This is a genomic window from Alteromonas sp. AWJ4_197, from assembly GCF_056160285.1.
This window is the reverse complement of record NZ_JBSWWW010000007.1, coordinates 403,700-461,370: the sequence shown is the minus strand read 5'-3', so window position 1 is coordinate 461,370 and position 57,671 is coordinate 403,700. Positions and strand designations below refer to the sequence as shown.

Here is a 57,671-nt window from a genome sequence, read left to right as displayed (position 1 = left end):
ACCGATACCTAACTTGTTCACTGCATTGAAAATATCAACACGCAGTTTCTCATCAGTAGTTTCAGGACCACGTTCGATGAGTTCCTGAATGTCTACCGGGTCCATTAAGCTTTCTTTCGCCAGTACCGCGGCTTTCTCAGCAGTACCACCAATACCCAGACCCAACATGCCGGGCGGACACCAGCCTGCGCCCATGGTTGGCAGCGTCTTGACAACCCATTCTACGATATCGTCAGACGGGTTCAGCATGACCATTTTAGATTTGTTCTCGGAGCCACCACCTTTTGCGGCAATCATCACTTCGATTTTCTCGCCGGGCACCATATCGATATGTACCACTGACGGTGTGTTGTCTTTGGTGTTTTTACGTGCACCGGCCGGGTCTGCAACAATAGATGCCCGCAGCGGGTTATCCGGATTGGTATACGCACGGCGTGTGCCTTCATCAACCATTTGCTGAACAGTCAGGTCGGTTTTGTCCCAGGTGACACCCATACCAATTTTAACGAAACACGTAACAATACCGGTATCCTGACACAGAGGACGTTTACCTTCGGCAGACATACGGGAGTTGATAAGAATTTGCGCCATGGCATCTTTTGCGGCCTGGCTTTGCTCTTTAAGGTAGGCCTGTTCTACGGCTTTGACATAATCCAGCGGGTGATAGTAGGAAATAAATTGAAGCGCATCTTCAATACTATCGATGAAGTCTTGTTGACGGATAACGGTCATGGCGTCCTCTTTTCTTATAGCCTTTGTGGTGTTAGGGAAAGGAAAAAGCGTATACTAGCGCATCTTGACAACCTGCACCACGCTTTACACGTGCGACTTTGGTGTCGGTTATGCGTTTTATTTATATAGGTTAGTAAGCTAGTTTCTTCCATGAGTGATCATCTGTACACCCCGCCGTCGACTACCCTGTTAATATCAGAGATAAGTGGTTATCCGCCTCTGACCGGCCTTTTTGAAAGCGTGCAGCACCAGCCTTATGCCATGCTGCTGGATACTGCCGGCAGCGACAAACGCTTTGGCCGGTTCAATATTATGGTGTGGGAACCGGATATCATCGTAATAACCCGCAATAACATCACTACAGTATCCCGTTTCGGTTCTGATGACTCCGTTGAAATCAACAGTAAACCTCTGGCAGTTCTTGATACCGTTCAGCGCCATTACTTTTCTGCGTTACAAACAGTGAGTGATGTACCGCAAGAAATACTTGAACAGTTACCTTTTCAAACAGGTACAGTCGGGCTGGCAGGTTATGATTTGGGACGCAGCTATGAAACCTTACCTTCAAAAGCCCGCAATGATTACCGTTGTCCCGATCTTGCTGCCGGACTGTACTCCCAGTCGCTGATTGAAGATAACGAAACCGGAAAATTATATTATTGCAGGCTGGATAACAAACCTTCACAGCCTGACTTCATAACGCGGGAAGATATTCTGGCTAAAGCCGGCTCGTTTTCATTAACAGGCGCCTGGCAGTCTAACCTGACGGAGCCGGAATACATCAGCGCCCTTGAAACTATTAATGAGTATCTGCTCGCCGGTGACTGCTATCAGGTCAACATGGCCCAGCGCTTTACCGCGACATTTAAAGGTAACGAATGGGACGCTTACAAAACCCTTCGCACCGCAAACAAAGCGCCGTTTTCCGCTTTTATCCGCATCGACGATGCCGCCATCCTGAGTATTTCTCCTGAGCGTTTTTTATCGGTGAAAGACGGTTGTGTAGAAACCAAACCCATTAAAGGCACACGTCCACGCTTTGCCGATGAGGAAAAAGACCGTGCCAGCGCGGAAGATTTGTTATCGGCTGAAAAAGACCGTGCTGAAAATCTGATGATCGTGGATTTGTTAAGAAACGATCTGAGTAAACATTGCCAGCCCGGCTCTGTGAAGGTACCGGCACTATTTGCCCTTGAAAGTTATGAAGCTGTGCATCATATGGTCAGTACGGTCACCGGAAAGTTGAATACAGGTGCAAGCCCTCTTGATTTGCTGGCTGGTGCCTTTCCCGGCGGCTCTATCACCGGTGCGCCGAAAATCCGCGCCATGGAAATTATCGATGAATTAGAGCCCGACCGGCGTAATGTGTATTGCGGCAGTATTTTTTATATCGGACACAGGCAAGACATGGACTCGAGCATACTTATCCGCACCCTGCTGGCTGAAAACGGCCGGCTGCATTGCTGGGCTGGCGGTGGCATCGTTGCCGACTCCGTTGCCGGGGATGAATATCAGGAAACGCTGGATAAAGTCTCGAAAATATTACCGGTACTGGAGACAAAGCGTGAACCGCAGTGAGTTTTTACAGCGATATCATCATTTACGGCAAATTGATTATGAAGCCGATTACCCGCTGCGCAAAACCGGGCGCGCAGCGGGTGTGCTCATCCCGCTGATCGATCATCCTGACGGCCTGACGGTATTGCTGACAGAACGAGCGCATCACTTACGCCATCATCCCGGTCAAATCAGTTTCCCGGGCGGCGGCGCAGAACCACAGGACAATACACTGGCAGATACTGCCCTCAGGGAAGCCGAAGAAGAAGTTGGCTTACTCCGTTCTGAGGTCGACGTCATCGGCGCTCTGCCTGAATACCGCACAATCAGTGGTTACGCCATGACGCCGGTTATCGGTTTTGTGAAGCCCTGCCCGGTTTTGACCATCGACCGTAACGAAGTTGCTGATGCTTTTGAAGTACCGTTAGCATTTCTTATGGACCGGCGGAATCACTTCGCCCACTTTATTGAGCGTAAACAACAACGTTACCCGGTGTACTTTATGCCGTGGCAAAACCGCCTTATCTGGGGTGCAACCGCCGCCATACTCAGAAACCTGTCTTCCCACCTGTGTGACGACTGACCATCAACATTTCTTTACATCCCATTAGGTTTACTTATTTCTGCATTAGGATTTCTGTATTGTAGTTGATCCGGTTCAGATGCATGATCATTAACTATAATTAAAATAAAGTGAGAAACGGTTAAGTATGATCAGTGTTTTTGACATGTTCAGTGTCGGTATCGGACCTTCCAGTTCCCATACTGTCGGCCCGATGCGGGCGGGTGCGGAATTCGCCTCAGAACTTGCAGGTGAAAACCGCCTGGAATCCGTTGCGTCTGTGCGGGTGGAATTATTCGGTTCGCTGGGACAAACAGGCAAAGGCCACGGTACCGGTAAAGCGGTAATCCTGGGGTTACTCGGCGAGTTGCCGGAGTCAATTAACGTTGATGCCATCGACAGCATGCTGGATACCATTCACCATGCCGGCAAACTGATGCTTAACGGTACCCGCAGCGTCAGCTTCCCAAATAAAAACGCGGTGATTTTTCACCGCCGTAAAACGCTGCCAAAGCATGCCAACGCCCTCACATTCTTTGCCTACGATGACAATGATGAACTGGTTAAAAGCCAGACTTATTACAGCATTGGCGGCGGCTTTATCATTAAAGATGAAGACTTTGACGCAGCCAAAACCCTTGCTATTGCTATGCAGGCGTCTGTGCCCTACCCGTTTAAAACGTCAGAACAACTGTGCCAGCAGTGCAACGCCAACGGTTTACGCATCAGCTCTCTGATGCTGAAAAACGAAAGCGTATTGCGCCCGGCCGCTGAAGTAAAACGCATGCTGTTCGATATCTGGCTGGTCATGAAAGCCTGTATTGACCGTGGTATTGATAATGAAGGTATATTGCCGGGTGGCCTGAAAGTAGTACGCCGGGCACCGGGTCTCTACCGCCGTTTGCAATCTGAGCGCTCTGCCGATCCCATGCAAACCATGGACTGGGTAAATCTGTTTGCGCTGGCAGTGAACGAAGAAAATGCTGCCGGAGGCCGTGTCGTCACAGCACCAACCAATGGCGCGGCCGGCATCATTCCGGCTGTACTGGCATATTTTGATAAATTCATCCGTCCTGTTGATGAAGAAACGGCAGCCCGGTTCCTGCTAACCGCCGGTGCTATCGGTATTTTATACAAAGAAAATGCCTCTATATCCGGCGCAGAAGTTGGTTGTCAGGGTGAAGTGGGCGTTGCCTGTTCAATGGCAGCCGGTGCACTGGCTGAAATTATGGGTGGCACTGTAGCCGCTGTGGAAAATGCCGCAGAAATTGGTATGGAACATAACCTGGGACTGACCTGCGATCCGGTCGGCGGACTAGTTCAGGTGCCGTGTATTGAACGTAATGCCATGGGCGCCATCAAGGCTATCAATGCCAGCCGTCTGGCGCTTCGCGGCTCCGGTGAGCATAAAGTGTCACTGGATAAGGTGATAAAAACCATGCGCGATACCGGTAATGACATGAAGACCAAATACAAAGAAACTGCCAGAGGCGGTCTTGCGGTTAATATTATCGAATGCTGATAAAACACAGGCCGGAACAATCCGGCCTGTTTTGTTTCACAAAGGTGTTATTTCACCGGCAGCGTAATGCCTCTGAACATCTTCTCTACTTCATCGTTATTTTTCAGCATCATGGCTTTTTCGACTTTGTCTTTGGTCAGATGCGGCGCGAAACGCTCAATGAAGTCATACATGTAAGTACGTAAGAACGAGCCTTTGCGGAATCCGATTTTTGTAGTGCTGTAGTCGAACAGATGAGACGCATCGATTTTCACGAGATCATCATCCAGCTCTTCACTCACCGCCATAGAAGCAATTACACCGATCCCCACACCTAAGCGCACATAGGTTTTAATGACATCAGCATCGGTGGCAGTAAACACAATCTTCGGCGTCAGACCGGCACGTTCAAATGCCTGGTCCAACTCCGATCGGCCGGTAAAACCAAACACATAGGTGACCAGCGGATACTTGGCGATATCAGCGATATCAATTGAACCCTTTTTCGACAACGGATGGTCTTTATTCACTATCACGCTGCGGTTCCAGTGATAACAAGGCAGCATCACCAGATCGTTGTACAGGTGAAGCGCTTCTGTAGCGATGGCAAAATCCGCTTCGCCTTTCGCTGCAAGGTCAGAAATTTGCGACGGCGTTCCCTGGTGCATATGTAACGACACCTTAGGGTATTTATTCATGAAGCCTTTAATCACATCAGGTAACGCGTAACGGGCCTGAGTATGAGTGGTGGCGATATTCAGCTTGCCTTGATCAGGCAGCGTATGCTCCCGGGCTACAGACTTTATACTCTCAACTTTGGCCAGTATTTCTCTGGCAATGTTAATCACATCGTTGCCCGCGTCTGTTACGTGAGTCAGATGTTTGCCGCTGCGACCAAAGATTTGCACACCAAGTTCATCTTCCAGCATCCTGACCTGCTTACTGATGCCGGGTTGTGAGGTGTAAAGACTTTCTGCTGTTGCGGATACGTTTAGATTGTTGTTCTGCACTTCTACTATGTAGCGAAGCTGCTGTAATTTCATGTTGTGTGTCCCTCACCGGCTGGAACGTATTGGTTCTGATTACCGTTATAACTAAAACCGCATGCGATTGCTATAGTCGATTTGGTTATAACCGAAGAAAGTACTATAAATGCAAATAATCGTTAATCACTTAGTGTTCAGGTATTTAGTTCCTCTGAAAATCACCGATAAACGAATAGTAAGCTATACTCAATGCGCCCTGAGCATCCTTTACAATTGCTGTACACCGTTGTTTCATAACATAAGACGCGCACATTCAGAGGATTTATGTCGGAAAAATCTCCGTTACAGACCATCGATTTTTCGTCCGTACTGGCAGCAGCCGTACACGATATGAAAAATTCACTGTGCCTGCTTATCCAGTCCATCGAATCGCTGGCGGAGAACCTGCCTCCTGAAAACAGTCAGGCAAATGAGAAAGTTGCCAGCGTGCATTATGAGGCAACTCGGCTCAATACCAATCTTGTGCAGATCCTGTCCTTATACCGCGCCGAACTCAATCAGTTGCCTGTAACCATTGATGAATGCTTTATCGACGATTTGTTTGAAGATGTCATGTCTTCCGTCCGCATTTATATGGAACAAAAAAATCTGCTTGTTACCATTAACGTGGAAAATGACATCAGCTGGTATCTCGACCGCGAACTCATATTCATGTTAATCAACGACGTATTGATTAACGCTATGCGCTATGGCACATCACAAATTATTTTGAATGCGGCGGTCCGTGACAAAGCGCTTGTGATTACGGTAGAAGATGACGGGCCCGGCTATCCCTCTTCCATGCTGGAAAAAAGCACAGCCGACCTCGCCGGATTCGATCTGAGTCAGGGCCGGACCGGGTTGGGCCTCTTTTTCGCCCGGCTGATTGCCAATGCCCATGTAAATAACAACCATTGCGGGGAGATTTCACTAAACAACGGTGGTACTCTGGGTGGTAGTGTTTTTGAAGTAAAATTGCCTTAAACTTTAACTGGATAGGACGTTGATCAGTGAAGTCCCGGCGATGCAGGCAATTGAGACATTTTTAATGGATATATACTCATGTTTTTCACAATAATAATAATACTCATTGTTGTACTGGTCATTGCTGCCATTATGATCAATGCGTTTCAACAACACCGTGCTAAACAGGAAGCCGACCGCCGTAATGAGGCATCCAAGCACCGTAAAATTATTGATGAAACTGAAAATGTGATCATGGCTTGCTCAAACATGCCGGTATCCCAGCGTTTAATGGGGATCCTTCATGCCCGCGTGCACAATGCGTTAAAAGCTATGGCAGAACTCGGTGCAGGCACGCCTGATATTAAACAGCGTATAGCAGACGCTGAGAATTCTAAAAACAGTGCTATGTCGCTGGACTCTCCTGCAACGGCAGACTTTTCCCTGCCGGATAACGACAAACTGATTATTCAGTATATTCAGGCAGTGAAAAAACTCCGTATTTTGCTCCGTTCTGAGCATTCCAAAGGCAAAATTGAGAGCCGTATTTTTGCTGAAGAAGATAAAAGCCTGGAACGTTTGCAGCTAAAAGTGAATATCGAAACCTTAATCAAACGCGGTCGTGGTGCCATGCAATCCAATATGCTGGGCTCTGCAAGACAGTATTTTGAAAAAGCCATCAAGGCCCTGGAAAGTCAAAGCCAGCCGGATGAATACATCTTATCCCGCACTGCCACACTGAAAGAATGGCTCACAGCCATTCAGGACGATCTTAAAAACGCCAATGCTGAAGACCGCGAGCGTCGCCGTGAAGCAGAGCGGGACGAACTTGATGAATTATTTGCACCGAAGAAAAAATGGTAGTGAATACCTAACTGTTCCGGGCTGATGAAGAAAAAGGTATTTTTCGTACTCTGTGCGTTTATCATTAACGCATGCATCGTGCTCTGGCTTGTCCGCGAACCAATGACGGAACTGCTTACACAGCAAGACAATCCGGCCATTCAAAAGATCACCAATGCGATGCCGTCACTTAACATGCCCGGCATCCCGCTACCGGAACTTCCGGACTTGCCTGAATTAACATCCATTGAATTACCTTCACTGACAGGTTCTGCTGACGATGAGAACAGCAACCGCCAGGCAACCAAAATCAAAGCGGGCAAAATCTGTGGCAGCACCGGCTCAGGCCAAATCACAGGAGGCAAAACACTGTATCGCTGGCAAGACGAAAACGGCATGGTACATCTGTCAGATACGCCTCCTGAAAATCACTCACTGGCTGTCACCACACTTAATACATGTGATTAATAACCCCGATGTTTCATAGTAAGTTATTCTCTGGCCGGCTATAGGCACGCTCACATAATTGCCAGAATTCGCCGGCCGCAACCGACAAACCGCCCCGCTGACTACGGATCATACCCACGGGTTTCTTAAGCGGATTATCTTTGATGGCACAGCACACCAGCCCGCGACTTTCCATTTGTTGCCGGCAAATAGCCGGCACCACAGAAATGCCCATGCCCTGCGCGATAAACTGACCGACTGACCCAAGCTGACCGGTTTCCGCGATGATGTTCAGCTGGCCGGGCCCCTGCGCCGCCTGCTCAGTCCAGCGGCGCACTGCAGAGCCCCGGTTCATGGCGATAAACGGATGGGACAGCAATTCATGCCAGGGAACGGCATCCTGCATTGCCAGAGGATGACCCGGATACATCACTGCGATAAATTCATCGGTAAACAAAGGCTTAAAAATCAGACCATCTGCTATTTCGGGCTCAAAAGTAAACCCAATTTCTGCGTTACCCTGTAAAACATTATCAATCGTTGCTTCCATGACCACGTCCAGCACCCGGAGACGGATATTATTAAACTTGCGGTGGTAATCATTCAGTAACGCGGGAAGTTTACTCTCGGCAAAAGACGGCATTGCAGCAATGGTAAGTTTACCCTGCTGCATGGCAAACAGGTTTTGCATGTCATGGAAAGTTTCATCCCATTCATTTACCAGACGCTTCGCATTGGGTAACAGGGTTTGCCCTTCAGGGGTCAGTGAGACGCGTCTGGTACTGCGGCTGAACAGTTTGCCGCCCAGCTGCTCTTCCATTTTTTTAATGGCAGACGACAAAGCAGGCTGCGTCAGATGGAGTTTTTCCGCTGCCTCAGCGAAAGTGGAAGATTCGGCCACACGGATGAACGCCAGCATGTTACGGTACGATATGCTCATATTGATAAAAATATTTTATTAATATTGATATAAAATCAATTTTACAAAATTTTATCAGTCACGGATACTTTAATTGATTCATTATTCATCAACAGGAGATTCATATGTCAGGTTTCGATAAAGTCGTTACCAGTTATGAAGCAGCACTGGAAGGTCTGTCTGACAACATGACCGTTGTGGCCGGCGGCTTTGGACTGTGTGGTATTCCGGAAGGGTTAATTGCACAAATCAAAACAGCAGGTGTTAAAGGCCTGACTGTGGTATCAAATAACTGCGGTGTCGACGGCTTTGGTCTCGGTATTTTGCTTGAAGACCGCCAGATCAAAAAAATGGTGTCTTCCTATGTTGGTGAAAATGCCCTGTTTGAAAAACAGTTGCTCGACGGCGAACTTGAGGTCGAACTGACCCCGCAAGGTACGCTGGCTGAAAAACTCCGTGCCGGAGGCGCCGGTATTCCCGCGTTCTACACGGCAACAGGCTACGGCACACCTGTCGGTGAAGGCAAAGAAGTCAAAGAGTTTAACGGCCGGCCTTATATTCTTGAAGAATCGATTACCGGTGACTTTGCTATTGTCAAAGCCTGGAAAGCAGACCGCTACGGAAATTGCGTTTACCGTCACACCGCGCAGAACTTTAATCCCATGGCAGCCACCGCAGGTAAAATCACTGTGGTTGAAGTTGAAGAAATTGTAGAGCCCGGTGAACTTGAGCCCTCTCAAATTCACACCCCGGGTATTTTCGTAGACCGCGTGATTAAAGGTACATTCGAAAAACGTATTGAGCGTCGCGTTACCGCGAAGAAGGAGGCGTAATTATGGCATTAACCAGAGATCAAATCGCAATGCGTGTGGCGCAGGAATTTCAGGACGGCAGTTACGTAAACCTCGGTATCGGTATTCCTACTCTGGCCGCTAACTATGTACCCGAAGGCATAGAGGTTATGCTGCAATCAGAAAATGGTCTTTTAGGCATGGGCCGCTATCCTGATGAAGACGAAATTGACGCAGACATGATCAACGCCGGTAAAGAAACTGTGACGGCTATTACCGGCGCTTCTATTTTCAGTTCCGCCGACAGCTTCGCCATGATCCGTGGCGGGCACGTTGATTTCACTGTGCTGGGCGCATTTGAGGTCGATGTAAACGGTAATATCGCCAGCTGGATGATTCCCGGCAAACTCATTAAGGGCATGGGTGGTGCCATGGACCTGGTGGCCGGTGCGAAGAACATCATTGTTACCATGACTCACGCTGACAAACACGGTAATTCAAAACTGTTAGAGGCCTGCACCCTGCCCCTTACCGGCGTGAACTGCATTACACGAATCATCACAGATCTGGCCGTACTTGAAGTCGCAGACGGTGCTTTTCATCTGTGTGAACGGGCGCCCGGTGTTTCCGTGGACGAAATCCGTGAAAAGACCGCCGGCAAACTGATTGCCGCTGATGATGTACCGGAAATGCAACTTTAATCTTCCTGACATAAAGTAAAGAGGTGCCTTACCGCACCTTTTTACTTTGCTTCCCGCCTTTATCTGACAAAGCCTTTCGTGGATAATACCGCCATTGTTTTAAACGGGGTATTCACTTGAGCTTGTTAATTGCCGATCTTCCGGTTCACCATAAAATTGTCAAACGTTTGCAGGAAAAAGGCCTGGAAAGCCTCACTGAAGTGCAGGAACAAACTATTCTGCCGGCTCTGCAGGGCAAGGACATCATGGCATCGTCAAAAACCGGATCCGGTAAAACCTTTGCTTTTCTGATCCCTCTTGTTCACCGGTTAATGACCAACAAAGCACTAAGCAAGCAGGATCCCCGCGCACTTATTCTTGCCCCTACCCGCGAGCTGGCCAAACAAGTGTTCTCGGAATTACGCAGCCTTGCCAACGGCGTCGGCCTGCAAAGCGCGCTGATTGTTGGTGGTGAAAATTATAACGACCAAACTAAAGTGCTGCGCCGCAACCCTCATGTCATTGTGGGTACCGCTGGCCGGATTGCCGATCACCTGGAAGACAAATCATTTTTTATTAACGGGCTGGAACTGCTTATTTTCGATGAAGCAGACCGTATGATGGATTTAGGCTTTGCGGATCAGCTTAACCTGATCAACCGCTTCGCGGATCACCGTAAGCGTCAGACAATGTTGTTTTCTGCCACGCTGGACAATATTGCCCTGAATCATTTGACCCGCGACTTATTAAAGGCCCCAGTACGTGTGGCCGTTGGTGAATCTACTGCTGTCCATCAGGATATCGACCAGACTTTGTATTTTGCCGATGACGTGGGACACAAAGATAACCTGCTGCTCACGGTACTTAAAGAACAGGACTACAATCAGGCGGTAGTCTTTACAGCAACCAGAGAAGACACAGACCGCATTGCAGCCATTTTAAATGAGCACCATCTTGAAGCTGTTGCTTTACGGGGTGACCTGCCGCAAAACCAGCGGGCTGCCATCATGAGTAATTTCAGTCGTGGTCAGAACAGTGTGCTGGTTACAACGGATCTCGCTTCCCGGGGCCTGGATTTGCGCAAAGTAGGCTTAGTGGTCAATTTTGACCTGCCGAAACAGTCTGATGAATATATCCACCGGATTGGCCGTACAGGCCGGGCCGGAGACAAAGGTGTTGCCATTTCATTTGTGGGTCCGAGGGACTGGGCAAGCTACCTGACAATTAAAGATCATGTCAGCTATGATGTTGACTGCACCACGCATCCCCTGTTACCGGCGAAGTTCAGCGGTAAAAAGCAGATGAAGCCGAAGAATACAAAAGGACAGGATGAGCGCAATCGCAGTAAAACCGGCTCTGCCGGTCAAAAGCCTCCGGTGAAAAGGCGGGTGAATACCATGAAAGGCGATGAAGCCGGTCACATGCCGGTGATGAAGAAAAAACGCAATGATGTCATCGACGATGACGAAGAAGAATGACACAAAAAAACGGGCTGAATAAGCCCGTTTTTTTTAAAACTATGCAGGATTAATATTCCCACCAGCCTTCCTGCCACCAGGCAAGAAACTCTTCAAAATCGATGTAGCCGTCATCATTGTCGTCAATAATTTTGAACCCTTCTTCCACATGGCTCATTTTCGTTTTCGGCGACAATACGGTCAGCAGTTCAATAAATTCAGGCAGATCGATTTGACCGTTACCGTCTTTATCAAAGAAGCTGAAATCACTTTTGATTTCTGCGATTTTTTCTTCTGTAAGTTGGGTGCTCACTTAATGTCCTGATTAATTACGACTTATGAACAAAGTGTACAACCCAACTTCCCGGCTGTCTACTTAACCTGTGCCTGTTTTGCTGCCAGCGCACGTTGACGCTGCTCTTCTGCTTTTTCCTGACGACGTTTTTCCATTGCCAGTCTTGCATCAGAACCCACGTGCTCTTCGCTGCGTGCTTTAGCCAGCTGAACCTGTTTCTCACGCTCGCGGAAGCGGGCAATCTGGTCGTCACTGTGTGTACCGTGACAATGGGGGCAACTCACACCCGGCTCGTACTTATCAGACTGTTTGTCTTCTTCAGTAATCGGCAAACGACAGGCATAACAGGCATCGTACTGACTTTTCTGTAAATCATGATTTACCGCAACACGGTTATCAAATACAAAGCAGTCACCTTCCCATAAAGACTCTTCTGCAGGCACATCTTCCAGATATTGCAGAATACCGCCTTCCAGGTGATAAACCTCATCAAATCCCTGCTCTTTCAGGTAAGCCGTGGACTTTTCACAGCGGATACCGCCAGTACAGAACATGGCCACCTTCTTATGCTTTTCCGGGTCCATGTTATCTTTCACATAATCAGGAAATTCACGGAAGGTTTTTGTTTTTGGATCGACGGCATGTTTGAAAGTACCGATTTCAATCTCGTAATCGTTGCGGGTATCAATAACCAGCACGTCAGGATCACTGATAAGGTCGTTCCAGTCTTTCGGTTTAACGTATGTACCTACCGTATGGCGGGGATCAATACCTTCCACACCCATTGTCACAATCTCTTTTTTCAGTTTTACCTTGGTGCGGTAGAACGGCTGCTCTTCGTGCAGGGATTCTTTGTATGAGATAGGGTTGATTCGCGGGTCGCTGTTCAGATAAGCGAGTAAGTTATCAATCCCTTCCCGGGGACCGGAAACTGTGCCGTTGATGCCTTCGCTGGCAAGCAATAATGTGCCTTTGATACCCTGCTCTTCCATCTTTTCGAGGAGCGGCTGGCGCATAGCTTCGTAGTTTTCAAGCGCAACGAATTTGTACATCGCGCAAACGATATATTGAGTCATTTTATATTTACCTTTGCTGATTGGAGCGTAAGACCAGTGCAAATTGCGGCGCGAAATATACCAGAACGTCTGCGATTTTCCAAATTAGCTCAGGATCTAACAAAAAATAAGCGTTTTTTCAGGCAGTCAGCAATGAGGAAGAACCACTTATCACCTCATCCAGCATAGTTTCATCTACAGGTTCCGGCGCGCGGGAAATATGCTGCAACCGCATACGGGTTGCCAGACTGCAGTTTTCCTTAATTTCGGGAGGAATGAGCGTGGCGTTGTCATGGGCACTTAACGGATCAGGATGCATAGACTGCCATAATGAAAAGGCCGCTGCTGAGCCGGAATTCGCCATCTTTGCCGTAGTATTGAGCGCCAGATAATCTGCATCAGAGGGTTTAAGCGGTGGCCGTTTATAGTGATTCAGACGGTCGGGAAAATGAGGATCGCCGGTAACCCCGCCTGCCTCTGCAGGTAACTGTGAAAAGTGCTCAGCACCGGGCTGACAATGCATGGCAAGGAACAGGGAGAACTGCGCGCCTTTACCTGCCGCGCGGGCAAGCTCCCCGTTCCATTCACGATCAGGGATCAGTGCCGGTAGCCGGCCAGAGTCAAAGGGTAAATCAGGGGTACTCATACTGTGCTTATCGGCATTGACCGGGATAACTAAAGACAGATCCGTACAAATTTACATACTTGAACTTTAGGCGTAATGGTCCGATCATTATACTAAAGTCTGATTTCAGGGTAACAGGTAGATGAATTACGCAGATAAACGTGTACTGATTATAGAAGATCAGCGCCCTTTTCTGCTGGTTTTGCGTGGTCTGCTGCATTCTATGGGTGCAACCGAAGTTGTCACGAAATCCTCCGCAGAGCAGGCGTTATCCCTGTGCCGGAAACGCAAGTTTGATATCATCATCAGCGACCTTCATCTGGGCTCTGACAAAAAGAACGGTTTTGAATTTATCGAAGAGCTGCGTAGTCAGAAACTGGCAAAACCCTCAGCCATTGTGATGTTGATCAGTGCTGACAGCACCCGTCCCTTCGTACTGGGCTCTATTGATCGCGGACCTGACGACTACCTGATAAAACCCTTTTCCCAAAACCAGCTGAAAACCCGTCTTGAACGGGCCTGGAAAAAACGCCAGGCCCTGCTGCCCGTTTATCATGCGCTTCATGAAGGCGATACTGCCCTTGCCCGAAAGCAGGCGGAAAAATTACTTGCTACTAACCGGCCTTACCGTGGTTCGGTTGCACAACTGCTCACCGGCATTTGCTGGCAACAGAAAGATTTCGCCGGTGCTCTGAACGTACTGAGCGATTTTGATACAGACAGACCTGTGCCCTGGTTGCAACTGGCACTGGCTAAAAACTGGTTGAAAATGAATGAGCGGGACAAGGCCCTTTCTATGGCACAAAGCGTTCTGCAACGTAACCGTTTCAGTGCCGAAGCTTATGACGTGGTGGCAGAATGCCAGTTACTCAATAACGACACTGAGCGGGCTGCAGAAACCATACGTCATGCCATCAAAATTTCCCCTTACTGCACAGAGCGTCATCACATTGCCTGTCATATCGCCCGTCAACACAAAGATTTTGTGCTGGCCAGTGAAAGTGCGCAGGCAATCTGGTTGTTGTCCCGAAAAACGGTAAAAGAGCATGCGGATATCTGGTGCAGCTACATTCGCAGTATTCTGGAAGTAGCGGAAAACGCTGAAGATAAGAAAACCCGTAACCGCTATCAGCAGGAAGCCCATCTTGCCGTGCAGCGGGGTAAATTTGACGATTACCTCAGCCGTAATAACGACGAATTCGATTTCGTGATCTATGAACAAATATTCACAGCCCGGCTTCACAGTATTGAAGGAAAGCTCATTGAAGCTAAGCGGGCGTTGAACAGTGGCCAGGAAGCGATACAACACAAATACGAGTCTTATCCGCAAACCTATGCGCCGGACAGTTTAAAAGTGATGTATGCCATCGGCGAATATGATGAAGCAGACGCTCTGGTGAATGTAATTCGCTCAGGTAACCTGCACGATTCTGTAAAACAGATGCTGGATACCGACAAGCAAAAGGCTGCTGAAAAACAACAGCTTTACTCTATGCATAACAAAGAAGGCATTGAACATTATCAGCAGGGCGATTTTAAAGCGGCACGCACGTCTTTCACCAAAGCCCTGCAGTTTGCGCCGGTGAATACCGGGGTTGCCCTCAACCTGCTGCAATGCGTGATTAAACTGCTGAACACCGATACTAAAGAGCAGCCGGCTTTATTAACAGACAGCAAGCGGCTGCTGAAACTGCTGGATGGTATGTTCATGAAACCTCAGTTCCTGCAAAAGTTTGAGGAACTGAGAGCAGAATTATCAGGACTTACCGGAAAGGCTGCCTGATAACACTTTAACAGGTTTTTTCCTTCCCAGCGCGGCCATCATCGAGCCGGTGACCACAAGCAATGCCCCGCCATAAGCAACCGTGTCCAGTTCCGGCTGATGGAAGGTATCTGGCATAATTTTCTCAGCTAACGTCATACTGATAAAAGTAAACACGGGTTGTACTGCCAGCACGGCGGATACCTTCGACGCATACCAGACACGCATCGCCTCGGTGAAAGCACCATAGGCAACCAGTGTATTCAGGCAGCAAAACACCAGTGCTGCCATTTGCAATCCGTCCATGGACATCAGCTCTGTCGGGGTACTTAGCGGAATAAGTAACATGCCACCTGCGGCATACATGATGAGTGTGAGTTGTCTTGCTGATAAAGTGCGTAACAATGGTTTTTGCGCCAGTGCATAAATAGCCCATGCGACAGCTGAACCGGCGATGATGAACAGGCCGGCAATGCTTTCTGTTTCTGAGGCAAATATCTGAGGCAACCGCTGATTGAAAAACAATCCCAGCCCGAGGATCAAAAGGCCCGCACCGGCAAACTGCACTTTGGTGAATGACTCTTTATACAACAACACCCCGCCGGTCATCAGCACAAATGGCGCGATTTGCATGAGCACCTGGGCACTGGACGCACTGAGGTAATTTAATCCCATAACGTTGGTGACATAATTGGTTACCAGCATCACCGTAGCAAGGGCCGCCAGCAGCCAGCCATTACGGGTCAGCGATGCAGCGACAGGCAGGCTGCGACGTATTTTTAGAATAAAAAATACCACCAGCCCTGCCGTCAGGAAGCGATAAAAAGTAATTGTCGGGCTGTCCATTACCTTAAGGCAAAGGGTTAACGCTACCGGCAGCACGCCCCACAAAAAAGCGGTCAGCAGTGAAAGTAAAAAACCGTAGACCGGTCTGAGTTGGGATTCCAAGCAGTTATTCGTCCAGCAAATCTTCGAGGCTGGCAATCATATCGTTGATCTCATCCTCCAGCTTGCTTTTTTGTTTCGCTGTCAGAGAACTTGCGACAGATGACGCCAGTCTGGCATGTTGCTGTCGATTGTTTCGCCAGACTTGAAGAAATGCTTCAGACCGGTACTGTTCAGGATTGAGCATCAGTGCAGTCAGTTGCTCAATAAAATCAGGATTACTCTTACGGCCGGCGAATAACACCCTCGCCCGCTGCTGCAAATCACGACGGTATGCCAGCCACAATTCCCGTGACGGCATGAAGCCGGGCGCCATATCCTGAATTAACTGTTTTTGTTCCTCTGTCAGCCGGCCGATCCTTTCTTCCATATCCTCTTCCAGGCTTTCTACACGGTCTTCCATGCGTTCCGTTTCTGACCACTCATTGGTTTCTTCTATCTTTTCCTCTGTTTCCTTGTTGTCCTTTTCCAGTGCAGCAAACAGTCTGATCACCTGCTCGTCTGACAGCTCGCCCGCCATTGATGCCAGAGGCGGAGTGATTTCCTCCCGCAAACGCTGCCAGTGCTCCGTGGCTTTGGTGTAATGAGACAACAGGCGCTGTTCTGTCAGCCGGTTCTCTGCCAAATCCTCTTTCACCAGTTTGAGATGATTGATGTAGGCGGGCAATTCTCTGCTGCGATGCCAGTCAATCCACTTGTCGAGCTGCTTATCGAACATGGCTTCCTGGCGATTATTCAGCTCGATGTAATCATCCATGTACCAGTAAACCAGCCAGTCCAGATTGTTGTATGCCAGTTTACTGCTGCATCCGCCCAGCAATAAGACAAATATAACTGTTACCCATTTTTTCATGACTGTTCCTGCCTGAAACCATTGAACAATGATACGCTCACCTCTATGCTTCACGGTGATGTGCTATCACTATAAAGCCCTGAAAATCACAGTAAATACTATTTAATTTTTAGTAACAATTCTGTCTCTCTGTGGCTTATATGATTCGTATCAACACTTGCAGTTCAACCCGCTGGCATACTTTGCCGGCTCTGATTCAATAAGGACGGAACGTGAACAGTAAAGTAGCCATACTCACCTCGGGAGGAGATGCTCCCGGCATGAATGCCTGTATCCGTGCCATCGTGCTGGTTTGTGAACGGGCCGGCCATGACATCGTCGGTTATTTACATGGTTATAACGGTTTGCTGTCACAGGAATATATGACGCTGGACAGTCGCCAGGTACATAACCTCGCCCAGCGCGGGGGCACGATTTTACACAGTGCCCGCTGCAAGCCTTTCAAGACTGATGAATCCGGTAAGCTTGCTGCTGCCAATCTTACAGCGCTCGGTATAGATACCCTCTTTGTGATTGGGGGAGACGGCTCTTTTCGCGGCGCAGCCCATCTCGGAAAATTCTGGCAGGGTCAGATCATTGGTTTACCGGGTACCATTGATAACGACATTAACGGCACAGACGCCACTATCGGCTATTTCACCGCAATTGAAACCGCTGTCCAGTCCGTGGATAAAGTACGGGATACTGCTGATGCATTTGAGCGTGTTTTTCTGGTAGAAGTGATGGGCAGACATGCCGGTTTCCTCGGTCTGAACGGCGCAATTGCTTCAGCGTCAGACTATGTCATTTTGCCGGAACTGTTTGAAAGCGAAGAAAAGACATTAAAAGACATCCTGACTCAGCTCAATGAACGCCGGGAACAGCGCGGTAACGTGAGTTACATCATCGTGCTGGCGGAAAACCTCTGGCCCGGCGGGATTGCTGATTTAGCTTCACGACTGGAGAAATCGCTTACTGAAACAGAAGTGCGTCCTGTTATTCTCGGGCACGTGCAGCGGGGCGGCTCGCCGGTCTCTCAGGACAGGTTGCTGGCACTTAAACTGGGTGCCTATGCGGCAACTTTGACGGGCAGTGCTGTAACCGGCGTGATGATTGGAGAACAACATAGTAAACCGGTTCAGGTACCGCTGGAAGACACCTGGAAGCAACGTAAACCGCTGGATGACCTGTCAGTTGATACCATGACACTGCTTATGAACAACCGTTATGCGTAACCTGTTACCGGGCGGATAAATTAAAAAACGGAGCATAATGCTCCGTTTTTCTACATCTTCATCGCGGCTTTGACTTTATCGCGGTGACTGCGGCTGACTTTCAGCTCGGTGTCATTCTGCAGAATAAGGTGATATTCGCCACTGATATGACTCACCAACTTCTTGACGAAGCGGATATTGGCAATGGCAGAACGGTGAACTCTCACGAACCACTGAGGATTCAGTTCCTGTTCCAGTTCCTTCATGGTTTTACGCATGATATGCATACCATCCAGCGCATGAACACACATGTAGTCACCGGCAGCGTCAATCCACTGGATGTCTTGCACGGCAACACGGGTCACTTCAGAGCCGTCTTTAATGGCCAGTACTTCCGGATAAGGATTGGTGTCGATAGACTCGCCGCTGGCAAGTTTACGGAGAATTTCGTTGGTATCATCACCGGTAAGCTCAGCCACCAGATTTACCAGCTTGCGGGACTGCTCATCCTGATCGCGGGTAGTGAAATATTCTCTGACTTTCACCAGCGCATCTGACAATCTGGCATCGTCAGCCGGTTTCAGCAAATAATCAACTGCATGAATATCAAACGCTTTAATGGCATAGCTGTCATAAGCGGTGACAAATACAATCATGGGAATTGGCTGGTTCAGTTCACGGAGTTTGTGAATAACCTGAAATCCGTTCAGACCCGGCATCTGGATATCCAGAAAAACCAGATCAGGCCGGTTTTTAGAAATTACGCTTACCGCATCCAGACCATTCTGGCATTCCGCCACCACTTCTACATCAGCGTGACGTTCCAGACGTGTGCGTAACCCTTTCCTTGCCAACGGCTCGTCGTCTACCACGACAGTTTTTATTTTACGATCACTCATGCTTTACGTCTTATACTTCGTAAGGGATCCGCAGTCTCACACGTATGCCTGACGGCTGATTATGTTCAACCGAAAAAGCAAAATTACGCTGATATAAAGACTGCAGACGTTCCTTTATATTCACTAACCCCACACCGTTTTCACGATGCAGCTGACCATCCTTTATTTCCGCACCGGGCCCGTTATCAGCGACATCCATTAACAGGTCGTTACCAAAGGTACGTGCAGAAATAGAAATTTGACCGCCGTTCTCCATAGTGGATATGGCGTGTTTAATTGCATTTTCAATAAGCGGTTGCAAAATCATCCCCGGCACCAGGGCAGACTCACAATCAGGTTCAATATCCCATACTACATCTAATCTGTCATCAAATCGTACTTTTTCTATTTCAAGGTACAAACGCAGTACTTTGATTTCTTCACCCAAAGTAACCCGCTTAATGGGATCATTATCCAGAGAATAGCGTAAAAAGTCCGATAACCGTGACACCATGGCTTCTGCAATGTCATTTTCTTTCAGCAGGATCAGCGTGGAAATGGCGTTCAGTGTATTAAACAGGAAGTGAGGGTTAAGCTGATAGCGCAACATTTTAATGTGCGCCTGATGCGCCATGGTACTGGCTTTTAATGCATTCTGCTTTTCTTTTTGCAGCATCTGGAAGTTCTTGATACCAAAATAGGTACCCGTCCAGCAGCCCACCATGATCAGAGAATTGATCGTATTGGTAAAGTACAGATACCAGGCATCAGGCCGGTAGCCGTGCTTATAGATTTCCCAGTAGTTGACGTTCTTTACTACTGCCCATACCAGCGCCACCACATAACAGGCAAGAATGACGGTAGTGATCATTTTCAAAGGAGACAGTTTTCTGGCCCAACGAAACACATACCGTAACGGAATGGTCAGTAACCAGCCGGCATAAGCATTGAGCAAAATGATAAAGACCCAGATAGGCCGGACATCATGAAGAAACGAACCAATATAATAAATTAACGCAAAACCCGCCCAGCCCACGCTGTGCAAGGTCCAGAATAAGCGTTCGTTACTTTCGAATAACTGTTGCCAACGACTCACTTTATTACCGTAAAATCAAATAGTAATTTCAATTATACGCATATTAAACGGGTTCATGGCAATCTTGGTCGTGCTTCCCCGGCACCTTGTCGCAGTGGATTTTACTTAATAACTTATATTTAAGCGCTTAAACCAGTGAGTCCACCACCAGGCCGGGCCAATGAGTAAAAAACGGATATCATCGAAAAACGACGGCTTCCGGCCTTCGATTTTGTGACCGGCAAACTGCAGGATCCACATGACTACAAACAAGATAAGACAAAATTCCCACACAGCCACAGGACTGCCATCAATCAGATTGATGACACCGAAACTGATAATTGTCAGTAGCGTCATAGCCGCGCCTACCGGACCGGACAGGCGGAAATAGTAGTACAGGACCGGCAGCACCAGCAGGTGGGCCCAGGTGAGATCGGTTTGCTGCAGAAAGCCGGGGAGCGGAATACTCCATATTAAACCCAGGGTAACGAGGTAAATAGACGGCACCGCAACGGCGTGGATTAACACATTCGTTTTATTCTGGTGGCTTTCCGAGTATTGCAATAACAACTTGTCAATTTGTCGCATATCAATAACGCTCCGTAAATGGATCCGCCGGCGGTAACGGAAAGCCTGAGCTTTTTCTGCTATAGAGCCAGAATATAGCGTTCAATTAAGGTTTCGACCGCCTTTTGCTCATTGGTAAACTGAATACCGTAATAATAGTATCCTTTTACTTCGGCAACGTTCCGCACGTTGCTGTCTATCCTAATGGTTTCACCATCCAATTTACAGCCCAATGTTATTTTTTTGTTAACTTCAAGCTTACTGTCATCTGAACCCGTTTTTATGGCCAGTTTGCAGCCTGTTTTCGATACATCAATGATCAGGCCCCGGACTCTTTCCTGCTCTTCCTGATCCAAATAGACACTGACAGGAATGCCCGGCTGGGAACGCCGGTCGCTGCGTAGCCCCATGGTTTGCAGCTTAGACGGAAACCCGGTGATAAGAATACTCACCGGTTTGCTGAAGCACTTTAAGATTGTAGTTTTGAAGGCAATAACCTGCCCCAGCCCACCTTCGATCACAAACCTTACGACCACTTCATTGCCGGCAACAAGATAATCACGGATGTTGGCCCATTTATGGGTATTTGGTACCTGGAAAATAAATGCGTTAGGAATATCCATACCCACATAGTGCGTTTTAAGGCGTTGCGGTGCAGTGGGTGTCTCTATCTGTAAATCGACAACGGTGCCGGGCGCCAGGCTTTTCAATGCAGTCATGTCATCTTTACTTAAAGAGGTGGTTTCGGCTTTACTCACAGCAGGCTGTACTCCTTTTCAGTCAGTGACATTATCATACTCCCTTTTCGCTGATGCTGACAAAAAGTCCGGTGTGATGCATGATAGCACTCTGCATGACTTTTCACGGATATTTACATGACTTCTTTGCGATACGATTTTTCCGTCCGCTCCCGCTCTCAACATCTTTTCGCAGTAACCCTCACAATTCCCGCCTGCGACACTGATATACTGACGTTGAGCTTACCGGCGTGGATCCCCGGCAGCTATATGGTGCGGGATTTCGCCAGACACATCATCACACTGACAGCGACAGACAACGCAGGAAATGTTTTACCTGTTATTAAAACAGATAAACAGACCTGGCAAATTAAAGCGGGTAAACAGCCAGTCACTGTGGAATACACCGTTTATGCCTTTGATCTCTCCGTACGTGCAGCTTATCTGAACGACGAATACGGCTTTATCAACGGCACCAGTGTCTTCTTGCAGGTCAACGACCTCCCCGCAGCGTCCTGTGAAGTGACGGTATCTTTACCTGAATCCTTAAGCCACTGGCATGTAGAAACCAGTATGCAGCCTGATGACACAAACGGTACACATTTTATCTGCGAAGATTACGCGGAGCTCATCGATCACCCTGTATTCATGGGTGAGTGTGTGCTCGACAGTGTAACGGTTCAGGGCGTGGAATTTGTGTTCCTTTTTAGTGGCAAAACGCCGGTAAACACGAAAAGAATATGCGAAGACATGGTGCCGGTTTGTGAGCATCACCTTAATTTATTCGGTCAGCCCGCGCCCGTGGACCGCTATGTGTTCATGACGTTGCTGAGCGACAGTGGCTTTGGCGGCCTTGAGCACCGCAGTTCTACGGCCCTGCTCTACCCACGGTTTGACTTACCGCTGGAACGTGAAGGCGGCGGCAAAACTGATCAGTACGTCACCTTTCTGAGCCTCTGCTGTCATGAATTGTTTCACACCTGGCATGTTAAGCGCCTGCGTCCTTCCGTTTTCCTGAAACCGGATTTAAGTGCAGAAGTCTATACCCCCCAGCTTTGGATTTATGAGGGCTTTACCAGTTTTTATGACGATGTGACGCTGGCGAGAACGGGCCTCATCAGCCCTGAAAAATATCTGGAAATTGTTGGCCAGAACCTCACCCGTTTACAGGTGACAGCGGGACGTTTCAAACAGTCAGTGGCAGAGTCCAGCTTTGATGCATGGACCAAGTTCTACAAACAGGATGCATCAGCTCCCAACAATATTGTGAGTTACTATGTAAAGGGCGGCATCATTGCCTTTGGACTCGATTTGCTGTTACGCAGAAAGTCGCAGGGTAACGTGTCGCTGGACAGTTTAATGCAGGCACTGTGGCAGCAATTTGGTGCAGAGGAAACCGGCACCCCTGATGATGTGATTGAGACCGTTTGCCGTGAAACTTTCAATATTGATGTATCAGAGTATCTTCGGGCTGTTGTTTACGGCAAAGAAGACGTGCCCCTGAATCAGTGGCTGGCTGATATTGGCGTAACGCTGCATACAAGGCCGAAAAACTCAGCATCTGACCGTGGTGGTGTACCGCCCTTACCGGCTTACCAGAAGCATCATTTAGGGGCTGCCATTAAAAATGCAGAAACCGGCGTAACGGTTCAGGTTGTATTTGAAGACGGCGCAGCTTGCCGGGCAGGACTACAGGTCAACGACAGGATCATTGCACTGGATGGCTACGTAGTGAATGACATTCTGCTGCAGCGTTTACTGAATCAAACCGGTGAATCTGCGTTGCCGCTGACAGTACTGCGTGATGGGCGTTTGCTGACGTTATCCCTGCCTGTGCTTGAAGAGCGGCAGGAAGCCTGTTACTTCACCATTGAAGATAAGGAAAAGCTGGCTGCATGGCTGGCTACAGCATAAATGATTCAGCCCCGTACAGGGGCTGATTGCTTTTACAGGGTTAACTGAAAATTGGTTATTACTGGCGGGCCGGTACCAGTAACGCTGGATCCAGCCTGGTTTTACCCAGGTTAAGCCGCCAGTCAAGATGGGGGCCTGTTGCTCTGCCGGTCGCACCGATGGTGCCGATAGCGTCGCCCTGCGCGACCACATCCCCGGCTTTCACCTTCGAAGAATCAAGATGCAGAAAGGTAGAGAACACACCCATACCGTGATCGAGGATCACCGTATTACCGCTGTAATACAAGTCATCTGATAATTTCACCACACCCGCTGCGGGGGCGACAACAGGCGTACCGGTTGGAGCACCAACGTCAACACCATAATGCGGCGCTTTAGGAATACCGTTAAGCACCCGCTGGCTACCGTATACGCCGGTTACCGGGCCTTCTGCCGGCCAGATAAAACCGGTAAATACAGCATCCAGATCAGAAATATTCCCGCGGGCATTAGCTACTACAGTACTGTCTCTTCGAATACGTTTAAGTGTTTCTTCCGGCGGCGAAACCATGGAAGACTTCAAACCGTCAATACGCTGAATGTTGTACTGCCGCTTTTCCAGTTCAATGTCTCTTGAACCTGTTGTGCCGTCAGGAAGCGTCCAGGATAAAGTATGATTAAGTGCTGATTCACGGGCGAAACCAAATACAAATTTGCCCTGCGCATTGAGCTTGAGTGCTTCGCCATTCAATGTAACCTGACTTCCGGGCGGCAACTGTCCACGAAACAGACTGCCCTGCGTAAATTTACCATTCAGAACCAGCGCACCGGCTTCAGGGGCTTCACTGGCAGCAAGGCTTTGTTGCAAGGAAAAAACAGACAGTGAAATCAGCGCAATGAGAGCCAGCGGGATCAATCGCACACCAGTGCTCCTTTTCCTACGCCTTCATAAGCCAGCACTTTCACAGAGCCACCATTCTGGCGGGCTTTTTCTTCATCAAAAATAAACTGAGCCAGACATTCCACGGTGGAATCAGTAGTTATGACTTCACAATCTGATTCAGGCAACAATATTTCAAAGTAGCCTTGCGATGATTCATAGGCAAAACAGCAGTACTCTCTGTCTGCCGGCACAGTACCCGAGGCCTGACGTGCTGAAAAAGCCAGACTGTCTTCTTCCGAGGCAATATAAATATCTTCCCAGCGTGAAGCCCAGTATTGCTGACTCTCAAGGCTATTTTCACCGTTTACAAACACGTCGATTTTAGAACGGTGGCCATGGGCAATACGCTGGCAATTGCCATCGTGTTTTTTCAGGCCATGGGTGTAGTGATAGAACGGCGTGGTAATCACTTCGGTGCGCAGAATCAGCTCAAGGTTATCTACGTTTTCCGGCAGATGAGTAGCAATCACTTCGCGAAGGTAGCTGCCGGTGGAGTCCTTAGTAACCGTTTCACCGTAGATGAATGCGTAGGCCTCTGCCGGACAATATAGCTGAATCACCCTGCCGTCGTTGCAGGTAAACCGTACATCCACATGTTCGCTGTTGTCTTCATGCACAATCGCCACGTTGGCGTAGTCAGCAGGTACCAGCAATTTATGGTCGACATAATCATCAATCAGTCGCTTCAGGTTTTTTTTCACCTTACCGAAATCCTGAATCATACTCTCATCGTTAAGATCGCCGGACAGGATCACATCCACGATCCAGCTTTCTCCCACCATTCCCCGCTCAGGGCACAGGTAAGAAAAATCCATGACGGTGAGGTCGTTGACAAATAATTGCATGTAAAACCTTGTTGCCGGAACTTAAACTGCCGGCATTATACGATAAATTAAACAAAGCAGGCAGGTTTCACCTGCCTGCTTACGAACGTTGGCCCGCATTTCGTTACTGTTACGGGTGAATAACGGCTATTGTACCTAATTTTTTGACTGTCTGGTCAACTGGTCTTTTAAATTTGGCGGAATACCTTTAATGGTCAGTGTGTCTGACACCGGGTCGTAGATGATTTTGTCACCCAGTAGTTTACGTTCAAAGCTCAGGGAAATACCGCCGCCCTGTCCGGTAAATTTAGCCAGCTGACGCAGCGCAGCAGGATCAGGTTGAATATTCTCTTCCAGCGGTGCCTCAAGCGTTTGCGTGAACGCCTCAAAACTGTGTTCGCTGTCACTGTCCGGCGATAACCGTCCGGATAACTCTTTGATCGACAGACTTTCACCACTGTCTATCTTTTCTTTGAAATAAGACTTCACTTCATCACGGTGCTGTTGCTGCTCTTCACGGTCAAGATTCTCACTGGCCAGATAAGCATCTACCGAAGAAATCAGTTGTTTGTTCTGCTGCTTAATGTCCACCAGCTCTTCGCAACCAATAAAATCCATGAAGAAATCAGACACCTTGCGGCCCATGAGTCCTTTAATAAAGCTTACGTAGCGTTTTTGCTCCGGCTGGATCTCAAGTTGAGTAAGGTCAATGCGTACTGCCAGTTGCATCTTCGCCAAATCAAGGTGCTCGCGGGCATTCAGCTCCAGTGCCTGATTGATTTCCACGTGGGAACGGGTATTCAGTAACGTGATCATCAGATACTGTGTTGCCAGAAACTCATACTGACAGAAAATCAGAAAGCCTGTTTGCACTGTACCGGTATCGGTCAGGGCTTTAATCAGCTTGTCACCGGAAGTCAGCGTAAAGGCATGGAAGATATCTTCCAGGTTGTCCACGCGCTCTTTTTGCGCGTGCATGAATTCTGCCAGTGACGTTTTAAAAGGAATGGTATCTTCACCGCCTGCAGCTTCTTCAGTGAAATGGCCCACACCTTTTCCGGGCTTGCTGTTAAAGCTGTGATTGATCTGATGAGCCAGTGATTCGATTTCCGGCGTCACCGCAAGACACTTGTCCCGTGGAATGATGGACAGCTTGTCTTCGCCGCTGACGACTAACCGGTGAACAACAAAATGATGAATCAGTGCACTCATAGACTATCTGGGATCCTGTTTAGTTGAGAATTTACAGTGGAATTCGCGGGATTTACGAATGAATGATTGTTATCACTCAGACAACGATTATAATCATTTAAAATTAAATTCCATTCTTTTTTAGTAAAGAAAACAGTAAAAGAGGCGTCACAATGCCCCAGCAAAGCCGTTATTCCGATTCGGATTTTGAAGCGCTAATGAATAAAGTCATCCTCACACTCGAGGAAAATGAGGCCAGTCGTGATTTACAGCTCATGGTATTGGGTAATGTCATCACGCACATTCTTAATACACAGGTTCCCGCTGCTAACCGCAAAGCCATGGCGGAACAATTCGCTTCGGTATTACAGAAAAGTGTTAACTAACAGGGCTGAATAATGATTTTAGCGGAGTCACCTCGCCGTCAGCGGGTCACACGCCTGGTAAACTGGGGCCACTGGTTCGCGCTGGCTAATATAGCCATCGCCATGATCATCGCCTCAGTATTTATATTTTCCTCTCCTTCACCGGATACGGCCTTAGGTGCCTTGTATCTGGTATTTAACTGGTTCGGTCATATTGGTTTTATGACCTTTTCCGGTTTTGTTATATTCATTCTGCCGTTGTGCTACCTGGCGACGAATCCGAGAATTATCAAGTTTGCGGCATCCGCCATCGCGGCAACCGGGCTGGCATTGATGGCGTTTGACGCCCTGCTGTTCAACCGCACCGGCTTTCATTTAAGCTTCAGTTCTGCCGATCTACTGCGCAACGAAGCACAAAATCAAATCAGTCAGTTTGGTTTACAACAGTGGATGTACTTATTACTGCTGTTTGTGGTCTGGCTCGGTTTTCAGCTTGTGCTGGCCAATGCGTTATGGAAACGTGTGGAGCGATTACAGCATCACAAAATCGGTACGCCGGTAACCGGCTTTTTCCTTACCTGTTTTGTCGCCAGCCATGCGATTCACGTGTGGGCTGATGCAGAGTTATATCAGCCTATCGTGAAGCAGGACAATATGTTTCCGTTGTCCTATCCGGCTACGGCAAAAACCACCATGTCCCGCTATGGCCTGCTGGATCTGGAACGCTACAAGGAACGCAAACAGCTGCAGTTTGATCCGCAAATCCATCAGGTGACCTACCCCACGGAACCGGTTTACTGCAATATTGAAGCTGACCGTACCCTGGCGCTGGTCGTGCAAACAGACGATACACCGTTGCCGGACATGCCACAGTTTGATCTCAGAGAAATGAACAACTATTTCTCTACAGCTTCGTCACTGGACGGCTTGATCCTGACTACCCTGTTCGGTGTGCCGGAAATTTACCGCGATACACTGGAACAGAAAAGACCGGTTCTGCTGGCCTTACCCGTGGGTCTGGGCATGCCTGTGTCTATTCACGTCGACGAAGCACTGCCTGCCAGTATGCTTGACGGTTACCGACAGCCTGTCAGTAATAATCATGCCGGATTGCACATTGCCTTCCTGTCGGGTGACAAAATTGCAGATATGCTGAGCGACGATGTGTTTGCGCAAAGTGATGTGATCATTGCCACCGGCTTCTCTGAAGATGGCGGTACCCGCCGTGGAAAACTGCTTACGACGCTGGATGTGAAAGGCAGTATTGCCAGCACCGAAGATTTAGCGCCTACAGTATTGAATGCATTAGGCTGCGCAGCGCCGGTCCAGTTCTACTCCACCGGACAAAATTTGTTGCAACCACAACGTAACTGGCTGGTGAGTACTTCCGGTGAAAAAGTGGTGGTGCTGCATAATCAGCAAATGATTGAAGTGCTGAGTAACGGCAGCTTTGAAATATCGGATATTGACAGCCGTGAGCGAAGCAACGACCCGTTAAATGTGGATTTACTCAGCCGAGCCATCAAGCACCTGACCCATTTTTCACGGTAGAGTCGTTACGGTATTAATTTCACCTTTCCTGAATGATGGGAATGGGAAATTCAGAAACGCTGCCTTCTCCGGCAGCGTTTTTATTTCGCTTTCTATTTTTGCTTCGCCTGCCATAAGGAAACATAAAAATCCGCTTCAACCTCTGTCAGTGACCGGCACAACGAAGCCTGAGTACTTTCATCCAGACGCCAGGCAAACGGTGTCATCTGAAGCAGCGCCTTCCGTTGCGAATCATTTTCAAGAGTGGTCTGCCAGTGAACCCGCTGCCGGCTCAGCAGAGTGAAGCCTGGTCTCTCATCTGCTGGCATTTCATGTTCACGGGGGGTTTTATAAGCGGCTTTTTTCAATGCCATTAAATGCGCCGGGCCAGGGGAAACGTGAAGTAATAAACCCTGAGGTTTGAGAACGCGGGCAAACCCGTCGTCACTGCCAGGGGCAAAAACCTGAAGCATCAGGTCGATTTGGCTGTCCTGAACCGGTAAATCAAAACTGCTGGCCACAACAAACTGTGCATCCCTGTGCTGTCTGGCTGCTAAATCCACTGCGCTTTTGGAAATGTCACTGCCACTGGCCACCACAGACTTTCCGGCCGCTTCCAGCGCAGATCTAATCACATGTAAATACGTGCCTTCACCGCACCCTGCATCATAAAGTACAACGGCTCCTGACGCAGACATCACATCGCTTTTTATTATCACGTCAGCCATCTTGTCCATCAACGGCTGATAAATGCGGTATTGATGGAAGGTCTTTCTGGCGCCGAGCATGGCTTTATTGTCGCCGGGATCCTTGCTGCTTTTTTTATGTACAGGCAAGAGGTTAACGTATCCCCGTCTGGACACATCAAAACTATGATTGTTGTTACAGCGCCATGTGTCACCGCACACCAGCGGAGACTGACAAAGAGGGCATTGCCACATGATTTGAACCTGTTCTGCCTGTGAAAACGCAGGGAATGTAACAGAATGAGGAGGAACTGCAAGGTTCAAAAAGACTAAGCCGCCTGCCCGTTAATGTTACCTGTGAAATAACATTAACGGGACAAGACGGCTTTTCTTAAGGAAGGTAGTACTTTGATCAGATAGTATCTTTACTGAAAAGCGTGAATATACTGGAGAAATCCAGCTCACTGTTCCCTTGACGCTGATGCATCCGGTAAAGCTGTTGTGCCGCTGACCCCATGGGCAGCGAACTGCCTGTTTTAGCGCCGGTATCCATCGCCAGGCCAAGATCTTTATTCATCAGTTTGACCATAAAGCCTCCCTGATAAGCATGAGATGACGGCACAGACTCCATCACCCCGGGACACGGATTGTATTTCTGCAGGGTCCAGTTGCAACCGGAGCTCTGTAACATAATGTCAGACATGACTTTTGGATCCAGCCCGTTATCGATGGCAAGTTGCAGTGCTTCTGAAGTGCCGGCCATCAGTACAGCCAGCAACATATTATTGCAAATTTTGGCAACCTGACCGGCACCGGTATCCCCTGCATGAAACAGGTTTTGCCCCATGACATTCAGCAGAGACGATGCCTGCTCCACCACTTCTGCTTTGCCTCCCGCAATGAAAGTAAGGGTACCGGCTGTAGCGCCGGCAACGCCGCCGGAAACCGGCGCATCGATAAAGCGATGACCCGCTTGCTCCGCTGCATGGCCGGTTTCTCTGGCAGTGTCTGCATCAATGGTACTGCTGTCGATAAGCAAACAGGATGTGTTCAGTGAAGCCAGTATGCCTGCTTCACCGCAATATAAGCTGCGTACATGAGCCGCAGCCGGCAACATGGTAATCACCGCTTCAGCTTGCGACACGGCATCAGACACACTTGCCGCTTTACGGGCTCCTTTGTCACACAGCGCATCCATGGCACTTTCTACCAAATCAAAAACCGTCACGTTATATCCGGCTTTAATCAGGTTCGCCGCCATGGGCGAGCCCATATTGCCGAGACCTATAAAAGTAATGTTTTTCATATTGATTCTCCCAGTCCGGCCAGCGGGTGAACTGACTGCCAGGGGGATGAGAAGAACGGATCAATGTCTGAATCAGGGATCCCGGCCACGGATTTAAACCGCCAGTCCGGCTTGCCGTCTTTATCTATCAGCAACGCCCGGATCCCTTCCTGCAATTCACCGTATTGTGCACAATGGCAGGCCATATTCAGTTCCATCCTGAAACTGTCTGCCAGAGACTGTGTTTTACCTTTCTGAAACTGGCGGTAAAACAGCGCAGCCGTGAGTGATGAGCCGGATGCCAGCGCCTGTTGAGCTTTTAACATCCATTTGTCACCACCTGCATCGATAGCTGTAATGGCAGCAACAACTTCCTGAACTGACGGAAATGAGCAGGCTGCATTGATACGTTCAAGCCATGGCGCAATCCGGTCATCGGGCTGACTGTTTTCAGGTGACGCATCTGCTGTACCGGCATTCAGGCTCTTTGCCAGCATACCGGCAACGTCCTCACGGCTGCCTGATTTCCACTCAGTGCTTTTCCATTGTGTAATAAGATCTGCCAGATCACTGCGGGCACACAAATGGTCGGCCAGACCATACTTTACCGCTTCAGCACCATTTACCTGCGCTGCGGTCAGGCCGAGGAACAGGCCGAGTTGTCCGGTTAAGCGGGGAAGAAAGTAACTGCCTCCCACATCAGGGAATAAGCCAATCGTCACTTCAGGCATGGCAAGGCGGCTTTTATCTGTCACCACCCGGTGAGAAGCGCCCTGCAACAACCCCATACCGCCCCCCATCACAATGCCATCTCCAAACACCACAACAGGTTTGGGATAAGTATGCAGGGTGTAATCGAGTTCGTATTCCACGGTAAAGAAATCACGGATAAACGGCGGGATCGTTCCGGGCGCGGCTTTCATTGCATGATACATGGAAACAATATCGCCACCGGCACAAAAGGCCTTCTCACCGGCACCGTCAATAATGATAAACAGTACATCTTCCTGCTGTGCCCATACATTCAGCTGGTTCTGCATGGCTGATGCCATATCAAGATCCAGCGCATTCAGCGACGCCGGCTTATTCAATGTAATGTGCCCTGCTATCCGGCCACAACCGGTGCGGTGTTCATTAATAATAATGCGTTGTTCTGCAGACATGATCTATCCTTTGAAAGTGCTGATGATGCCCGTTACTGTGTCAGAGAATGTCATTCATTTCACCCATCAGACGGCGGCCAATGATCACACGCATGATTTCATTGGTGCCTTCCAGGATCTGATGCACTCTCACATCTCTTACGTGCCGCTCCAGCGGGTATTCTTTAATATAGCCATACCCGCCGTGTACCTGCAGCGCCTCGTTGCACACCATAAAGCCGGTGTCTGTTGCAAAACGTTTGGCCATTGCGCAATAGGTGGTTTTGTCTTTGTCATTACAGTCAAGCTTCCAGGCCGCCAGCCTCACCAGTTGCCTGGCTGCCACGAGCTCTGTGGCCATATCGGCCATTTTGAACTGGATAGCCTGAAATGCCCCCACCGGCTTACCGAACTGCTCACGCTCCTGAATATAAGTTGCCGCGGTTTCCAGTGCCTGTTGCGCCGTGCCCACAGAACAGGTGGCAATGTTCACACGGCCGCCATCCAGCCCCTGCATCGCCAGACGAAACCCTTCACCTTCTGCGCCCAGTAAACTGCTTTCATCCACCATCACATTATCGAATGTGATCATGCGGGTAGGCTGTGCATTCCAGCCCATTTTTTCTTCGGCTTTGCCGTATACCACTCCTTCAGCGTTCGCCGGAACCACGAAGGCCGATATACCCGACGGACCCGGTCCGCCTGTGCGGGCCATGACCACCAGTACATCTGTTGCGCCGGCGCCGGAAATAAATAGCTTTGCGCCGTTCAGGCGATACCCGTCAGGGGTGCGTTCCGCTTTGGTTTTAAGTGAAGCCGCATCAGAACCGGCGCCCGGTTCGGTAAGGCAATACGACGCCAGTTTTTCTCCGCTCACCAGAGAGTCGCACCAGCGGCTTTTTATCTCCTCTGTGCCATAGGATGCAATCATCCATGTCGCCATATTGTGGATTGTCAGCATGGCCGTAGTGGTGGTGCATCCCATAGCCAGTTGCTCAAAAATCAACGACGAATCCAGCCTGGATAAGCCCAGACCGCCTGCGTCTTCGGGGGTGTATAACCCGCAGAAGCCGAGTTCGCCGGCCTTTTTAATGGCCTCAACCGGAAAGTGATGCTCTCTGTCCCACTGTGCGGCAAACGGTGCAAATTCCTGCTTAGCAAACTGACGTGCAGTGTCCGTGAATGCCAGTTGCTCTTCATTTAATGAAAAATCCATCGTCGTCTCCTCTAATCCATCGAAATAGTCAGGTTCGGACCACCCGGAATATCCTCATCCAGCCAGCGACTGGTTACCGTTTTGGTTTCGGTATAAAAGCGGATTGCCTGTTTACCGTAAGCATGTAAATCGCCGTAAAACGAATTTTTCCAGCCGGTAAACGAAAAGAATGGCAGCGGCACAGGGATCGGCACATTAATTCCCACCTGGCCTACAGTGACTTCACGCTGGTACTTTCTGGCCGCTGCTCCGCTGTTAGTGAATATGCTGGTACCGTTGCCGTAAGGATTATTGTTTACCAGCTTCAGTGCATCTTCCAGAGACTCTGCCCGCATGCAGGACAAGACGGGGCCGAAAATCTCTTCTTTATTGATAGTCATGTCCGGCGTTACCCGGTCAAACACCACCGGGCCTACCCAGTTACCCTTTTCACATCCCGGGACAGTAAAGTCAGATCCGTCAGCCAGACATTCTGCGCCCTCTTCTTTACCGGCTTTTATCAGCGATAACACGCGTTGTTTTGCTGCTGCAGAAATCAGCGGACCAAAACCGGCTTCGGGGTCATTCCACAGGCCCGGTTTAATTTCACTGATACGTTTTGCCAGCTCCGGGATCCACTTTTCAGACTCACCCACAAACACCGCAGCAGAAATTGCCATACAACGCTGCCCGGCTGCCCCGACCGATGCACCCACCAGGTTATTCAGAACATGTTCTTTGTTAGCATCGGGCATGATCACCGTATGGTTCTTCGCGCCTGCGAAGCACTGGGCACGTTTGAGGTTGGCGGTGGCAGTTTTGTAAATGTACTGACCAACGGGAACAGACCCAACAAACGACACAGCCTTAATGTCTTCATGATGAAGCAGAACATCAACCTGCTCTTTACCGCCGTGCACCACGTTCAGCACGCCTGCCGGCGCTCCGGCTTGCATAAACAACTCTGCCAGGCGGTTAGGCGTCAGCGGATCCTGCTCAGAGGGCTTCAGTACAAAGGTATTGCCGCAGGCAATGGCCAGCGGAAACATCCACAGCGGGATCATGGCCGGAAAATTAAACGGAGTGATGCCGGCGCATACACCCAGTGGCTGAATAAAGCTGGCGGTATCTATGTTACGGGCAACGTTTTCCACCGTTTCGCCCATCATTAAGGACGGCACATTCATCGCCTGTTCAACCACTTCAATACCGCGCCACACATCACCTTTGGCATCGTCGAAGGTCTTGCCGGTCTCGCTGGCAAGCAATGTCGCCAGTTCGTCATGGTGCGCTTTCAGTAACGCCTGGTAACGCATCATCACGCGGGCCCGTTCGGTCACCGGCACATCACGCCAGCTTTCAAAAGCCTTTGCAGCACTGGCAACGGCTGCATCCATGTCGGTTTGTGATGCACTGCAAATTTGTGCAATGGGTTCATTGGTGGCGGGGTTGGTAACGACAATCCTGTCTTCTGACTGTCCGTTAACCCATTCCCCGTTTATCAGCATCGGCACCTGTTGCATAGGGTTCTCTTGTTAGTGAATACCCTGTTACCTTAAACAATCACACAGGTTTACGTAAACGTTAACGTAAAACAAATAAAACTATTTTGTAAATATATTGTGACATGAGGAGTGTTCGGGACGACAAACCAGACTACCGGTATACCGGCAAATATGCCTGCTCCCGGGACTATTATCTTTTCGTATAGATGACGAACCGTCAAAGCGCTGATATATTTATTAAATTCCGGTATGACAAAGTTCGTACTTTCATTACATTACTGGTGCCCTTCATGCCTTACCGTCTGGCGATTATCGAAGACAATGCCACTGCGCGTTCAGCAATAAGAAGCCACCTTTTGCCTGTGGGCGAGTTCGAGATTAGCAGTTTCAGTAACGGCGCAGAGCTCAAGTCAGCCCTGCGCCGGCAACACTTCGAAATTATTCTGATGGACTTTCATCTCGGGCAAGGTAAAAACGGTGTGGAATGGGTACATCAACTCCGGCAAAGCCAGTTTATCCGGCCCAGTACCGGTATCGTGTTTATTACGGCAGACCGGCTGCCACAAACGGTGGGCCAGATCATCGATGCACAGCCGGATTTGCTGATTATCAAGCCCTACAACATTGCCACCCTTTCACGTGGTCTCAGTCACTACCTCAGTTACCGGAATTATGTCAAACAGGCACTTAATGCACTGGACAATAACGATCCCGCCGGCGCTCTGCAAATTGTGGCAAAACTGAATAATCAGAAAACACCGGCAAAGCTCAAAAACGATGTGCTGAAACTTCACGCCAGGATCCTGTTTCAGAATGGTCAGTTACTGGCGGCTAAAGCGCTGTACGAGTCTGTGCTGGCGCGCTCAGAACGTGTGCTCTGGGCCCAGTGGGGAAAAATAAAATGCGAGTACCTGGCGGGTAACTGGGCAGACTGTAAAGAAGAATTGTCCGATCTGATGACCAATTCACTGGCACGGGATAAGGCATTTGAGTGGCTCGCCTGTCTGTGTTTTGAACAGGAGGCCTGGTCGCAGGCAGAGTTCTATCTGAACCACATCAAAACCAGTGACTTAAGTGTGCCGGCAACACGATTGAAGTCGTTAACTTATCAAAAGCAGGACAAAGTACTGGAAGGGATCGAACTGCTGCAGAAGAAACGTGATTACAACCGCAGTACCCGGGACAGGTTTAACGAATTTACCTTTGAACTGGCTGAATTTTATCTTTCTATCGCGGAAGAGCAGCCAAAATCTAACCGGGACGAAAGCCTGACTCAGGCCCGCCGGCTGGTAGGGATTGCAGGACGTAATCAGAACGACCAGCAACAACTTCAGAAGAAAGACTATCTTCTTGCCTTCGCTGCGGTGCTTGAAAATGACCCGGAAAAAGCGCAGCAATACTTGACCCACGAACACATGGACATGTTTGTACGCACTGATCCCGCCACCCTCATCGTGGCCGCCAAAATCAATAATGCGCTAGGCAATACAGAGAAAGCCAAAGACTTACTGGCTATGGCACATGAGAGAAATCATCTGGACGATGATTTATCTGCGCAGACATTAAACGAAAGCGTACTGACCCGGGCTGAAAAAAGTATGGGGCTGGCCAGTGAAAGAGCGCTGGAGCTGAATGAAACGGGCATGCGGATGTTTATTGGTAAAGATTATGTCCGTGCAATGTATTACTTCTATCAGGCCTTTCAGATGATGCCTTCAACGCAGGCATTCGGACTCAACCTGCTGCAATGTATGCTGGAATCCCGTCACCACAGTTACCGTAATTACACCGTCGCCACATTACTGGACAAAATTGATACCGGTGCGCTGAATAATGCCAACAGACAACGCTTGCTCAGGTTGAGAAAAGTTGCCGAAGCTGACGCAGCTTACTTTCTGACAGCGACACCGGTAACACCGGCAGACGACACACAAGCCTCTGCCGGCTAGCCGTTATTTAGCGGCTAAACGGGTCAGCAGGCTGGAAGTATCCCAGCGACCACCACCGGATTTTTGTACATCAGCGTAATATTGATCGACCAGCGCAGTCAGTGCCAGCGTAGAACCGTTCCTGCGCGCCTCATCCAGTGCAATGGCGAGATCTTTACGCATCCAGTCTACGGCGAAACCATAGTCATATTTGCCATCCAGCATGGTCGCTGCACGATTTTCCATTTGCCATGACTGTGCTGCACCTTTTGAAATAACGTCAACCACGGCTGCACAATCGAGCCCTGCCTGCTGACCAAAGTGCAGCGCCTCAGCCAGCCCCTGAACAATGCCGGCAATACAAATCTGATTCATCATTTTGGCCAGCTGTCCGCTACCAGCCTTTCCCAGTAACTGGCTGTGTCTTGCGTAGTTATCCATGACAGGCTTTACCACATCAAACACAGCTTCATCGCCGCCGGTCATAATAGTAAGCTGGCCGTTTTCAGCGCCGGCCTGACCACCGGATACCGGGGCATCAAGAAAACCCAGTTGTTTCGCTTTGCAGGTTTCCCACAAGGTGCGCGCCACATCTGCTGACGCCGTTGTATGGTCTACCAGAATGGCACCGGCATCCATCGCCTCTGTTGCCTGACCGGCCACGTCCATAACGTCATTGTCATTACCGACGCACATAAATACGATTTCAGCACCACGAACTGCAGCCGCTACAGCAGGCTCAAAAGACCCGCCATACTCTTTCACCCAGGCCTCTGCCTTAGCAGTAGTGCGGTTGTAAACTGTTACGTCAAATCCTGCTTTTTGCAGATGCCCTGCCATGGGGTAGCCCATGACACCAAGTCCAAGAAACGTTAATTTTTTCACCGGTTACCTATTCTCCGTGTGGCTGCAAAAGTGATAACAAGCCGGTTAAAGAAACCGACTGTACCGAAACCGGCTGAATAATAACAAATTTCATGCTAAAAGTAGCTTTTGACCGCGTTTCACTTGCCGTAAAGGATTAACTCTATGTCTTCAATTTATGATTATACCGTCACATTAAACACCGGCGAAACGCTGGCGCTCAGTAAATTGAAAGGGTTTGTCATTGTCTTTGTTAACACGGCAAGCCGGTGCGGATTTACGCCTCAGTATGAAGGTCTCGAAAAGCTCTTTCTCAGGTATGAACCTCACGATTTAATGATTATCGGTTTTCCCTGTAATCAGTTCGGTAGCCAGGAACCCGGCAGTGATGACGATATTAAACAGTTTTGCGAACTCAACTACGGTGTATCCTTTCCCATCTCGGCGAAGATAGACGTGAACGGACCGGACGAAGATCCTTTGTTTACTTATCTGAAAAATGAAGCCAGGGGTGTGCTTGGCTCAAAGGCAATTAAATGGAATTTTACCAAGTTCGTAGTTGATCGTGACGGTAAGGTTCGTGGACGCTATGCGCCGGTAACCAAACCCGACGAACTGCAAAAAATTATTGACCCGATCATACGGGAATAGATGGAGCATAATATTCATGACCATACAAATGGGTATATTCAGTTGCCAGCCCTACGATGAAGCATCAATCAGCAAACAGGCCGGCGGGGATGTCCATCTGCACTGTTTCCCTGCCCGTCTGGATGAGAACACCGTGCCGCTGTGCGACGGTCTCGACGCTGTTTGCGTATTTGTGAATGACACGGTAAATGCCGTTGTATTGGAGAAATTAAAAGCGTCAGGCGTGAGTCATATTGCTCTGCGCTGTGCGGGATATAACAATGTGGATTTGGAGGCGGCAAAACGTTTAGGGCTCGCGGTGTCGCACGTGCCGGCTTACGCGCCTGAAGCGGTTGCTGAACATGCAGTAGCGCTGATGCTGACATTAAACCGGCGCATGCACAAAGCGTACAACCGGGTCAAAGAAGGTAATTTTGACTTAAACGGGTTGCTGGGCTTCAACATGGCCGGAAAAACCACAGGCATTATCGGCACCGGTCATATAGGCCGTGCTACTGCACGAATCTTATTGGGTTTCGGCTGTGAAGTATTGTGCTACGACCCCGCTCCTGACCGTCAGTTACAGGATGCCGGGGCACGATTTGTCTCCCTGGATGAACTCTTGTCCCGCGCTCATATCATCAGTTTGCATTGTCCTCTGAACCAGCACAGTTATCATATGATCAATGAAGAAAGCATCAGTAAAATGCGTGATGGTGTGATGCTGATCAACACCTCAAGGGGTGGTCTGGCCGATACGCAGGCGTTAATTAACGGGTTAAAATCGCATAAGATTGGTTATCTGGGACTTGATGTCTATGAAATGGAATCTGAGCTGTTCTTCAAAGATCATTCCTGCGAAATCATCCAGGACGATGTATTTGAGCGTTTATCCACGTTTCACAACGTTCTGATCACCGGCCATCAGGGCTTTTTTACTCAGGAAGCACTGGGACAGATTGCACAAACCACGCTGAGCAATGTGGCAGCCTGTGCAAACGGCACCATGGATACCACAACCTTTCTGGTTAAGCCGGCTTGCTGATCATCAAATGCATGTACTTGCCGAGCCGGCAAAACGGCTCGGTATTCATATATTGTCTTTCCAGTGCAACAAGCTCTTCAAACTGACTGTCGCTGAGATGTCTCTCTCTCATGTAGTCATGAAAACAGCGGATGCCGCTTAACGACTTTACTTCCATGCCGGCTTCTTCAACACAGCGGATTACGTCTGCAGGGACAAGCGGATTCTGCGGATTCAGTCTGACCTGATTTTTGACTTTCATGCCTTTGGCAATGTAATCAAAATTTCCATATACAGCATTACCAAATAACGCCGCATCGCGGTTAAAAAAGGTCAGACTCAGCAGCGCCCCCGGGCGCATGTTAAGACAGATTTCCGAAAGGGTTTCTAGCGGACTGGCGAGCCATTCAAGAACAGCGTGACAGATAACAACATCATAGCGCTGGAGATCGGTTTCAGACTGAATAGTGCCTTTTCTGAACGTCACATTTTCCACACTGGCCAGATATTCCTGAGCCAGCACAAGTACATCTGCAGACGCATCCACCAACGTGACATCATGACCCATCTGTGCAACTTCACGGGTCATGATGCCCGTCCCGCCGCCCAGATCAATTACCTTGCTGACCGGCATCTTCTCGAGGAGAGGTTTAAGGATATCAAGTAACAAAAGATGCCGCAGACGGCCCTTGGTCGTGCCGTAAATGTTACTCGCAAATTTATCTGCGATACCATCAAAATACTGGTCGGTGGATTTCATAAGTCGTTTCTTTGCGCCGGGGATCAGGCAGGGTTGTCAATATCGATGAAATCAACAGTGATGTCGAAAGAGGAAGACAACCACTCTCCCACCGCTTTAATACCGTAGCGCTCTGTAGCATGATGACCGGCAGCAAAAAAGTGAATGCCGAGTTCACGGGCAACATGTATGGTCTGTTCAGAGACCTCACCGGTAATAAACGCATCTGCGCCCATTGCAACCGCCTTTTCGATGTATCCCTGACCACCGCCCGTACACCATGCGAAGGTTTCCAGCCGGTCACCGGCGTCTCCTTCATGCAGTACAGATCTGCCGAGTTTATTTTCAAGACGGCCTTTAAATTCTGAAGCCAGAACAGGTTCGCTGCTTTCACCGGTATAAATGATCCCCTCAGGCTTCACGCCTTTCGCAGGAGCCAGATTGCTGAGTTCCATTACACTGCCAAGTTGTGCGTTATTGCCGTAACTGGCGTGAATATCTACCGGCAGATGATAGGCGATAAGATTGATGTTGTTGGCGAGCAATGTACGGATACGCTTTCCCTTCATGCCGGTGATTACGGGGTCTTCCCCTTTCCAGAAATAACCGTGATGCACAAGAATAGCGTCTGCTTCCCGCCGGACAGCTTCATCAATCAGTGCCTGTGAGGCAGTTACACCGGTAATGACTTTACGGATCCGGTCAGAACCCTCTACCTGCAAGCCGTTAGGACAATAGTCCTGAACATCCTGAGGACGTAATAACGTGTCCAGCGCACAGACCAGCTCATGTCTGCTGATTGCCATATCATTCTCCTGAAATAAGCGGTGTAACTCAGGCCTGACGGCCGGCGATACCTTGTGAAACGAAGGGAACAAGATGAAGGATCACGGCTTTAATATCCACTTTCTGGTTAAAATCTGCTTCCGCGATTTCTGTCAGTGCCCGGCTGGATGCCATGGAAAAAACAAAGCTGCCGATGGCGAAATGCAAACGCCAGAATAGTTCATCATCTTCTACGTGGGGTAAACAGGCATGTAAGGCCATCATCAGTTTAGCTACCGTACTGCCGTAGTCATGCATGATGAAACGGCGAAGATGTCCCTGAGTTTCGTTGTAGCCCCTGCCCAGAAGCTGGACAAACAGTGCAGTACCTTCAGGGTGGATGTCCGACAAGGTCATCATGGGTGGAACCAGGGAAAGCAAAAGACTTTCCACACCGTCCGCACCGGTCTCTGTGCCGGTGCTGCTCAGGACATCATCAATTTGTGGCATCAATACATCAAAGTAGCGCTTCAGCACTGCCTGAATCAGATTTTTTTTACTGCCAAAATGATAATTTACCGACGCCAGATTCACATCTGCGCGGGCGGTAATTGCACGCATGGAAGTTTGTGCATAACCCTGTTCAGCAAACAGGGTTTCAGCTGCATCCAGAATACGTTTTTTAGTGTCTTTCGCCATGTGAAATCAGCAGATCAGAACCAGTGGCGGGATTTGGACAACAGGCGCATCACAGTGCTTTCCGCCGCAGCAGATACCGAGATCCCTAATTTCTCTGCCATGCTTTTCTTTGTCGCATATTTCACTGCAAAGATTTCACGGGCCGGATGGTGAGAAAGAATATAGTCATCAGACGTCATGATGTCATCCACCAGTCCCATCTCTTTCGCTTCACTGCCCAGCCATACTTCACCGGTAGCCACTTTTTCAATATCCAGTGTTTCACGCTGAGACTTCACCCAGTCTTTAAACTGAACATGGATGTTTTCCAGATCTTTTCTGAATTTCTCACGGCCTTCTTCAGTGTTTTCGCCAAACACCGTTAACGTACGTTTGTAATCACCGGCAGTGTGCTGCTCGAATTCAATATCATGTTTTTTGAGCAGTTTGTTCACATTAGGGATTTGCGCCAGCACGCCAATTGATCCGATATAAGCGAACCGGGCTGAGAGTAACGTATCTGCCACACAGGCCATCATGTAGCCACCGCTGGCCGCTACTTTATCGACTGCTACCGTCAGCTTAATGCCTTTCTCTTTAATACGCTGCAATTGTGACGCTGCCAGACCATAGCCATGAACAACGCCACCGCCACTTTCCAGCCTGACCAGCACTTCATCATGCTTTTGTGCCACACACAGTACAGCAGTCACTTCCTCACGAAGACGCTCAACTTCGTGGGCATCCATGGAACCGGTAAAATCGATAACAAAAAGACGTGAAGCCTCTTCTCCCTCTTTTTTATCTTTCTCAGATTTACTCTGCTTACTTTCTTTTTTCTGTTCTTTCGCCAGCTTTTTCATAGCGGCTTTATCCAGCAGAACAGAACGGGCGTAATGTTTAATATCGTTCAGTTGCTCTGTCAGAGACACGATTTCAAGGTGCCCTTTTCCGGGCTTCTGCCGGCTGGCACTGGCGACGATAGCAATAAGTACTACCACTATGGCTACTACCAGCGTCACGGCTTTAGCCAGAAATAATCCGTATTCGTACAAAAACTCCAACATGTTCTCCTGATTATTATTCTGTGCGGCAAGTATCGTCATGCCAGACCAGGACATATGATTAAAAAATGCCCTTTAAACAGCGGCATAGTGTAGCAGCGTTTACGCACGCTGACGACAGCTGGATTCATCTGGCCCGTGCGATACGGAAATTAATGCATTTGTGCTGATTAAACCGTTTAAAAATATCGATATGCTATATCTGTAACGGCCCGAATTTAGCATTATTTACCGTCTTCAGATCAGCTTCATTTCGTTCTGATACTGGTTAATCTGTCTTTATGAGCAAAGAACCCTGGAGCTAAGAAAAAAATAGAAAATATTACATGAAAACGCATAGATCCTTTTTCCAGGTTTGCGCCGTCGGGGCCATTGCAGCGATTTCAGGGTTATTGCCAATACCATTGGCACTTAAAGGAATTATCGTCTGCGCATCTCTCATAGCCTTGTTCTTAATCAAACCAGTTAACTAAGATAAAACTATATAAAAAGACCCCCTGAGAAAACTTCTTTCGCAGGGGGTCTTTGCTGACAGCCGACGATTACGTCGCTGTGAAGTTAGTTTTGCACCACTGAAGTATCGGTAACGGGCAGTACTGTTGCACCCGTAGACATGTAACCCGCCACTTCTTTTTGCATTTCAGTGGTAGCCGCAGCACTGGCTTCCGGGCTCAGGCTGGATGCATGAGCACCTTCTGTGAACAGTACAATACCGCTTACCGGATCGCCGGTGGCAGTGCTGCTGACCTGCTCCAGTCCGGCTAAGGCTGAAAATGGCAGCTGACCAGCCAGTGGCAGCGCTGTAGATACCGGAATCACCTGATCCGGTAAATTATCCGCACCGTCACCCACCACAGTCATCATATGTACCGGCGTGTTTGACGCCAGTGTAGCGGCATAGTTGTTTGCATCACCTTCATCCAGAACCGTCTGCGCGGCGAACGCGAATTGATTCAGTACAGACTGCACTTCCGCCATCTGTGCATCAGTGAGGTTCGCAAGGAACACTTCCACCGCGGCAACAAGCTGCGCCTGAGTGACATCAGTTGTTTCGTACAATTGCACTAACAACGCCTGAAACTCTTCGGAAGACTGAGATAACAACAGCCCCTGGATCAGAGGACCAAAGGTTGGCGACTCAATCAGGAACTGAGCCAGACCGCCTCCCGGAGACTCCAGAGATGCTGCCTGCACGCTATACATGCCGTCCAGCGCTGCCAGTTCGTCACCCATTGTGCTGTTAGTTACTGCGGCAAATTCAGCCCCGGTAATCGCACCTAAAGACACGCCCATGAAGTAAACACGGCTTAAGTCAAACGATGCTGCGCCGCCGGTTGTCTGATCGTTCACTGCGTTCAGACCAAGACGTAATCCCAGCATATCAGAAACACTCTGACGGACGTTATCCCGTGCAGTTGGCAGTGATTGCAGATTCATGTAATGAGTCGCGCTGACCGTAGTCGCATTGATGTCGTCGGTACCGTCACCATTCACGTCAAAACCACGACTACCATGAAGCGGGTGGTCAATGGCGACGGTGGCTATTCCCGCTAGTGACAGCGCCCCGGTAATCGCCAGCATATCTTCTTTTTTACTGGTGATACCGTGCATCAAAATAGCCACAGGCCAGCCGGCTTCAGGCTGAGCGATGGGGAAACCTAACGCTCCGGCTACGGTAGCATTGGGCACGGTTACCTGCACATCCAGTGAAGGAACGGCCTGAGTTTGCGGTACAGGGTTGAATTTTGTGATATTGCGGGCTGAGTCCAGCATCGCTTCACCGATGCGTAAATCAGCAAGGCCTAGCTGATCACACAATGTAAAGTTCGGACCGGGCGTAGCCGAAGCAAGTACCTCATCAGGTGCACCCGCCAGTACAATACCGCTGTCACAGGCCGCTTCCCAGAAACCGGTAGTCGGTGCCAGCGGGTTTTCGGCCGAAGGTACAGGCAGATAATACGGCAATGACACAGAACCTTCATAATGAGACGCAGCGCAGAACGGGCCTGCCTGAGCAAGAATGCCGGTAGAGACACCCACGGCGAAATCATTTAATCCGCCCCAGGTAGCGGACAGCTGACCTGACACAGTACCCAGCAATCCGGCGCAGGTTTGTAACGGTGCGAAACCTCCGGCATCCAGTGTGGCTTCAATAGTTGGAATGAATGCTGCGGCGGACTCCGGTAAGGCATTGATTCCCAGTTGAACCGCTCCGGCAAGGGTTGCATCATCAACCAGATCCAAAGCTTCCATCGCATTGGTGGCACCTTCGGGATCGTTTACAGTAATAACCGGCAGCGCGGTAGCCGCTGTAGGGTCACCTGCGGCAAAACGGGCAGCAAATTCAGCCACCATCACTTTTTTCAATGATTGCAGAGCGATGTCTGTGCTCTGGGTTGTGAAAGCAGAGACATAGGAAATGTCTTCACGGTCATAGCCCATTTCAATCAGGGGATCGACCAGCGAGTTGACCAGCGTTTGCAACTGCAACTGAGCGTCGGAAGAAAGCGGTAATGTATTGATGTCCTGACGAGCCAGTTCCCATGATGTGGAACCCATTACGCCGTTCCCCTCACTGTCTTTCAAATCTGTTGTCATCACCAGCATATAGCCGTGTGCCGGTTTCAATGGCTTCAGGGGAACAACGGAAATAGTATCGCCGTCCACCAGCGAAAGCACAAAATCAGTGCCGTACTGTAACTGGTTACCGACTTTACAACCGGAGGACGGTATTGCGGCCCCCGCACAATCAGGATCACTCTGGTCAAGCCCCAGCGTTGCTTCGTACAGCATGACACCAGCAGATAATGTTGACTCATCCAGTGTTACCCCTGACGGTGTTGTCACGTCGATAACAAAAGGATGTTGGGTTGACCAGCCGTCCAGCACGTTGAGTGCGTTTTGCGGATCAGTAAAATCTGTCGGGTCATCTACCGGAATGTTCAGTGTATAGTCGAAGAAGCCGTCATCACCCGGCAGCATGAGCAGATCGTTAGGTATGTTAAGCACGCCGTTAGACGGATCAAAAACGACACGAGAGAAAGGCTTCTGAACGGGCGTTCCGGACTCAATGTCCTCCAGCGTTTCGTTGGAGCCACCGCAACCCGTTAAACCCAGTGCCAGAGCAACACTGGTACTGATAAAGAGTTTTCTCATTTTTTCTCCCTAATAAAAGGCTTTGTTGTTATTGTCTGTTTTACAGTCAAGGCAATGTAAATGCTTGTTTCAATCCACCTGATGACAAGTGGAAACACACATTTCAAACAAGTATGACCAGTTGGTTGTAGCTTAATATTATGGTCATTACCCGAATTTTGCAAAGGTTTGTTAACTTTTCGTAAATTAATTTTACGCCACTAAAATCTGTTGAGAATTATAGGGCTAGATATTTACAACCACCGGGAGCTGAGTATCATCAAGCCTCACTTTGCCCATAGTTAACAGATCAAGGTTAGACCCTATGCCGAATCTCTACCAGGCACCTGCCGGACTTCTCGAAGAAAAAACCATACTCATCACCGGTGCCGGCGCCGGAATTGGTGCAGAAGCTGCCACGACGTTTGCAGCTTACGGGGCTACCTGTATTTTATTAGGTAAAACCGTCTCAAAGCTGGAACAGGTCTACGACCGTATAGTAGAAAAAGGCGGACCACAGCCCGCCATTGTCCCTCTTGATTTGAAGGGTGCAACACTGAAAAACTATCAGGACATGGCGCAAACCATTACTGACCAGTTCGGAAAACTTGATGGTGTACTGCACAATGCATCAATGCTTGGCCACTTAAGTGCCTTCGGCGATATTCCTGAGCAGGAATGGATGGATGTTATGCAGGTTAACGTAAACAGTGCTGCGCTGATGACGCAGGCGCTGATCCCCGTACTGCGTAAAGCGCCTTCTGCTTCGGTTATTTTTACCAGCTCAGGCGTCGGGAAAAAAGGCCGTGCGTTCTGGGGCACCTATGCCGTCTCTAAATTTGCCACCGAAGGTATGATGCAGGTGCTGGCATCCGAATTTGAAAACCGTGGCCTGCGATTTAATTGCATTAACCCGGGCGCTACCCGCACCGCCATGCGCGCCAGTGCTTACCCCGCAGAAAATCCTGACACATTAAAAACACCGGCTGATTTGATGCCGGCATATCTGTATCTGATGGGTGATGACAGTCTGAATGTGAATGGCCAGTCAATTGACTGTCAGCCGAAGTAAGGTTTATTGCCTGTAAATATAAAACGGGGAGCGTTAGGCTCCCCGTTTTCCATGCGCCATCCATCGTTTAACGTTGACCACAGGTTTGCTGCAATTTAAGCATGGCAGCTGCGAATTCCTCACCCAGATGCACATATCCTTCACTTTGATAGTGCCAACCGTCATCCAGATGCGTTTCTTTTTCCAGAGTTGTCACATACGCCGCACACACATCATTTTCCACAAAAGCCTTCTGTCCCTGCTGAACAATTTTATGATAATTCATCCTCATGCCGTCTGCTTCATCCATACCCGAATCGGTAATTTTTCCAATCACGACAGGTAAATCATCATCTCGTAAGGCCGCTCTTATCAGTGCCATCAACTCTTTTAAATTTGCCTGATACGCCTCTGCAATCTCTTTCGTTTCTGCCGCATCAGACTCACCCTGCATCCACACAATACCAGCCGGTACCAGGTTATCAACTTCACCGTCAAGATCGATATCAACAGGAGAAAATGCATTGCGGATAGTCGTGAGGAAGTGGTCGAACTGGTTAACGCCGGTGTTCTTCTTATAGAAAGGATACCAGCTGCCGTGGCCAATCCCTTCAGCAATCGCCGAACCTCCTTTGGCGTACTTTATAATGGCAAAGGGCTGGTTATTGTTCAGTGAATAGAGTTGATGACCAAATGAAACTTCCGGACCGAACTTGTCACTGTACAGGCTCACGCGGCCATTAGATTTAAAACCCTTACCCGTACCGGGCTGCAGCGGTGCCCAGACACCTTTACCGCCTGAAAGGTCATCATCTAAAACCGCATTGCCGGCAAACATATAAATATTGTCAGCAGGTTTACTGTAGAGAGGTTCAAGATCTTTACTGACGCCGTATCCCTGCATATTGGATTGTCCGCCGAGAAAGTACACCAGAAAGGTTGCCGGCATAGCTGAGAAAGACAAAAGTGAAGTGAGTGCCAGAATTCCCCGTTTCATGATGTTCCCTGTTATGAACTGTTTTTTACAGATTACGCAACACTACGGTCAGCATCAATGAGAAATATGCATAAAAAAACCGCAGATAAACTGCGGTTTTATATAAGAAACTTTATCAGGACTAATCAGCAATCTTAGCCCAGGAATCCCGAAGTCCTACTGTGCGGTTAAACACACTGAGGGTATCAGATGAATCTTTATCCAGACAGAAGTAACCGGTGCGCTCAAACTGCCAGCCTCCGGCTACCGGATTTTCCGTTAATCCCGGTTCAACGAAACCGGATTTCACTTCAAGAGAAGCAGGATTAATGGCATCTGTAAAATTCTCTTCCGCTGCCGGATTCGGTACGTTAAACAGACGGTCGTACAAGCGGAATTCGGCTTTGACACCGGCATTGGCATCAACCCAGTGGATCACACCTTTAACCTTGCGGCCATCAGCAGGATCTTTACCCAGGGTTTCATCGTCATAAGTGCAGAAAATGGTAGTGATATTACCATCCGCATCTTTTTCGACCCGTTCAGCTTTTACCACATAAGCATTACGTAAACGCACTTCTTTGCCGAGTACCAGACGCTTAAACTTTTTATTCGCTTCTTCACGGAAGTCTTCCGCTTCAATCCACGCTTCGCGGCTGAAAGGAATTGTGCGGCTGCCCATAGATTCATCATTCGGATGATTAGGTGCCTGCAATGATTCAGACTCACCTTCAGGGTAATTTTCAATAACCAGTTTAACCGGGTCAAGAACGGCCATTGCACGGGGAGCGTTAACGTTCAGGTCATCGCGGATACAGGCTTCCAGCATGCCCATTTCCACCATGTTATCCATTTTGGTTACGCCGATACGCTTACAAAATTCACGCACAGACGCAGGCGTATAGCCTCTGCGGCGCAAACCGGCTATGGTAGGCATTCTGGGATCATCCCAGCCGCTCACGTGATTTTCTTCTACCAGTTGAATAAGACGGCGTTTACTCAACACCGTGTATTCCAGATTCAGCCGGGAGAATTCATACTGACGGGGTGTGCATTCGATTGAAATATTCTCAATCACCCAGTCATAGAGTCTGCGGTTATCCTGGAATTCCAGTGTACACAGAGAGTGGGTGATCCCCTCGATGGCGTCTGAGATACAGTGGGTGAAATCGTACATGGGATAAACGCACCATTTCTCACCGGTCTGGTGATGGTGTGCGAATTTCACCCGGTAGATCACCGGATCCCGCATACACATGAACGGGGATGTCATGTCAATTTTTGCACGCAGTGAACACTGGCCTTCCGCATACTCACCGGCAGTCATTTTCTCAAATTCTGCACGGTTGGTCGCAGGATCGGTATCACGGTAAGGACTGTTTTTACCGGGTTCTGTCAGTGTCCCGCGCAGTTCACGCATGGTTTCCTGGCTGGAGAAATCCACATAAGCCAGACCTTTATCAATAAGCTCCATCGCATAGCCATGCAGCAAATCGAAGTAATCCGATGAATAACGGGCATCACCATTCCACTGGAAACCCAACCAGTTTACGTCTTCCTTGATGGAATTGACGTAAGCGATATCTTCTTTGGCAGGGTTGGTGTCATCAAAGCGCAGATTACACGTACCGTTGTAATCACTGGCTACACCAAAATTCAGACAAATAGACTTCGCATGTCCAATGTGTAAAAAACCGTTCGGTTCCGGTGGGAAACGTGTTTTTATAGAATCATGAACACCTGCAGCAAGATCTTTTTCAATAATCTGCCGGATAAAATTGGTCGGATGATGTTCCGTTTCCGCCATTCGCCCTTTCCCCTTAAATGAAAATCTGTTCTGACATAATAATCGCCGAGTATAACCGGTTGCCCGGCCGGTCACTATGATTAATTGAAATCGCCCTGCCCGAACGGCTAAATTTACAACGAAAACCGCTGTCCGGGCAATTAACTCAGACACTTATCAGCGTTAAGTATGGTAACATAACCACTTTAAACCCTTTCAGTAACAGGCATGAAAGAAAAAGCCACGTCTTTTGATATTGCTCACCTGGCCGGCGTATCCCAGTCCACGGTCTCAAGGGCGCTCAGTAACAGCCCGCTGGTAAATAAAGAAACCCGCGAGCGGGTGCAGCGTATTGCCAAAGAACTGAACTACAAAGTAGACAAAAACGCTAGCAACCTGCGTAAACAGAAAAGCAATACAATTGCTTTACTGCTGTTTGAAGATCCTACGTCTGACGACTCAATGATAAACCCGTTTTTCCTGAACATGCTGGGAAGCATAACAAGGGCGAGTTCTGCCGCCGGTTACGATTTGCTGGTGTCTTTTCAGAATCTGGACGATGACTGGCACGCTGAGTTTGAAGACTCGAAAAAAGCTGACGGTATCATTCTGCTCGGTTACGGAGATTACACCGCCTGGCGGGACAAACTGGCCCAGCTGGAAAATCAGGGCACCCATTTTGTGCGCTGGGGGGCTAAAGATGCAGATCATCCCGGTATCAGCATCGGCTGTGATAACTTTCAGGGCGGATATGATCTCACCACCCACCTGGTGAAAAATGGACACCGCCGGTTTGCGTTTATCGGTGATGCAGGCGGACATGCGCCGGAATTCCTGGCCCGCTATCAGGGTTACACACAGGCATTAAAAGACGCCGGCATTAATGCCGGTGACTTTATCCGTATTGATGCAAACTCTACTGAAGAAGCCGGTGCGCAGGCTATCCGTAAAATTCTTCATTCTGAACAAAAGCCTGACGCCGTGGTGTGTGCATCAGATCTGATTGCTACCGGTGTGTTACAGGCGCTGAAAGAAACGCCATACAGGGTACCGCAGGACATCGCCGTCACCGGCTACGACAACATCAGTATCTCCGCTTTTACTACGCCGGCCCTGACCACCGTGCAACAGGATACCCGGCTAGCCGGCAAATTGCTGGTTACCAGCCTGCTTAAGGCGATTAATAAACAAATCGTCAGTGATTTTCTGATGTCTGCAGAGCTCATCATCCGCGAGTCCTGTGGCGGAAAAAAATACTGAAAATCTAAAAGAAAAGGGGGTTGCCTTTGCAACCCCCTGTGTCATCACTGATTCGCTATCTGCTCATACAGATGCTGAATAAAATTGTCATCACTGAGCGGACCATCCCGCAACCAGACCTGTACACTGTGGGCTCTGACTTCGCTGGTTAAAACGCGGTTGTTCACTTCCTTTTCACTGCCACTTAGTTGTTCACTCCAGCGTCCGTTTTGCATGTACTCTGCTATCTCAAAAGAAACTGGTGTATCACCTTTATTCAACAGTACAAGGGCTGTCTGTTTTGCGCTGTCATCCTGTACAACACGGTAGAAGGCGGCCTTTTCACCATTCAGTTCGAGCATGGTTTGTAAGCCACGCTGTAATGCCGGTGTGGCTTTACGAACATGAGCAATAGCAGACAGAGACTGATAGATACGGTGCTGCGGCGCCTTATCCACATTGTCTTGTCCGTAATAGTTACGGTTTCCGCTGTGCTCTGCTGTGCCGCGCATAAAGCCGGTCTCTGAGCCCTGATAAACCACCGGTATACCCCGTGAAGTAAACAGCCAGTTATGGGCATCAATAAAGCCGTCATCCGAAGCATTCATCCGCGGCATATCGTGATTATCGTAAAAAGTCGTCAGATCATAGGGATTATGATAAGGCCCGTGGGTAAGATGCAGTGCGCCGCTTAACGTTTCGAATCCTGCATTTTCAGTCCCGAATACGCTGACCATAGCCTTTTGCATGGGGAAATCCAGCACGCTGATACTGCCGTTTTTGGGCAGCGTATGCTGGGCAATAAAGTTCGCATCATACTGAAAACTCTCCCCGAACATAAAGAAACCGGGATGTTCTGCACGTATGCGGTCAGACATCGTGCGCCAGAAATGATGAGGCACATGCCGGATAGTATCGATCCGGAATGCATCAGCGCCCTGCTCTATCCAGTAAAGATAAGAATTAATCAGGTAATCCTGAACGTCCGGATTTGACTCATCGAGATTAGACAGCTCTACCAGATCCGGGTAGTCGTGGAAAAATGCCTGCAAAGGCTGAGTGGTATCCAGTTCAGATGGCAGCGTATTACTATGATCGGCCACCAGCTTTCCCTGTGCATCATAAATTTCACCGAATCCCGGTTGATCCTGTGGCATAGAAAAACTGGGAGAGCCGTGATTGGCGACAATATCAAACACGGTCTTGAGGCCGGCATCATGCATGGCAGTGGTATAGTCTTTGACCGACAAGCTGGCACTGATCAGATGTTCATCGGGCTGATAGAAATTGGTGGCCCAATAGCCGTGGTAACCGGTTTTACCCCCATCTTTAAACTGGCCACCGAACGTAATAGGTTCACTGCCGGTAAATGCCTGATCCGGGTTATCGACTACAGGTGTTAACCACACAGCGGTAAAACCCATATCTTTGATGAAATCAATATTGTTGACCACACCCTGCAAGTCACCGCCCATGTAGCCTACGTTAGCTGTTGCACCGTCGGGACCATTAAGAGGCAAATTCCAGCTGGGGTGATCACCGCCCTGAGTTTCATAATTGTTTTGTTTATCACCGTCGACAAAACGGTCAGTCATAATGAAGTAAACGGCTTCAGCACTGAACGGCTCTGCAGTACCCCTTATAAAGGGTGTGTTTGTACTTTCCGGCATCCCATCTGACAGGGAAGAATCTGGCGTATTTTCACACCCGCTGAGGGTTAATACGCTGGCAATCGCATACATTGTGTGGCTTATTCTCATTGTAATTCTCCTGCCGTATTCTGTGAGGCGACGGCATGGATTTCTTTTTCTTTAACAAAAAATACCGCCACTGCTGCGCAAAGCATGGAAACACCGGCCACCACAATGATATTGATGGCGGTGTTTTCAAATACCCTGCTCAGTATCCAGCCTGCTGTGAGTCCTGCAACGATCTGCGGAATGGCTACTGTGAAGTTAAATATGCCCATATACACACCGGTTTTATCTGCAGGAAGTGCGCCGGCCAGCATGGCATAAGGCATAGCCAGAATAGCAGCCCAGGCAATTCCTACTCCGATCATGGGAAACACCAGGTTGACTGCGCCCTGTGGTACCGTGACGTCTGTAATAAGTAAATTCACGTGTACCGGACTGATGTCTCCGGATATCAGGAAACTGATATAACCCAGTCCCCCTAAAACCAGTGAAGAGGCATAAACGGTTTTGCGGCCAAATGTATCTGCAAGGCGGGCAAGAAACACGGAAAATACGGCGGCAAACACACTGTATGCGGCAAAAAGAATACCTACCCAGTCACCGGCCGCACCTTTCGCAGCAATGACATCAGCAGGCACAGTACCCGCAGCAGCAATAAATGCTGGATCAAACCACTGTTTATCCACTCCCCAGATATGCTGGGTGATAGCCGGCATGGTGTAAACCCACATGATGTACAACGCAAACCAGGAGAAAAACTGCACCACTGCAAGTTGTTTCATCGTGGCGGGCATGGTGGCCACAAGTTTGAAGAATCCGGTTTTCTCCGTTTTGTCTTCAGAATCTGTCTGCAATCCTTTATAGCGGGCGTAATCTGACGGCGCGTATTCTTTAGTGCGAAACACCGTCCAGAGTACTGAGCCAAGCAATACGGTAGCGCCAATATAGAATGCCCAAATCACCGACGGAGCCACCTGTCCGGGCGACGCGGTATTATTAAGACCCGCCACATTAGTCAGAAGGAATGGAAGAATTGAGCCGATAACTGCGCCAATGTTGATCAGTAATGACTGCACCGAGTAACCCAGGTTGCGCTGGCTGGCTGGCACCATATCCGATACCAGAGAACGGAATGGCTGAAAGCAAACATTGAAGGAGGCGTCCATCAATGCCAGCATCAATGCACCGAATAACATAGGCGCCATGATGGTGACAAATAAGGGAGCATTCGGCATCAGGATCATACCCAGGCCGGCGGCAAAGGCACCGGCGAGAATGTATGGACGGCGTCGGCCAAGGCGATTCCATGTACGGTCAGACGCACTGCCGACCACGGGCTGTATGATCAACCCCATCACTGGCGCCACCAGCCAGAACAATGCCAGCGAATGAAGGTCTGCACCGAGATCAGATAAAATGCGGCTGACGTTGGCATTTTGCAGAGCGAAACCAAACTGTACGCCGAGAAAGCCAAAACTGACATTCCAGACTTGCCAGAACGGTAATACAGGCTGTTTGTTATTCATATTCTGTCCGTTATTATTATTGATTCAGGATCCACACCGTTGCGCTGTGCTCAGGCACTGACAAGGAGTTTCCGGCTGCCATTATTTCATCGTCACCGGCCTGCTGTAACGTTTTTACACCAGCCATGCGCTCACTGAAACGCTGTAAGTTTACGTCCTTTTTATCGTTTTTGTTAATTACCACCATAATTTGCGTATCCGTTTTCCTGTTATGCCGGAAATAAACGTAAGTGCCGTCTTCCGGTACGTACTGCGTGAGCTGTCCTTCGAAAAGTAACGGATACTGCTTTCTGATGTGTAAAAGCTGACGGATAAATTGCTGTGCTTCCACAGAGCGGGCACTGTCGCTTTCATAAGAAAATGCCGGTGACTCATCTCCCGGCCAGCCGCCCGGGAAATCACTGCGAATAATGCCATGATCTTCGGTGCCCGCATTATCCATCAGAATTTCAGTGCCGTAGAATACCTGCGGAATACCCCGCGTTGTCAGCACCACTGTCATGGCCATTTTCCACAGCGCCATATCCTGATCCAGTTGTGTGTAGATCCGGCTCATATCATGGTTATCTGCAAATACCACCAGGTTACCGGCATCACCGTAGATAAAATCCCCGGCGAGTAACTCGTACAATTTTTTCAGCCCGCTTCCCCACGATTCTTCTTCTTTCAGGGCAGAGACAAGGGTGTGTTGAAGAGGAAAATCCATCACTGACGGTAGCGAAGATTCATAACCGTCCTGTCTGAGGGTGCCGGACTGCCAGTAAGAGGTAATTACCGGATTCACCGACCATTCTTCCCCGACAATATTCAGCGACGGATATTCCTTCATCAGCCTGGCTGTCCAGGCAGACAGGAAGTCCTTATCGGAATAGGAATAAGTGTCCACGCGAATACCGCTTAAACCGGCATACTCCACCCACCAGACAGCATTTTGAATCAGATATTTAGCGAGATAGGGATTATGCTGATTTAAGTCCGGCATTGACGGAACGAACCAGCCGTCACTGAATGCCAGTCTGTCGGCTTTTGCACCGTGAGGATCATGCAGAGTTTCACGGATATGCGTGGTGGCAGAAAAATTGCCGTCGTGGTGGATCCAATCTTTATCAGGGGGCGAGGTTGTCCAGGGGTGTCCGCTGCCGATATGATTCAACACCATATCCATGATCACACCGATCCCCTGCTCTGCTGCACGCTCGCTCAGCGTCCTATAAAGGTCATTTGAACCGTATCGCGGGTCAATCTGATAGTAGTCAGTGATGGCATAGCCATGATAAGAATAACTGTCCATGGCATTTTCCAGCAATGGCATACTCCATATCTGCGTAAACCCCATGTCTGACAGATAGTCCAGGTGATCAATAATCCCCTGAATATCTCCACCGTGCCTGCCTCCGGCTTCTTCACGGTTTAGTTTATCTGTGTAGTTTTCAAGAGAATCATTGGATTCGTCGCCGTTAGCGAACCGGTCTGGAGTGAGCAGATAGATCGTGTCTTTTCCGGAATAGCCCTGTCGTTGTGCTGAACCCTTTTTACGCTCATGCAACACATATGAGAAAAACACCCGTCCGCCGTTTTCTTTGGTGATTTCAAACGGAATGACGCCCGGTTTTACGTTGTCTGACAACGTGAGATCGACAAAAATATAATCTGCATTTGAAGGCCGGTGGACACTATCAACGTGAACGCCCGGGTAACGGGTTTTTACATTTGCTTTGCCCAGATCTTTATCCCGGATCATCAGTTGCAAACGGGAGTCGGCCATGTTCACCCACCAGTCCGGTGGTGACACTGATACACCGTAAGCAGGTATACAGAGTAAGTTTGCTGCCAGTACGGCTCCGCACACCGTTGCTGCTTTTTTCATTGTAATACTTCCGGCTTTTTAACAAGCGCTGTTAATGTTTCGTTAAACTTTTTGGGATAGTAACCGGATGCCCGGACTGCGCCAATGTTCTGCATACGTATTCAGCGCATTTCACTAAAAGCGTCTATGCTTTTGAAAGCGCGGTGAACTTTCAGAATATCAGAACGCTGCATTGTCGTTGCAGGCGGCGACATGGTTGAGATTTCAGCATCCGGCGCGTCGCTGAATCAATTAAGCGGGTTTTACATTCCGGACCGGATTACAGAAATTTGTTAATCCTCACCAATCTTAATTGATTAAGTAATTTTGTGTTTTTCACTTGATGTTCTGTAAAAACCAAACTATTGTTAATTTAATGTTGCATAAGCGCACATTCATGTTAATGAGAAAGGGCACACAAAAATGACCAAAAAACAGTTATTTAAACCTGCACTACTGACCCTGGCAGTCAGCTCTGCACTTTTCCCCGGTGTCATCCTGGCACAACAAACAGATAATGAAGAAGCTAAGGATTTTGAGGTTATCGCGGTAAAAGGTATTCGCGGGTCTCTGATGCGGGCGCAGGCCATTAAAATGGACAACTCGTCTATTGTGGAAGCTATTTCTGCTGAAGACATTGGTAAGCTACCTGATTCATCCATTGCAGAATCGCTGGCAAGATTACCCGGTATGGCCGGTGAACGTGTAGGTGGCCGTACATCAGGTATTTCAGTCCGTGGTTTCAAAGAAGACTTTGTCGGTACATCATTAAACGGCCGTGAGCTTATCGGCATCGGTGACAACCGTGGTGTTGAATATGATTTGTATCCTTCAGAAATTATGACCGGTGCCACGATTTATAAAACCACCGATGCATCCCTTCTGGTCCAGGGTATAGGTGGTACAGTTGACCTACAAACAGTCAGACCGCTGGCTGCACAGGAAACACTCACCTTCACCGGTGTGTATGAAATGGGTGGCAATGACTCTGATAACCCTGAATTCGACAATACGGGCAAACGCTATGCCTTGTCTTTTGTAGAAAAATTCGCCGATGACACGGTCGGTATTGCTGTCGCGCTGGCCACCACAGAGTCTCCCCGTAACGAGAGAAAATACGGAGTGTGGGGTTACGGTGATAACAACGGTGCTTCCCTGCCCTTCGGGCTTGACAGTCAGGCAATCAGCCGCGTGCTGGAACGTGATACCGTTTCTGCAATCTTCCAGTGGCGCCCCACAGACAATCTGGACATTGTGGTAGACGTACTTAGCATCGATTACTCTGATTCCGGTGTGATCCGCGGTTTCATCGAACCATTCGAATTGGATGCCAGCTCTTTAAATGGCAGTGGTGCAAATTCTACCGGTACCCAGACAAACGCGAATCCGGTTTTGCGTACTGACCCTGCACAGAAAGACGGTGAACTGACGACGGTGGGCCTGAACATTGATTATCAACTGAATGATGAATGGTCGGTGAAACTGGATGTTGCTGACAGCAGCTCCAGTAAGCGTGACCTGCGCGGTGAATCTTACGCCGGTCTTGCCCGTAGCGGAGCTGAAATTGCTGCCGGCGATCAGCGTACCCGTGATTTTGTGATGGGACCTGACGGGATTTACTTTACCGGCTCAACCGGCCTGGATGCATTCTCTGATCCTAACCTGTTACAACTTACCGGCCCGCAGCAATGGGGTGGCGGTATGGCGGCGCTTGCCGATCAGTTCGATACTGACGTCCTTCGTGCAGACGGCACACCATATACCTTCATCAACGCGCAGGATGGCTTCCTGAACTATGCAGATTTTGAAGAAGAGCTGACAACAGTTCGTCTTGAAACAGAAGGTTATGTTGACTGGGGCATTGTGAACCAGATTAATGTGGGTGTTGCATACAGCGACCGTTATAAGTCAAAAGATAACAAAGGCTTCTTTGCTACTGCTTCAAGCTATCCGAATTCAGAATCAATTCCATCTTCATACCTGTACAACGGTCTGGCAGATCTGACCTGGGCTGGCATGGGCTATGTAGTAGCGTACGACGGTTTTGCGCCATATAACGACGGCGAGTATGAATTAAATGATGCCGGTCTGCTCGAGCCGGACCGTTTAGGCGACACCTACAAAGTGTATGAAGAAGTCACCACACTGTTTGCCAAATTTGATTTTGAAACAGAAATCGGTGATTTCCCTGTCACCGGTAATTTCGGTGCGCAGTACGTTCAGACCGATCAGCGCTCGACCGGCTATATCGGTGTCGTTGGCGCAAACTTCAAAGTGTGTGACGGCGATGATAACGGCGTGATCGACGCAGATTGTGAGCAGGATATTTCTGACGATTACAATCACTTCCTGCCCAGCCTGAACGTTTCTGTTGAAGTGGGCGAGAATCAGTTTGTTCGCTTTGCGGCCAATAAAACCATCAGCCGTGCCCGTATCGATCAAATGAAAGCATCGGGCTTTGTGAAATTCGACCAGAACATTAACCTGATTGCTATTCCAAATACTCAGGCGGCAGTAGACGAGTACGGCACACCATGGTCCAAGTTCCAGGGTAACCCCCGTCTTCGTCCTCTGGAAGCAAATAACTATGACCTGTCTTTCGAGAACTACTTTGAAGATGAAGGTTATGTGTCTGTGGCGTTATTCTATAAAGACCTGGTCAACTGGACGCGTGACGGTAACCTGACTATAGATTTCACCAA

51 protein-coding genes (2 of these 51 running past the window's edge) are annotated in these 57,671 nt (G+C 49.0%); 20 read left to right on the top strand and 31 right to left on the bottom strand.

Going from position 1 to position 57,671, the window contains the following annotated elements; translation table 11 throughout:
• On the bottom strand, positions 1-732 hold the start of the coding sequence (locus tag ACXAGC_RS17920; RefSeq protein ID WP_119501316.1) for a fumarate hydratase. Its footprint begins 798 nt before the window's first position; only the first 732 of its 1,530 coding nucleotides appear in the window; it begins with the start codon at positions 730-732; its stop codon lies beyond the left edge, outside the window.
• A 150-nt stretch (positions 733-882) separates the two neighbouring features.
• Here ACXAGC_RS17920 and pabB point away from each other — a divergent pair, with 150 nt between their 5' ends.
• From pabB to ACXAGC_RS17905, 3 genes are all read left to right on the top strand, one after another.
• Complete coding sequence (gene pabB / locus ACXAGC_RS17915; protein WP_474845942.1) at positions 883-2,310, top strand: aminodeoxychorismate synthase component I; 1,428 nt, start codon at positions 883-885, stop codon at positions 2,308-2,310.
• Complete coding sequence (locus ACXAGC_RS17910) at positions 2,297-2,872, top strand: CoA pyrophosphatase (RefSeq protein ID WP_474845940.1); 576 nt, start codon at positions 2,297-2,299, stop codon at positions 2,870-2,872. Before pabB ends, ACXAGC_RS17910 begins: the two co-directional genes overlap by 14 nt.
• 127 nt (positions 2,873-2,999) lie before the next feature.
• Positions 3,000-4,373: an L-serine ammonia-lyase gene (locus ACXAGC_RS17905; RefSeq protein ID WP_474845938.1), complete on the top strand. Its 1,374-nt coding sequence runs from the start codon at positions 3,000-3,002 to the stop codon at positions 4,371-4,373.
• Between the two features lie 47 nt (positions 4,374-4,420).
• On the opposite strand, the gene cysB is transcribed toward ACXAGC_RS17905, so the two are convergent.
• Positions 4,421-5,395: an HTH-type transcriptional regulator CysB gene (gene cysB, locus ACXAGC_RS17900; RefSeq protein ID WP_119501312.1), complete on the bottom strand. Its 975-nt coding sequence runs from the start codon at positions 5,393-5,395 to the stop codon at positions 4,421-4,423.
• A gap of 267 nt (positions 5,396-5,662) precedes the next feature.
• Between cysB and ACXAGC_RS17895 the strand changes: the two genes are divergently transcribed.
• From ACXAGC_RS17895 to ACXAGC_RS17885, 3 genes are all read left to right on the top strand, one after another.
• The gene (locus tag ACXAGC_RS17895) at positions 5,663-6,361 is read left to right on the top strand and encodes a sensor histidine kinase (protein ID WP_474845936.1); all 699 of its coding nucleotides are present in this window, start codon (positions 5,663-5,665) and stop codon (positions 6,359-6,361) included.
• Positions 6,362-6,439: 78 nt separating this feature from the next.
• Complete coding sequence (locus tag ACXAGC_RS17890; protein ID WP_119501310.1) at positions 6,440-7,204, top strand: hypothetical protein; 765 nt, start codon at positions 6,440-6,442, stop codon at positions 7,202-7,204.
• A gap of 24 nt (positions 7,205-7,228) precedes the next feature.
• Positions 7,229-7,651 carry a DUF4124 domain-containing protein gene (locus tag ACXAGC_RS17885; RefSeq protein ID WP_474845933.1) on the top strand — a complete coding sequence of 141 codons (423 nt, stop codon included), beginning with the start codon at positions 7,229-7,231 and terminating at the stop codon, positions 7,649-7,651.
• Positions 7,652-7,664: 13 nt separating this feature from the next.
• Here the strand turns inward: ACXAGC_RS17885 and ACXAGC_RS17880 are convergent, their stop codons facing one another.
• On the bottom strand, positions 7,665-8,570 hold the full coding sequence (locus ACXAGC_RS17880) for a LysR family transcriptional regulator (RefSeq protein WP_474845931.1): 906 nt from the start codon (positions 8,568-8,570) through the stop codon (positions 7,665-7,667).
• 104 nt (positions 8,571-8,674) lie between these two features.
• Between ACXAGC_RS17880 and ACXAGC_RS17875 the strand changes: the two genes are divergently transcribed.
• The 3 genes from ACXAGC_RS17875 to ACXAGC_RS17865 all read left to right on the top strand — a co-directional run bounded on the left by ACXAGC_RS17875 (position 8,675) and on the right by ACXAGC_RS17865 (position 11,498).
• Positions 8,675-9,382, top strand: coding sequence for a CoA transferase subunit A (locus ACXAGC_RS17875; protein ID WP_119501307.1), 708 nt, complete (start codon positions 8,675-8,677; stop codon positions 9,380-9,382).
• Between the two features lie 2 nt (positions 9,383-9,384).
• Complete coding sequence (locus ACXAGC_RS17870) at positions 9,385-10,041, top strand: CoA transferase subunit B (protein ID WP_119501306.1); 657 nt, start codon at positions 9,385-9,387, stop codon at positions 10,039-10,041.
• Between the two features lie 122 nt (positions 10,042-10,163).
• Positions 10,164-11,498: a DEAD/DEAH box helicase gene (locus ACXAGC_RS17865; RefSeq protein WP_474845987.1), complete on the top strand. Its 1,335-nt coding sequence runs from the start codon at positions 10,164-10,166 to the stop codon at positions 11,496-11,498.
• Positions 11,499-11,547: 49 nt separating this feature from the next.
• Here the strand turns inward: ACXAGC_RS17865 and ACXAGC_RS17860 are convergent, their stop codons facing one another.
• The 3 genes from ACXAGC_RS17860 to ACXAGC_RS17850 form a co-directional block, all read right to left on the bottom strand.
• Positions 11,548-11,790 (bottom strand): EF-hand domain-containing protein, encoded by a 243-nt coding sequence (locus tag ACXAGC_RS17860; protein WP_119501305.1) that lies wholly within the window; start codon positions 11,788-11,790, stop codon positions 11,548-11,550.
• Between the two features lie 59 nt (positions 11,791-11,849).
• The gene (gene trhO / locus ACXAGC_RS17855; RefSeq protein ID WP_303574160.1) at positions 11,850-12,848 is read right to left on the bottom strand and encodes an oxygen-dependent tRNA uridine(34) hydroxylase TrhO; all 999 of its coding nucleotides are present in this window, start codon (positions 12,846-12,848) and stop codon (positions 11,850-11,852) included.
• Positions 12,849-12,966: 118 nt separating this feature from the next.
• Positions 12,967-13,473, bottom strand: a complete 507-nt coding sequence (locus ACXAGC_RS17850) for a VC2046/SO_2500 family protein (RefSeq protein ID WP_474845928.1) — start codon at positions 13,471-13,473, stop codon at positions 12,967-12,969.
• A 121-nt stretch (positions 13,474-13,594) separates the two neighbouring features.
• Between ACXAGC_RS17850 and ACXAGC_RS17845 the strand changes: the two genes are divergently transcribed.
• Positions 13,595-15,235: a response regulator gene (locus tag ACXAGC_RS17845; RefSeq protein WP_474845926.1), complete on the top strand. Its 1,641-nt coding sequence runs from the start codon at positions 13,595-13,597 to the stop codon at positions 15,233-15,235.
• On the opposite strand, the gene ACXAGC_RS17840 is transcribed toward ACXAGC_RS17845, so the two are convergent.
• Complete coding sequence (locus ACXAGC_RS17840; RefSeq protein ID WP_474845924.1) at positions 15,209-16,162, bottom strand: DMT family transporter; 954 nt, start codon at positions 16,160-16,162, stop codon at positions 15,209-15,211. The genes ACXAGC_RS17845 and ACXAGC_RS17840 overlap by 27 nt on opposite strands.
• Positions 16,163-16,166: 4 nt before the next feature.
• Entirely contained in the window at positions 16,167-17,012 is an 846-nt protein-coding gene (locus tag ACXAGC_RS17835; protein ID WP_474845922.1) for a DUF6279 family lipoprotein, read from the bottom strand.
• 212 nt (positions 17,013-17,224) lie between these two features.
• On the opposite strand from ACXAGC_RS17835, the gene ACXAGC_RS17830 reads away from it, so the two are divergent.
• On the top strand, positions 17,225-18,226 hold the full coding sequence (locus tag ACXAGC_RS17830) for a 6-phosphofructokinase (RefSeq protein WP_474845920.1): 1,002 nt from the start codon (positions 17,225-17,227) through the stop codon (positions 18,224-18,226).
• Positions 18,227-18,276: 50 nt separating this feature from the next.
• On the opposite strand, the gene ACXAGC_RS17825 is transcribed toward ACXAGC_RS17830, so the two are convergent.
• The 4 genes from ACXAGC_RS17825 to ACXAGC_RS17810 all read right to left on the bottom strand — a co-directional run bounded on the left by ACXAGC_RS17825 (position 18,277) and on the right by ACXAGC_RS17810 (position 21,483).
• Complete coding sequence (locus ACXAGC_RS17825) at positions 18,277-19,104, bottom strand: LytR/AlgR family response regulator transcription factor (RefSeq protein ID WP_119501298.1); 828 nt, start codon at positions 19,102-19,104, stop codon at positions 18,277-18,279.
• Between the two features lie 10 nt (positions 19,105-19,114).
• The gene (locus ACXAGC_RS17820) at positions 19,115-20,179 is read right to left on the bottom strand and encodes a sensor histidine kinase (protein WP_119501297.1); all 1,065 of its coding nucleotides are present in this window, start codon (positions 20,177-20,179) and stop codon (positions 19,115-19,117) included.
• A gap of 105 nt (positions 20,180-20,284) precedes the next feature.
• Positions 20,285-20,746, bottom strand: a complete 462-nt coding sequence (locus ACXAGC_RS17815) for an Mpo1 family 2-hydroxy fatty acid dioxygenase (RefSeq protein WP_303574166.1) — start codon at positions 20,744-20,746, stop codon at positions 20,285-20,287.
• A gap of 59 nt (positions 20,747-20,805) precedes the next feature.
• Positions 20,806-21,483, bottom strand: coding sequence for a flagellar brake protein (locus ACXAGC_RS17810; protein WP_474845917.1), 678 nt, complete (start codon positions 21,481-21,483; stop codon positions 20,806-20,808).
• 117 nt (positions 21,484-21,600) lie between these two features.
• Between ACXAGC_RS17810 and ACXAGC_RS17805 the strand changes: the two genes are divergently transcribed.
• A complete protein-coding gene (locus ACXAGC_RS17805) occupies positions 21,601-23,376 on the top strand; it encodes a M61 family metallopeptidase (protein ID WP_474845915.1) in 1,776 nt (591 codons plus the stop codon).
• A 58-nt stretch (positions 23,377-23,434) separates the two neighbouring features.
• On the opposite strand, the gene ACXAGC_RS17800 is transcribed toward ACXAGC_RS17805, so the two are convergent.
• From ACXAGC_RS17800 to yejK, 3 genes are all read right to left on the bottom strand, one after another.
• Positions 23,435-24,238, bottom strand: coding sequence for a M23 family metallopeptidase (locus ACXAGC_RS17800; protein WP_474845985.1), 804 nt, complete (start codon positions 24,236-24,238; stop codon positions 23,435-23,437).
• Between the two features lie 29 nt (positions 24,239-24,267).
• The gene (locus ACXAGC_RS17795; protein WP_474845913.1) at positions 24,268-25,143 is read right to left on the bottom strand and encodes a 6-carboxytetrahydropterin synthase; all 876 of its coding nucleotides are present in this window, start codon (positions 25,141-25,143) and stop codon (positions 24,268-24,270) included.
• A gap of 135 nt (positions 25,144-25,278) precedes the next feature.
• The gene (gene yejK, locus ACXAGC_RS17790) at positions 25,279-26,334 is read right to left on the bottom strand and encodes a nucleoid-associated protein YejK (RefSeq protein WP_119501292.1); all 1,056 of its coding nucleotides are present in this window, start codon (positions 26,332-26,334) and stop codon (positions 25,279-25,281) included.
• A 152-nt stretch (positions 26,335-26,486) separates the two neighbouring features.
• On the opposite strand from yejK, the gene ACXAGC_RS17785 reads away from it, so the two are divergent.
• Positions 26,487-26,699 carry a YejL family protein gene (locus tag ACXAGC_RS17785; RefSeq protein ID WP_303574171.1) on the top strand — a complete coding sequence of 71 codons (213 nt, stop codon included), beginning with the start codon at positions 26,487-26,489 and terminating at the stop codon, positions 26,697-26,699.
• A gap of 12 nt (positions 26,700-26,711) precedes the next feature.
• Entirely contained in the window at positions 26,712-28,229 is a 1,518-nt protein-coding gene (locus tag ACXAGC_RS17780) for a DUF3413 domain-containing protein (RefSeq protein WP_474845910.1), read from the top strand.
• 92 nt (positions 28,230-28,321) lie between these two features.
• On the opposite strand, the gene ACXAGC_RS17775 is transcribed toward ACXAGC_RS17780, so the two are convergent.
• The 5 genes from ACXAGC_RS17775 to ACXAGC_RS17755 form a co-directional block, all read right to left on the bottom strand.
• Positions 28,322-29,149 carry a putative RNA methyltransferase gene (locus tag ACXAGC_RS17775; RefSeq protein ID WP_474845908.1) on the bottom strand — a complete coding sequence of 276 codons (828 nt, stop codon included), beginning with the start codon at positions 29,147-29,149 and terminating at the stop codon, positions 28,322-28,324.
• Between the two features lie 157 nt (positions 29,150-29,306).
• Positions 29,307-30,200, bottom strand: coding sequence for a 3-hydroxyisobutyrate dehydrogenase (gene mmsB / locus ACXAGC_RS17770; RefSeq protein WP_474845906.1), 894 nt, complete (start codon positions 30,198-30,200; stop codon positions 29,307-29,309).
• Positions 30,197-31,342: an enoyl-CoA hydratase/isomerase family protein gene (locus ACXAGC_RS17765; protein WP_474845904.1), complete on the bottom strand. Its 1,146-nt coding sequence runs from the start codon at positions 31,340-31,342 to the stop codon at positions 30,197-30,199. The genes mmsB and ACXAGC_RS17765 overlap by 4 nt, the downstream gene beginning before the upstream one ends.
• A gap of 40 nt (positions 31,343-31,382) precedes the next feature.
• Entirely contained in the window at positions 31,383-32,537 is a 1,155-nt protein-coding gene (locus ACXAGC_RS17760; protein ID WP_474845902.1) for an acyl-CoA dehydrogenase family protein, read from the bottom strand.
• Between the two features lie 11 nt (positions 32,538-32,548).
• Complete coding sequence (locus ACXAGC_RS17755; RefSeq protein ID WP_474845900.1) at positions 32,549-34,039, bottom strand: CoA-acylating methylmalonate-semialdehyde dehydrogenase; 1,491 nt, start codon at positions 34,037-34,039, stop codon at positions 32,549-32,551.
• Positions 34,040-34,311: 272 nt separating this feature from the next.
• Here ACXAGC_RS17755 and ACXAGC_RS17750 point away from each other — a divergent pair, with 272 nt between their 5' ends.
• Complete coding sequence (locus tag ACXAGC_RS17750; protein ID WP_474845898.1) at positions 34,312-35,970, top strand: response regulator; 1,659 nt, start codon at positions 34,312-34,314, stop codon at positions 35,968-35,970.
• A 3-nt stretch (positions 35,971-35,973) separates the two neighbouring features.
• On the opposite strand, the gene ACXAGC_RS17745 is transcribed toward ACXAGC_RS17750, so the two are convergent.
• Positions 35,974-36,834, bottom strand: a complete 861-nt coding sequence (locus tag ACXAGC_RS17745) for an NAD(P)-dependent oxidoreductase (RefSeq protein WP_474845896.1) — start codon at positions 36,832-36,834, stop codon at positions 35,974-35,976.
• Positions 36,835-36,978: 144 nt separating this feature from the next.
• Between ACXAGC_RS17745 and ACXAGC_RS17740 the strand changes: the two genes are divergently transcribed.
• Positions 36,979-37,464: a glutathione peroxidase gene (locus ACXAGC_RS17740; protein WP_474845894.1), complete on the top strand. Its 486-nt coding sequence runs from the start codon at positions 36,979-36,981 to the stop codon at positions 37,462-37,464.
• A 16-nt stretch (positions 37,465-37,480) separates the two neighbouring features.
• Positions 37,481-38,488 carry a 2-hydroxyacid dehydrogenase gene (locus ACXAGC_RS17735; RefSeq protein WP_474845892.1) on the top strand — a complete coding sequence of 336 codons (1,008 nt, stop codon included), beginning with the start codon at positions 37,481-37,483 and terminating at the stop codon, positions 38,486-38,488.
• On the opposite strand, the gene ACXAGC_RS17730 is transcribed toward ACXAGC_RS17735, so the two are convergent.
• The 5 genes from ACXAGC_RS17730 to ACXAGC_RS17710 all read right to left on the bottom strand — a co-directional run bounded on the left by ACXAGC_RS17730 (position 38,472) and on the right by ACXAGC_RS17710 (position 44,869).
• On the bottom strand, positions 38,472-39,227 hold the full coding sequence (locus ACXAGC_RS17730) for a methyltransferase domain-containing protein (protein ID WP_474845890.1): 756 nt from the start codon (positions 39,225-39,227) through the stop codon (positions 38,472-38,474). The two genes, ACXAGC_RS17735 and ACXAGC_RS17730, sit on opposite strands and share 17 nt — an antisense overlap.
• Positions 39,228-39,250: 23 nt before the next feature.
• Positions 39,251-40,012: a Nif3-like dinuclear metal center hexameric protein gene (locus tag ACXAGC_RS17725; RefSeq protein ID WP_474845888.1), complete on the bottom strand. Its 762-nt coding sequence runs from the start codon at positions 40,010-40,012 to the stop codon at positions 39,251-39,253.
• Positions 40,013-40,040: 28 nt separating this feature from the next.
• On the bottom strand, positions 40,041-40,670 hold the full coding sequence (locus ACXAGC_RS17720; protein ID WP_474845886.1) for a TetR/AcrR family transcriptional regulator: 630 nt from the start codon (positions 40,668-40,670) through the stop codon (positions 40,041-40,043).
• A gap of 14 nt (positions 40,671-40,684) precedes the next feature.
• Positions 40,685-41,713, bottom strand: a complete 1,029-nt coding sequence (gene sohB / locus ACXAGC_RS17715; RefSeq protein ID WP_474845983.1) for a protease SohB — start codon at positions 41,711-41,713, stop codon at positions 40,685-40,687.
• A gap of 558 nt (positions 41,714-42,271) precedes the next feature.
• On the bottom strand, positions 42,272-44,869 hold the full coding sequence (locus tag ACXAGC_RS17710; protein ID WP_474845884.1) for a VolA/Pla-1 family phospholipase: 2,598 nt from the start codon (positions 44,867-44,869) through the stop codon (positions 42,272-42,274).
• Between the two features lie 304 nt (positions 44,870-45,173).
• On the opposite strand from ACXAGC_RS17710, the gene ACXAGC_RS17705 reads away from it, so the two are divergent.
• A complete protein-coding gene (locus tag ACXAGC_RS17705; RefSeq protein ID WP_474845882.1) occupies positions 45,174-45,920 on the top strand; it encodes a YciK family oxidoreductase in 747 nt (248 codons plus the stop codon).
• A 67-nt stretch (positions 45,921-45,987) separates the two neighbouring features.
• Here the strand turns inward: ACXAGC_RS17705 and ACXAGC_RS17700 are convergent, their stop codons facing one another.
• Together ACXAGC_RS17700 and glnS are read right to left on the bottom strand one after the other, a co-directional pair.
• Complete coding sequence (locus ACXAGC_RS17700) at positions 45,988-46,896, bottom strand: sialate O-acetylesterase (RefSeq protein WP_474845880.1); 909 nt, start codon at positions 46,894-46,896, stop codon at positions 45,988-45,990.
• A 121-nt stretch (positions 46,897-47,017) separates the two neighbouring features.
• Positions 47,018-48,682: a glutamine--tRNA ligase gene (glnS, locus tag ACXAGC_RS17695; RefSeq protein WP_474845878.1), complete on the bottom strand. Its 1,665-nt coding sequence runs from the start codon at positions 48,680-48,682 to the stop codon at positions 47,018-47,020.
• Positions 48,683-48,889: 207 nt separating this feature from the next.
• Between glnS and ACXAGC_RS17690 the strand changes: the two genes are divergently transcribed.
• On the top strand, positions 48,890-49,921 hold the full coding sequence (locus ACXAGC_RS17690) for a LacI family DNA-binding transcriptional regulator (protein WP_474845876.1): 1,032 nt from the start codon (positions 48,890-48,892) through the stop codon (positions 49,919-49,921).
• A gap of 44 nt (positions 49,922-49,965) precedes the next feature.
• Here ACXAGC_RS17690 and ACXAGC_RS17685 read toward each other — a convergent pair whose 3' ends face one another.
• The 3 genes from ACXAGC_RS17685 to ACXAGC_RS17675 are packed head-to-tail and all read right to left on the bottom strand — an operon-like array spanning position 49,966 to position 54,990.
• Positions 49,966-51,660 carry an alpha-amylase family glycosyl hydrolase gene (locus ACXAGC_RS17685; protein WP_474845874.1) on the bottom strand — a complete coding sequence of 565 codons (1,695 nt, stop codon included), beginning with the start codon at positions 51,658-51,660 and terminating at the stop codon, positions 49,966-49,968.
• A complete protein-coding gene (locus ACXAGC_RS17680) occupies positions 51,657-53,123 on the bottom strand; it encodes an MFS transporter (protein WP_474845872.1) in 1,467 nt (488 codons plus the stop codon). Before ACXAGC_RS17680 ends, ACXAGC_RS17685 begins: the two co-directional genes overlap by 4 nt.
• Positions 53,124-53,139: 16 nt before the next feature.
• Positions 53,140-54,990 carry a glycoside hydrolase family 13 protein gene (locus ACXAGC_RS17675; protein ID WP_474845870.1) on the bottom strand — a complete coding sequence of 617 codons (1,851 nt, stop codon included), beginning with the start codon at positions 54,988-54,990 and terminating at the stop codon, positions 53,140-53,142.
• A gap of 402 nt (positions 54,991-55,392) precedes the next feature.
• On the opposite strand from ACXAGC_RS17675, the gene ACXAGC_RS17670 reads away from it, so the two are divergent.
• Positions 55,393-57,671 carry the 5' portion of a TonB-dependent receptor gene (locus ACXAGC_RS17670; RefSeq protein WP_474845868.1) on the top strand. 637 nt of this gene lie beyond the right edge of the window, so 2,279 of the gene's 2,916 nt are visible here — the first part of the coding sequence; the start codon lies at positions 55,393-55,395; the stop codon falls past the right edge of the window.

What these genes read in the sequence shown, in the direction of transcription:
- pabB (WP_474845942.1), top strand. Translation starts at nt 883, where the DNA reads ATGAGTGATCATCTGTACACCCCGCCGTCGACTACCCTGTTAATATCA.
- ACXAGC_RS17905 (WP_474845938.1), top strand. Translation starts at nt 3,000, where the DNA reads ATGATCAGTGTTTTTGACATGTTCAGTGTCGGTATCGGACCTTCCAGT.
- cysB (WP_119501312.1), bottom strand. Translation starts at nt 5,395, where the DNA reads ATGAAATTACAGCAGCTTCGCTACATAGTAGAAGTGCAGAACAACAAT.
- ACXAGC_RS17895 (WP_474845936.1), top strand. Translation starts at nt 5,663, where the DNA reads ATGTCGGAAAAATCTCCGTTACAGACCATCGATTTTTCGTCCGTACTG.
- ACXAGC_RS17890 (WP_119501310.1), top strand. Translation starts at nt 6,440, where the DNA reads ATGTTTTTCACAATAATAATAATACTCATTGTTGTACTGGTCATTGCT.
- ACXAGC_RS17885 (WP_474845933.1), top strand. Translation starts at nt 7,229, where the DNA reads ATGAAGAAAAAGGTATTTTTCGTACTCTGTGCGTTTATCATTAACGCA.
- ACXAGC_RS17880 (WP_474845931.1), bottom strand. Translation starts at nt 8,570, where the DNA reads ATGAGCATATCGTACCGTAACATGCTGGCGTTCATCCGTGTGGCCGAA.
- ACXAGC_RS17875 (WP_119501307.1), top strand. Translation starts at nt 8,675, where the DNA reads ATGTCAGGTTTCGATAAAGTCGTTACCAGTTATGAAGCAGCACTGGAA.
- ACXAGC_RS17870 (WP_119501306.1), top strand. Translation starts at nt 9,385, where the DNA reads ATGGCATTAACCAGAGATCAAATCGCAATGCGTGTGGCGCAGGAATTT.
- trhO (WP_303574160.1), bottom strand. Translation starts at nt 12,848, where the DNA reads ATGACTCAATATATCGTTTGCGCGATGTACAAATTCGTTGCGCTTGAA.
- ACXAGC_RS17850 (WP_474845928.1), bottom strand. Translation starts at nt 13,473, where the DNA reads ATGAGTACCCCTGATTTACCCTTTGACTCTGGCCGGCTACCGGCACTG.
- ACXAGC_RS17845 (WP_474845926.1), top strand. Translation starts at nt 13,595, where the DNA reads ATGAATTACGCAGATAAACGTGTACTGATTATAGAAGATCAGCGCCCT.
- ACXAGC_RS17835 (WP_474845922.1), bottom strand. Translation starts at nt 17,012, where the DNA reads ATGAAAAAATGGGTAACAGTTATATTTGTCTTATTGCTGGGCGGATGC.
- ACXAGC_RS17825 (WP_119501298.1), bottom strand. Translation starts at nt 19,104, where the DNA reads ATGAGTGATCGTAAAATAAAAACTGTCGTGGTAGACGACGAGCCGTTG.
- ACXAGC_RS17815 (WP_303574166.1), bottom strand. Translation starts at nt 20,746, where the DNA reads ATGCGACAAATTGACAAGTTGTTATTGCAATACTCGGAAAGCCACCAG.
- ACXAGC_RS17805 (WP_474845915.1), top strand. Translation starts at nt 21,601, where the DNA reads ATGACTTCTTTGCGATACGATTTTTCCGTCCGCTCCCGCTCTCAACAT.
- ACXAGC_RS17795 (WP_474845913.1), bottom strand. Translation starts at nt 25,143, where the DNA reads ATGCAATTATTTGTCAACGACCTCACCGTCATGGATTTTTCTTACCTG.
- yejK (WP_119501292.1), bottom strand. Translation starts at nt 26,334, where the DNA reads ATGAGTGCACTGATTCATCATTTTGTTGTTCACCGGTTAGTCGTCAGC.
- ACXAGC_RS17785 (WP_303574171.1), top strand. Translation starts at nt 26,487, where the DNA reads ATGCCCCAGCAAAGCCGTTATTCCGATTCGGATTTTGAAGCGCTAATG.
- ACXAGC_RS17780 (WP_474845910.1), top strand. Translation starts at nt 26,712, where the DNA reads ATGATTTTAGCGGAGTCACCTCGCCGTCAGCGGGTCACACGCCTGGTA.
- ACXAGC_RS17775 (WP_474845908.1), bottom strand. Translation starts at nt 29,149, where the DNA reads ATGTGGCAATGCCCTCTTTGTCAGTCTCCGCTGGTGTGCGGTGACACA.
- mmsB (WP_474845906.1), bottom strand. Translation starts at nt 30,200, where the DNA reads ATGAAAAACATTACTTTTATAGGTCTCGGCAATATGGGCTCGCCCATG.
- ACXAGC_RS17765 (WP_474845904.1), bottom strand. Translation starts at nt 31,342, where the DNA reads ATGTCTGCAGAACAACGCATTATTATTAATGAACACCGCACCGGTTGT.
- ACXAGC_RS17760 (WP_474845902.1), bottom strand. Translation starts at nt 32,537, where the DNA reads ATGGATTTTTCATTAAATGAAGAGCAACTGGCATTCACGGACACTGCA.
- ACXAGC_RS17755 (WP_474845900.1), bottom strand. Translation starts at nt 34,039, where the DNA reads ATGCAACAGGTGCCGATGCTGATAAACGGGGAATGGGTTAACGGACAG.
- ACXAGC_RS17750 (WP_474845898.1), top strand. Translation starts at nt 34,312, where the DNA reads ATGCCTTACCGTCTGGCGATTATCGAAGACAATGCCACTGCGCGTTCA.
- ACXAGC_RS17740 (WP_474845894.1), top strand. Translation starts at nt 36,979, where the DNA reads ATGTCTTCAATTTATGATTATACCGTCACATTAAACACCGGCGAAACG.
- ACXAGC_RS17735 (WP_474845892.1), top strand. Translation starts at nt 37,481, where the DNA reads ATGACCATACAAATGGGTATATTCAGTTGCCAGCCCTACGATGAAGCA.
- ACXAGC_RS17730 (WP_474845890.1), bottom strand. Translation starts at nt 39,227, where the DNA reads ATGAAATCCACCGACCAGTATTTTGATGGTATCGCAGATAAATTTGCG.
- ACXAGC_RS17725 (WP_474845888.1), bottom strand. Translation starts at nt 40,012, where the DNA reads ATGGCAATCAGCAGACATGAGCTGGTCTGTGCGCTGGACACGTTATTA.
- ACXAGC_RS17720 (WP_474845886.1), bottom strand. Translation starts at nt 40,670, where the DNA reads ATGGCGAAAGACACTAAAAAACGTATTCTGGATGCAGCTGAAACCCTG.
- ACXAGC_RS17710 (WP_474845884.1), bottom strand. Translation starts at nt 44,869, where the DNA reads ATGAGAAAACTCTTTATCAGTACCAGTGTTGCTCTGGCACTGGGTTTA.
- ACXAGC_RS17705 (WP_474845882.1), top strand. Translation starts at nt 45,174, where the DNA reads ATGCCGAATCTCTACCAGGCACCTGCCGGACTTCTCGAAGAAAAAACC.
- ACXAGC_RS17700 (WP_474845880.1), bottom strand. Translation starts at nt 46,896, where the DNA reads ATGAAACGGGGAATTCTGGCACTCACTTCACTTTTGTCTTTCTCAGCT.
- glnS (WP_474845878.1), bottom strand. Translation starts at nt 48,682, where the DNA reads ATGGCGGAAACGGAACATCATCCGACCAATTTTATCCGGCAGATTATT.
- ACXAGC_RS17690 (WP_474845876.1), top strand. Translation starts at nt 48,890, where the DNA reads ATGAAAGAAAAAGCCACGTCTTTTGATATTGCTCACCTGGCCGGCGTA.
- ACXAGC_RS17685 (WP_474845874.1), bottom strand. Translation starts at nt 51,660, where the DNA reads ATGAGAATAAGCCACACAATGTATGCGATTGCCAGCGTATTAACCCTC.
- ACXAGC_RS17680 (WP_474845872.1), bottom strand. Translation starts at nt 53,123, where the DNA reads ATGAATAACAAACAGCCTGTATTACCGTTCTGGCAAGTCTGGAATGTC.
- ACXAGC_RS17675 (WP_474845870.1), bottom strand. Translation starts at nt 54,990, where the DNA reads ATGAAAAAAGCAGCAACGGTGTGCGGAGCCGTACTGGCAGCAAACTTA.